Here is a 57,671-nt window from a genome sequence, read left to right on the forward strand (position 1 = left end):
AGAGATATTAACGCAAGTATCAATCTTAAAAATGAAGCTTTAAGGCTTCTAACCGTAGGAACTACGGGGATAGCCTAATGAATTAGAAGCCGTTAGGCTTCTGTACTTAGGAATCTCCCACTTCAAATAGTCCGTAAGGACGTTAAGTGGTGAGTAGTTCAAGTCTTGACCTTCAAGTTGCTTGAAAGTTTACAATGTAAATAGGGCGTTTGAAATTGAAAAAAATTGAGAAATTAAGTGAAGAGGTTTCTTTTACTTGGAGGTTATAGCAATGAGTCATGAATTGAAGTTACGTCCTTTAGAACGAGAAGATCTAAAGTTTGTACACGAACTTAATAATAATGCTCATATTATGTCGTATTGGTTTGAAGAGCCGTATGAGGCATTTGTGGAACTACAGGATTTATATGATAAACATATACATGATCAAAGTGAACGCCGATTTATCGTTGAGAAAGATAATGAGATGGTTGGATTGGTCGAGTTAGTGGAAATTGATTATATTCATCGTAGAACAGAGTTCCAAATTATTATTGATCCAAATTATCAAGGATATGGTTATGCAGCAGAGGCGACGCGTTTAGCGATGGATTACGCTTTTTCTGTATTAAATATGCATAAAATATATTTAGTTGTCGATAAAGAGAATGAAAAAGCTGTACACGTTTATAAAAAAGTTGGATTTATGGTAGAAGGAGAACTTCTCGACGAGTTTTTCGTTGATGGTAACTATCATAATGCGATAAGAATGTGTATGTTTCAGAAGGAATATTTTAGAACGAAATAATGGATTGAAAAGGCTATAGACAGTGATTGTCTATAGTCTTTTTGTATGTTAAACAACAATGATTTATTGTAAAACAATAAAAAATTATTGATTTATAATGCGATGAAGCTTATTATGATGGTAGTAAGAATAGTAAAAAGGAATGCAGATAAATGAATTGTGAAATCAAAGGAGAATATATTATGAAAAAATATTTATTAGCAATTGTATTGATATCATTAGGGGCTACTTGTTTAATCATACATGGGACGACAAGTAAAATGGATGGAAGTGGTTTGCTTATAGAACCTTACTTCTTCCTAGTACCAGTGAGCTATTTATTGTTCATTAGTGGTATTGGTGTGTCAGTACTTGAATTTATTACTTCGAATAAGGAGAAAAAATACCTATTAGCTTCTAGTCCAATATTTTTAGGAGTGTTATGCATAATTATGTTTAATATAATTGGTTCTGAAGTAAAACCAGACGGAACTTTAGTGGAGCCATTTTACTTGATTCCGTTAGCATATTTATTTACTTTCACCGGAATTGTTGCAATTTTGTGTGTGGCTCTTTTCTCAGTGATTCGAAAAAAGACAGCACGATAAAACACTTGCCATGAAATAGAAACATAAGATAGGGAAGAAAAATACTAAGTGAGCTGAATCATGATGAATCATTATTTTTATAGTGGTAGACAAGTGGGAGCAGCTATTACACTGGCAGGAGCGCAGGGGACAATTCATGCTGTGAATCAAGCGATTCAAATGCAGCAGCAAGCATATTTTGCACAAATGATGCAAGGGCAGCATTTGTCGTACTCACAGCCACCGATGCAAATTGTACATTACGATGTGCATCCAGCAGGTTTATTTTCCATCCCGTATGGCGGGACATACTTCTTATGAAAGAAAGCGACTGATAAGAGTCGCTTTCTTTCTTTATATTCCGCCTAGTTTCATGCCAAGGAATGCAAAAAGGATACCAATCGTATAAGTGGCACTTAAATATAGAAATAGTATGCCGAAGTTTTTGCCGTTGAAAAGCTGAACAGATTCTAATTTAAACGTTGAAAATGTTGTGAAGGCACCCATGAATCCAGTCCCTAATAATAATTGCCAACTTGTAGTGACGCCGTTGCCAATTATATATCCAAGTAAAAATGCTCCTGTTATATTGATGAGAAATGTAGCAATTGGAAACGAAGTTTTATTTCTTTTTTTAAACCAATTGCTAATTGCAAATCGTGTAATAGCACCGAAGAAACCTCCAGTTGCTACTAATAAAGCTTCCATCATAAGTGATCACCTTCCGTAAGCTGTTTCTTAATTAAGAAATCACCTAGTGTATAGCCAAGAGCAGACATAAGGAGCCCACCAAGTATACTGCATGATACATATAAGAAAGCCGTACTCCATTCGGAATGATTGATTAATTGCACAGTTTCTACACTGAATGTCGAAAACGTCGTAAAGGAACCGATGAATCCAGTTCCAATGCCTGTAATAATCTCTGAAGGTAAGATATTTCGCCGAGCTATATACGTAGTTAGCCATGCTAATAAGAAGCAGCCGATTAAATTAATGAGCAACGTGGCTAATGGAAAAGAATGCTGCCATGAAGTATGAATAGTAAGACCTAAATAATAGCGAGAGAGGGCTCCTAATATACCGGCTATGCCAACGATAATATAAATCAATTTCTTCACCTCTTTAAAATAGCTTGCTCAAAAAAATAGACTCCTACCAGTAGTCATACTGGTAGGAGTCATTAGCTAAGCAGCGGTTAAGGCGAACTCCATCGCCTATGATTATTACATATAGTGTACTAAAAATTGCGTATAATTTCCAGTGATAAGTGGAGTTGTGTTGTATGTGTGTGATGGTTTAAGATAGGGAATTTTTACTTATAAACTAAATATAGTGATATAAGGTTTTCAATGTGATAAAATGTTTCGTATGTCTGTCATTTATTTTTAGTTAACTGAAAATAAAGAAAAATTAAATTGATAGTTTTAGAAAAGGAGTCGTTTGTTTGAAGAAATTATTAAAAATAGTACTTATATGTATTTTGATAGGAGCTTGCATTTTAGGTGGTTTTTTAGCTTATATGACACTTACAAAAGAAAATCCGGCTGATGTTATAAGTTTAAAGGTGGAAAATAATAAGGAGCGTGTATTAGCGCCTGACAATGAGTTTAAAGTTACAACATTTAATATTGGATATGCTGGATTAGATAAGGATCAAGATTTCTTTATGGATGGCGGAAAGGGATCTGGTTCAAGTAGTAAAGAGCAAACGGAAACGAATTTAAAGAATATGCTTTCGTTTTTACAAAGTGAGAATAGTGATTTTACACTATTACAAGAAGTTGATATAAAATCATTGCGATCTTTTGATGTAAATGGGCATGAGTTTTTGAAAAAGGGACTACCTGATTATGCTTCGTCATTTGGAAAGAACTATGATACAAAATGGGTCCCTGTCCCAATTACAAGTCCAATGGGATATGCGGAGGCTGGATTAAGTACGTTTTCTAAATATAAAGTTCAAACAGCGGAGAGGTTCCAGCTTCCTGGAATGGAGCCTTGGCCAAAGCGTTTGTTTGATTTAGATCGAGCGATTGTTGAGCATAAAATTCCTGTTAGTAATGGGAAGTTTGTTAGACTCGTAAATTTACATTTGTCTGCTTATGATGAAGGTGGGAAAATTAGAAAGCAGCAAGTAGAGTATTTAAAAGAATATATGAACAAGCATTATAAAAATGGTGATTACGTAATAATGGGCGGAGATTGGAATCAATTACTTTCTGATGTTCAGTTAAGTGATCCGAAGTTTGTGAAAGAACGTCCAGAATGGTTAGTAGAGTTGCCGAAGGACTTTATTAATGGTGGCTTTAAGTGGGCTGTAGATCCGTCTGTTATGACGGTGAGAGATGATGTGAAGAAGTATGTGGAAGGTGAAAACTTTGTCACGATTATTGATGGCTTTATCGTTTCACCGAATGTGGAGATTGTAAATGTACAAGGGAAAGATTTAAAGTTTGAGAATAGTGATCATAACCCAGTGAGTGCGGTCTTTAAGTTGAAGTAATTAAGTGCAGAAGGTGGGACTTTATATATGGAGTGGTTAAAGAAAACTTGTTTTTCTAACCTGGAGAAAGAATCACAGAAAAATCATTTATTGCTGTTTATCACGATTTGTAGTTTCTTCCTTGGAATAATCGCGATTGGGTATTACGGATATGTTTTTACAGAGAGAGCAATAGCGTTTTGGGTTTGCGGTATTTCAGTTGTTGTATTTGGAACGCTTCTTACTTTTATAAAAAGCATGGAAGCGATGTATAAATATATCATGACATTTATGCTGCTTATTATGTCTTTCATTATGGTACAAGCTTTTAATGAAAGCCCGGCTGTATTTCAAATGGTCTACTTTACACTAGCAGTTTCACTAATTTATTTAAGTGAACGTCTCGTTATCATTCTGGGCGGAGTGGCGGTTGTTATTACATTTATCCTTTGTAGTTATTGGCCGGAGCAATTTTTTGCTTATACAGCGGCATCTGAAGCTGCAAACTTCGCAAGCTTGTTAGCGATTGTAACGATCGCTATGTGGGGTGTAACGAAGATTGGCTCTAATCTGCTAGCTCGTTTAAGTGATGAGAAGCAAGAAGTGATGAGGAAAGCTCAGGAGCTAGAAGAGACGCAAAGACTTATTGAGGAAACGGTTGTAAAGTTAGATAGCAATTTCAATCATTTAAGACAAAATATGAATACATCGATGGAGTCAATGAGTGAAATCAATTTCGCTTTTGAAGAAGTGGCAGTTGGTACCCAATCACAATCAGAGATGATGCATCGATCGGTAGAAGTATTGAATGATATGGAAGGAAATATTGAACAAATTATTTCTCAAGTAAGAAATGCATCGATTCGTGTTGATGAAAGTTTAGAAATTTCAAAGGGCAGTGTACATACTTTACGAAATTTTGAAGCGAATATGAGAAGTTTAAATGATGTTGTTTCACAATCGGGAATTATATTTAGAGATTTAATGATGCAGTCGAAGCAAATTAATGAAATTGTAGATGTAATAACGAATATTTCAAGTCAGACAAGTTTGCTAGCTTTAAATGCAAATATAGAAGCTGCAAGAGCAGGAGAGCATGGAAAAGGATTTGCTATTGTAGCGAATGAAGTATTAAAGCTTGCTGAAGAATCGAATCGTTCTGCGGGGAGAATCCAAGGTATTTTGAAGGATTTTAGTAATCAAGCAAGTAAAGTGGAAGTGCAGGTAGAGAAATCAGAAAGAGTACAAGAAGAATGTAACGAAATGCTAGCAAGTGTTTTAACGAATGTAACAGATTTAGGGAAGTTTATTGATACAATTAATGATGTAATGAGAGAAATTGTTGGGCATCAAGAAAGTTTCCAAGTTAAAACGACGAATATCGTAAAGGATGTTACACATGCTTCTCATGTAATTCAGCAAACTTCTGCTGCTACGGAAGAAGTGTTAGCAAGTGTAGAAGAAGAAAAACATCGAAATGATATATCGGTGAAGACGTTACATACGGTTAGCGAGCAAGTGAAGTTATTAGAAGATATTTTAGAAAAGTAATATCTCTTGAAAAGGGCATACCATGTGTGCTCTTTTTTCATTTAAATGAATACTTGATAGTAATTTAATTGCTTTTCTGCGCGTTTTCTGCCAAGCTTAAGGAGATAAAGTGAGACTAATACCTACTAATTATTAGTTGATCCCCGTAAATAGCGGGATAAAATACTTCAAAGAAAGAATTAAATAGGTGACGCATATGATTGAAGTTAAGACTTCTGAACTTAGTGATGGAGAATTTAATAGAGGTGTATTTGCAACTCGTGATATTAAAAAGGGTGAGTTGATTCACTCAGCACCAGTTATCTCTTATCCGAATGAACAGCATGAACACATTGAGAAAACGTTACTTGCTGACTACGCATTTGAGTATGGGGTAAATCATACAGCATTCCTGTTAGGATACGGCATGTTATTTAATCATGCATATAATCCGAATGCAACGTATGAAATTGTCTTCGAGAATCATACGTTTAACTTCTTCGCTTATAAGGATATAAAAGCGGGAGAAGAAATTTTAATCAACTATAACGGTGAAGTTGATGATGACGAACTATTATGGTTTGATAAGGAAAAAGAAGAGAACGAAAAGTAATTTATAATAAGTGATGAAAAGGATGCTTTTACATAGGTAAAAGCATCTTTTTTTATTGATGAAAATAAAGTAAAGATTACAAAAAAATACCACTTTATTTTCGTATGGTATAGTAAGATACTGAAGGATAGTGTTTAGAAAAAGTAATATATTTTACAAATTGTTGTCTTTCTGATGACATGTCAAGTTTAGTAGCCCATTTGGGTTGCTTTATTATGCAATATATATTTTAATATGAGTGGCACCTCTTATAAATTAAGAGGTTTATAGGTGTCTCGAATTGATTTTGGGTACACTGTATCCACCACTTTAGGTTCGTTCATGTATGTGGGGATATTATGGGCCCGTATAACGGGATAAAAAGAATATAGAAATAGAGGAATCGTAAAATGAATATGCAAGAGGTTTATAAATATTTAAGTACGGTATTGCCTGAAGGTCATGTGAAACAAGATGAAATGTTAAAGAATCATACGCATATTAAAGTTGGCGGAAAAGCAGATGTGTTCGTTGCGCCGACAAATTATGATGAAATTCAAGAAGTTATCAAATATGCTAACGAATATAATATTCCAGTTACGTTTTTAGGAAATGGATCGAATGTCATTATTAAAGATGGTGGAATTCGCGGGATTACAGTAAGTTTAATTCACATTACAGGTGTGACTGTAACAGGAACGACGATTGTGGCGCAATGTGGTGCAGCAATTATTGATGTATCACGTATTGCATTAGATCATAATTTAACGGGCCTTGAGTTTGCTTGTGGTATTCCAGGTTCAGTTGGCGGAGCATTATATATGAATGCTGGTGCTTACGGCGGTGAAGTATCGTTTGTATTAACAGAAGCTGTCGTAATGACAGGTGATGGAGAGCTACGTACTTTAACGAAAGAAGCATTTGAATTTGGATATCGTAAGAGTGTATTTGCAAACAACCATTACATTATTCTTGAAGCGAGATTTGAGCTTGAAGAAGGTGTGCGTGAAGAAATTAAAGAGAAAATGGATGATTTAACGTTTAAACGTGAGTCAAAACAGCCTCTAGAATATCCTTCATGTGGTAGCGTATTTAAGCGTCCACCAAATAACTTTGCTGGTAAGTTGATTCAAGAATCAGGACTACAAGGTAAGCGAATTGGCGGAGTGGAAGTTTCTTTAAAACACGCTGGATTTATGGTGAATGTGGATAACGGAACAGCCCAAGATTACATCGATTTAATTCACTTTGTACAACAGACTGTTGAAGAGAAATTTGGCGTGAAGTTAGAGCGAGAAGTAAGGATTATTGGAGAAGATAAAGAGTAACGAAATACGTATGAAAATGTGAATTATTTTAAAAAAACATTTGGGTATTGTTGACAATTTGTTTTCGATTCAATATAATGGCTAATAATTTAACAAATAATATACGTTGAAAGAGCCCAGTAGCAGTTTGTCACTGTTAACGAGAGAGCTAGGGGTTGCTGGAACCTAGCACAAACAAACTTGCGAATTACACTCTGGAGTATCTTAGGTAATGCTAAGCGGATTGGCAATCGATATTATTGCTAAGAGTGGTATGAGTAGCTATGCTATTTATACAAACTGGGTGGTAACACGGTGAATAATCGTCCCTATGTCATAGACATAGGGACTTTTTGTTTTCAAAAAATAGAGGGGATGACAAAAGATGAATATTATTGATGAATTAGAATGGCGTGGTGCCATTAATCAACAGACGGATGAAGAAGGTTTACGTAAGTTAGTAGAAGAGAAAAAGATTTCACTATACTGCGGAGTTGATCCGACTGGTGATAGTATGCATATCGGACATTTGATTCCGTTTATGATGATGAAGAGATTCCAGTTAGCTGGCCATCATCCAGTTATTTTAATTGGCGGGGCAACAGGAACAATTGGTGATCCGAGCGGACGTCAATCAGAACGTCAACTTCAAACGTTAGAAGTCGTTCAGCATAATGTGGATGCGTTAACAGCACAAATGAAAAAGCTATTTGATTTTGGCGGAAATAGCGAAGTGAAGATGGTAAATAACTACGACTGGACACATGAAATAAACATTATTGAGTTTTTACGTGATTACGGGAAAAACTTTAGCATTAATAGCATGTTAGCGAAGGACATTGTAGCGAGTCGTTTAGATACAGGGATTTCTTTCACAGAATTTACGTACCAAATTTTGCAAGCGATGGACTTCCATCATTTATACACGAAAGAAGATGTTCAACTGCAAATTGGTGGTAGTGACCAATGGGGAAATATTACGAGTGGTTTAGATTTAATTCGTAAGTTAGAAGGGCACGAAGCGAAAGTATTCGGACTAACAATTCCGTTATTATTGAAATCTGATGGTACGAAGTTTGGTAAATCTGCAGGTGGTGCGGTTTGGCTTGATCCTGAAAAAACAACACCGTTTGAATTTTACCAGTTCTGGGTGAATACAGATGACCGTGATGTAGTGAAATACTTGAAATACTTTACGTTCTTAACGAAAGAGCGCATCGATGAATTGGCAGTGAAGGTAGAAACAGAGCCTCATAAACGTGAAGCACAAAAAGTATTAGCGGAAGAAATGACGAAATTCGTTCATAGCGAAGAGGCACTCCTGCAAGCTGTGAAAATTACAGCAGCATTATTTAGCGGAGATATTAAATCGTTAACAGCTGATGAAATTGAACAAGGCTTTAAAGAGATGCCAACATTCGAGTCTTCAAAAGAGACGAAAAACATCGTAGAATGGCTAGTTGACTTAGGAATTGAACCATCTAGACGACAAGCGCGTGAAGATATTAATAATGGAGCTATTTCGATGAATGGCGAAAAGGTAACAGATGTGGGTACAGATGTTACTGTAGAAAATTCATTTGATGGACGATTTATTATTATTCGTAAAGGGAAGAAGAACTACAGCCTAGTTAAATTAGGATAATAATTTGTGTGAAAGGATGGGAGTAGGAAGAATACTTCTATTCTTTCATATACACAATTTAGACATAAAATAATCAGTAAATTTAGATAATTTAAAGGGTTATATGGTTCTTCTGCCGAATAAATAAGTTAGAGAAAATTACGGACAAAAATAGCCCGAACCATGCAGGGCATGATCCGGGCTTATATTCAGATTAGTAAGCTAAGCTGAATAGACCTTTAATGTGTGATAAGTAACGAACGTTACTTGCTTCTTTCATTAATGATGCTGGTAAGCCTTTAAGTGGAGTATTGCTTGCTCCGATTGTAGCAACAGCATCTTTACGTCCTAGACTAGCAAGTGTTCCAGAGTTTACAGGTGCGAACTCTTCGAATGCTTTGCCTTCTAGTGCTGCGTATAAGTTGTATCCAATTAACTCACCCATTTGCCAAGCGATTTGTGCAGTTGGTGGGTATGGACGTCCGTCTGGAGCGAAGACAACAGCGCTGTCTCCAGCAACGAATACGTCTTTGTGAGAAGTAGATTGTAGGTATGCATCAACTGTTGCACGACCACGGTTTACTTCAAGACCTGATTCACCGATTAATGGGTTACCTTGTACGCCACCTGTCCAAACGAATGTGTTAGCAACAAGTTTTTGACCGTCTTTTAAGTCAATTTCATTGCCAGCAACGTTTGTTACAGGAAGACCTGTTAAGAATGTAACACCGCGTGCTTCTAAGCTAGTAGTTGCACGTTCGATTAAGTGGTCTGGTAATACTGGAAGGATTTTTGGACCTGCTTCAACAAGAAGAAGTTTAACTTCTTTTGGATTTACGCCGTGGCTTTTTGCAAGTTTAGGCATAATGTCAGCAAGCTCACCAACTAGCTCAACGCCAGTTAATCCGCCACCACCGATTACGATTGTAGCATCAGCTTCGTTTTTCGTTTTCGCGTATTCACGAATACGGTCTTCAACGTGTTTGTAGATTTTGTTTGCATCAGCAGCAGATTTTAATACCATGCTGTTTTCTTCTAGTCCTGGAATACCGAAGTAAGCAGTTTTACTTCCTAAAGCAACTACAAGTGCATCGTAAGATAAAGTAGTGCCGCCAGCTAGTTTGATTTCTTTGCTATCAACTGAGAATGACTCAACTGTTGCGATTTTAAGATCGATATCTTTACCTTTGAAAAGCTTTGTAAGTGGCATTGCAATTGCTTGCTCAGCAACGTTACCAGCTGCAAGGCGGTGTAGTTCAGTGATGATTTGGTGTGTTGGGTATTGGTTAATCACTGTAACTTGTGCTTCTGATTTGCTGTAATATTTACGTACGTTTAAAGCGGCAAGAAGACCGCCATAACCAGCGCCTAAGATGACAATTTGTTTTGACATAGTATGATATCCCCCGTCTTTACTAATTGTTGTTATAAGTTAAATTATTTATTGTTACGTTCTGCACTAATTTGAAGGTATGCGTTCACAAAACGGAACATTTTTTGTGCTTGTGGGTCTTTTAGTAATTTTAATAGACCGAACAGGCCGATAACTTCGTTGCTTTCGTCAGCACGATCTTTCGCTTCGATAGCAGTTGCAGCCATGCCTTTCACTGTATCTTTTACAGGTTCTACAAGCTCTGTGATTGCACTAACAGTGTCGCTTTTTAATACTTCATCAGTAGCAACAGTTTGAGCGAAGTCATAAGACTTAGTTAAAATGTTAACAAGCTCAGTTAATTTTGGAAGCTGTTCTACTAGTGTAGTTAATGATTCTTGTACCTCAGGTTTTAACAACTGATCAAGTACATCAAGTTGTCCTTGGCTAGCAGAAATTTGTACAGTTTCTTGTTCTGGCTTTGTTTGAGTCATAGTTTCTGGCATCTCCAATTCTCCTTTACGATAGCAATACTCTTATTTTTGATAGGTAAGATAGTAAACGCTTGCGAAACTTTATACAAAGTTTCACAAAGCACAATAAAATGCCTTTAAATTTATGCCAGCAAGTAAGCTGAAATCATAAATCCAAAACCATAATGTCCTACCTATTATTTATGAACTGTCCGATACTTGGCTTGTCCGCATAATGGAAAGTTCCTTTATCGGAAAGTGTATATAATATATATCCTATATTATATACTATATACACCTATGTTAACATAAAAATGATTCCTAATTATTTGATATTAAGTGTATAACGTAGTACTGACAAGGTGTGAAAGCGCATAAATTATTTTGTTAAGCTAAGAAATGTCCGTATATATAAAGAGAAAAAGGAAAAAATGGACAAATTTATGTTCATTTTTTCCTTTTTTTATTTTTTCCTTTTTTTATTGTTCACCTTCTGTTATTAGCATCGATGTGTTACCGCTTTTTTCAAGATGGCATTCGCCCCAAGTACAAAGAGAATCAAGAATGGATTCTAAAGACCAACCGTAGTCTGTAAGAGAATATTCTACTTTCGGTGGCACTTGATTGTATACCTTTCTTTGAATGACGCTGTCTTCTTCTAATTCACGTAATTGCTGCGTTAACATTTTTTGGGTAATACCAGGCATAAGACGTTTTAATTCACTCGTTCTCTTTGTACCTTTCGTTAAGTGGCAAAGAATAACGACTTTCCATTTGCCACCGATAACCTCTAAAGTCGCTTCGACGGGAATATTATATTTCTTCATATGAAAATCTCCTTTGATGAATGTAAATTTCAGTTCTCCAACAAAAGAAGCTAAATAATTTAAATGTTACTAAAAAGTACCTATAGCACTTTAAAGTACGTACTTTTTATCATGTTGAATATGTTCCATAATAGCATACGTAAGAGGGGAATGAGTAGTACGGTACTAAAAAGTGCCTATGTTACTTTTGGGTACCTATCGTACTTTTAAGTGCGTTCTTCAAAAAAAGAGTGAAGCCATTCATAATAGCATATATGAGCAGTAAATTTATTTTTTTAGAAGAAAAAGGGCCTTTTTTCATACTATTATGATTGGATTTCTCGCATTAAGGAGGAGTTCAATTGAATTCATATACAGTATCTTCTTCGGCAGTACAGACGAATCGGAGAAGTATGTTTGCTTTATTAGCACTAGCCATTAGTGCGTTTGGAATTGGTACAACCGAATTTATTAGTGTCGGTTTATTACCATCTATTTCAGAGGATTTACATGTTTCTGTTACAACAGCGGGTTTAACCGTTTCTTTATATGCATTGGGAGTAGCATTCGGTGCCCCAGTATTAACGTCATTAACAGCTAGTATGTCGCGAAAGACGTTATTAATGTGGATTATGATTATTTTCATTATTGGTAATGGAATTGCAGCGGTGGCAACAAGTTTTACTGTGTTACTTATCGCGAGGGTTGTATCTGCGTTTGCGCACGGCGTTTTTATGTCTATCGGATCCACAATTGCGGCTGCGCTTGTACCAGAGAATAAACGTGCGAGTGCAATTGCATTTATGTTTACTGGTTTAACTGTTGCGACCATTACAGGTGTACCAATTGGAACGTTTATCGGTCAACAATTTGGTTGGAGAGCATCGTTTATTGTAATTGTGGCAATTGGAATCGTTGCCTTAATAGCCAATAGTATGCTAATTCCTTCTAACTTAAAAAAAGGTACGCCTGTATCGTTCCGTGATCAATGTAAGCTGATTACGAATGGAAGACTATTACTCGTATTTATTATTACTGCATTAGGATACGGGGGAACATTCGTAACATTTACGTATTTATCTCCGTTATTACAAGAAGTAACAGGGTTTAAAGCAAGTAACGTTACAATTATTTTGTTAGTGTACGGAATTGCAATTGCGATTGGGAATATGGTCGGCGGAAAATTATCAAATCATAATCCGATTCGAGCGCTATTTTACATGTTCTTCATTCAAGCAATTGTATTATTTGTTTTAACATTTACAGCGCCGTTTAAAGTCGCTGGATTCATCACAATTATTTTCATGGGACTATTCGCATTTATGAATGTTCCAGGGCTACAAGTGTATGTCGTTATATTGGCTGAGAGATTTGTACCTAGCGCTGTTGATGTAGCATCCGCGATTAACATAGCAGCGTTTAACGCAGGAATCGCTCTTGGTGCTTACTTAGGTGGCATTGTAACGAACTCGTTAGGGTTAATTCATACAGCTTGGGTAGGCGGAATTATGGTAGTAGGTGCTGTTATGTTAACAGCGTGGAGTATGACATTAGAAAAAAGAGATCAATTGAAATAAGGGAGAGAAAATATAATGAAACATTTACAAAGTACAACAACATTGCATAACGGTGTAGAAATGCCTTGGTTCGGTTTAGGTGTATTTAAAGTAGAAGACGGACCGGAGCTTGTAGAGGCTGTGAAATCAGCGATTAAAGCAGGATACCGCAGTATCGATACAGCTGCGATTTATGGAAATGAGAAAGCGGTAGGAGAAGGAATTCGCGCTGGCATAAAAGAAGCCGGGATTTCTCGAGAAGATTTATTCATTACTTCAAAAGTATGGAATTCGGATCAAGGATATGAAACGACACTTGCTGCATATGAAGAAAGCTTAAAGAAATTAGAGCTAGATTATTTAGATTTATATCTTGTTCATTGGCCTGTAGAAGGGAAATACAAAGAGTCGTGGAGAGCGTTAGAAACACTTTATAAAGAAGAACGCGTACGTGCAATTGGCGTAAGTAACTTCCAAATCCATCATCTGCAAGACGTACTAACAGGTGCAGAAATGAAACCGATGATTAACCAAGTCGAATATCACCCTCGCTTAACACAAAAAGAATTACAAGCGTTCTGTAAAGAGCAAGGTATTCAAATGGAAGCATGGTCACCACTTATGCAAGGACAGTTGTTAGATAACGAAACATTGCAAGAAATTGCTCATAAGTATGGTAAAACGACAGCTCAAATCATTTTACGCTGGGATCTTCAAAATGAAGTTGTCACAATTCCGAAGTCAACGAAGGAACACCGTATCGTTGCGAATGCCGATATATTTAATTTCGAATTAACGAAAGAAGATGTGGAGAAAATCGATGCGTTAAACGAAAATCATCGCGTTGGTCCAGACCCAGATAATTTCGATTTCTAAACTTATGGTGGAGAGAAAGAGTGCAAAACAGTTTGCACTCTTTTTTGTTTTGTTTATGCATAAAAAAAATTTCTAACTAAATAATAAACAGTAGTAAATTTGTTATTTCATAAGGGGTTGTAAACATGAATATAAAACGATCGTTCAAGCTAATGGCTGCTTTTTTGAGTGTTTTATTTGTATTTGCGAACTTATTATTTCCACTTCAAAAAGCATTCGCGGAAGTTATGGATCATACAAAGTATGAAATGGATTGGAGTTATAGTAAGTCAAAGAAGAAACCAATTCGAACAGAGCTTATAAAAACAGCAGATGGTAAAATTGCCTTTTGCTTAAATGTAGATTTGAAATCTCCGAGTGGTCAAGATTTACCAGAAATGGGGAAAGTGGATGTTAATGTGTACCGTGTACTATTGAATGGATATCCACAAAAGAGTCCACAAGAATTAGGTGTTTCTGATTGGAGAGAAGCACATTATGCAACGCAGCTTGCGGTATGGAATGCGTTAAAACAAATCGATATTAATGATTTGGATTTCCGAAATAAAAATGTAGAAAAGGTAACGAAAGATATCGTTGCAAAAGCAAATGCGAGTGAAGAATTACAAGAAATTACGATGAGCGTCGTACCAGCAGAAGAACAACAAGCAGTATTGAAAAATGATTTCTTTGAAACAGGTTTATATACAGTAGAAACAAACGCGAAAAGTGGAACGTATAAAGTGCAAGCAACAGGTGCACCAGCGGGCGCGAAGTTTGTAAATGAAAAGGGCGAAGCGAAAACTGAATTTAATGTAGGAGAAAAATTCCGCATCTTAATTCCAAAACAAACACCAGCTGGTGGATTTAGCTTTAAAGTAATAGGGGAATTAACGAAGCTACAAGGTATCGCGCATAAGGGTACACCAACAATTCAAAATGCAGTTGTATTACTTGAGCGAAGTGAAGAAAAAACAAGTCCGGAGTTATCGGTAAGTTGGAAAACTGCAAATGGTCATGATAATAATAAACCACATACTCCAAATGAACCGCATAAACCGAATCAAAAGAGATAATAAAAAAGCATTGGCCGTGTGCCAATGCTTTTTATATGAATGATAAAATTATATTAGGGAAATTTAATGCGGGATAAAATTACTGTTTATACAGTTCAAACTCTATTTAGAAATAATATAAATATATTAAAATTCAAACGTTACAATTAATAGATTGTATTCACGAAATTGTAACATTATTCTGATTGGAAAGGCTATCAAACAGTGTAGAAAGCGTGTAAAATTCAGTTGGAAAAACTACCTATAGATGGTCATATATGAAGAAAATGTAAGTTTATATTATTATTCATAACTTTAGATGTATAGATGACAATACTGAAAATATATCTTTTACTATTCTCTTTTTTATGTAGAGAGAACTCATCACAAGTAGAGGGAAGTGGGGAGGATACGTTACATAAAAAATTTTATAATGTAAGAAAGCGAATACATGGAGAGGGATGCGGTAGTAATTGATACAGGTGCGCGAGGTGTTAGTCTATTCACTAAATGTTTTTATAAAAATAATAGGATGTTTTGTTAAATGAATATATATAGGATAGTTTCTCTAAATAAAGGAATAGGGGACACAGATTATGTCGAAGAAAAAGAAGAGTAGGGTATTAGTAGCTGGAATTTGTATATCTACATTATTATCGCCAGTAGCTTTCGAAGCATCGAAAGGATATGCAGCACCTTTGGAAGAAAATAAAGGTGGAAAATTAGAAGAGGTAAAAGAGAATAAGTTTGAGCAGAGAGTATTTCAGTTGCCGGGGAAAGGTAGCGTGGAAGAAGAAAATAATCGTTTAAGAGTTACTTGGAAACTTTCCGCTAATGAGCCGACTGGAATTTATGCGGCACCAAATGAAGAGATTACAATTGACATAAAAGGAACGCAGACTATTCAGGCTTTCATAGGAACGAGATCTTATGATGAAAAGGACCCAGAAAAGTTTGATTTAAAACCAGGGAAAAATGTTATTTCATCTCCAAGAGGCGGTATTTTATATTTTTATAATATGAATAACGAAGGAGAAGTAACGGCTTCAGTTACGAATGGTGGTAGTCACTTCCCTTTATTTATTTTAGGTAAGCATACGAAAAAAGATTGGGATGAAATGTTAAAAAAATATAAGGATCCTTATGCAGTGGAATTAAAAGGTGAGAGAAGTTTAATTACTGCTAGTCCGAGCTCTATACAAAAGTTTATGAAAAACACAAACCCGATAGAGTTAATGAAATTGCATGATAAGATTATTCGAATAGAAAATGCAGTAGCAGGATTATCTGAGGACGGTGTTGGGGTTGCGAAATCTCCAATTCATTATGCTCAGTTTGTTGAGAAACGGAAGCCTGCTGAAGATGACTTTATGTTTGCGAAAAATTATCATACAGGATATATCCCGACGGCAATGAATAGAGTTTTAGATATAGAGGTGCTTGAAAAGGATGGATGGGGACCATGGCATGAAGTTGGACATTTACATCAGCAAGAACCTTGGAAGTGGTCTAAAGTAAGGGAAGTCACAGTAAATATTTACTCATTAGCTGTTCAAAAGGCGTTAGGGAATCAATTAGAAATGGATGAGCACTATAAAAACTCATTTGAGTATTTAGAGAAACCTAAAGCAGAAAGATTCATTGATGACATTAATCCTCTTACAATGTTTTGGCAATTAAATGTAGTGTATGGAGAACATTTTTATCCTAGGTTACATCAAGCTTATCGTTTGTTACCTCAGAGTGAAATGCCTGCGTCTGATGAAGAGAAAAAGCAGCTATTTATTTATATGACATCAAAAGTGGCAGGTCAAAATTTAATTCCTTTCTTTGAAGAGTGGGGATTAACACCAAATGATGATATTAGAGAGAAAATAGAAAAATTAAATTTACCTAAATTAGAAAAAGAAATCTGGAAAGCTACAGATAGTAATGATATTCGTGAGAAGCAAGTTGAACCGTATAAGGTTCCATATGGTGAACCTGCTAATGAGGTGCAAAACCTTTTAGTTGGTACAGATTCTGACGAGAATGAAGCAAGTAAACTTGTTCAAAATTTAGGTGAAAATGTAAAAGTAACAGGAAAGATGGTATGGCCTAAATTAGAGAATGGGAAACAGGAAGTGTTAGTAGAAATTGAGGATGAGAAAGGAAATAAAAATTCAATTCCTGTCCAAGTTAACGGAGTTTATGATGACAGTATAGTTTTTCAAGGACTTTCAGATGATGTAATGTCGACAGTGACACTTCACCACAATGAGAAGAAATTAAATGTAAACTTTACTAATAATGAAATACATTATCGTTTTGAAAAAGAAGAATATATGGGTTTAACGCTATATGATCGAAATGGGATTGAAAAGAAACGTGTATCAGCAGAAGGACAAGAAACGGGAAAAAGATTTGCGATGGAACTAAATGAATTGGATTTTGAATATGGTGATGTAGTAAAAGTATTCCACGCAGAACCAGGCCGTTTGAAGTGGTACAAAAATAACGCACTTGTAGATCAAGGGAAAGTTAAAAATAAAAAAGAGAAATTATTCCAAATTACTCAGCAAGGCTTCGAATTAAAAGATAGTTTACAAGAAGTGACAGCAGTACCGCAAAAGGTAGTAGTCGGAGTGGATGTAGACAAACTGGATCCGAAAGAATTCGTACAAGTAAAAGATGGAGAAGTGGTTGGTTTTGCAGAAAAACCAAATACATCAAAAATTGGAGAACAAAAAGTAAAAGTAGAGACGAAGGATGCTTTTGGAAATAAGAAAATAACAGAAGTGTCACTTGAAGTAATTTATGGAAATAGCATTGCATATGTAGGGTATAACAATGAAATTGCTTCAGTTATAACATTAAAGCATGATGAGAAGAAATTACATGCAACTGATATGAATAAACAAATTCATAAATACTTTGATAAAGAACAATATATGGGAATCACTTTATACGATCAAAATGGAACGGAGAAAAAGCGTGTAACAGCAGAAGGACAAGAAACTTCAAAGGACTTTGCAGAACAAGTGAATGGAGTGCAGTTTGAGTATGGAGATGTTGTGACAGTATTCCACGCAGAACCGGATCGTTTGAAATGGTATCAAAATAATACCCTTACTGGTCAAGGTGAGAAAAAAGGGGCAAAAGAACTATTCTTCAAAGTGACAGAAAAAGGCTTTGAGAGAATGGATATGTTGCAAGAAGTAACAGCAAAACCACAGCAAGTAGTAGTAGGAACAGGCGTTGAAAAGTTAGACGCAAAAAACTTTGTTGAAGTAAAAGATGGAGAAGTAATTGGATTTGTAGGGAAACCAAATACAACAACAATCGGTGAGCAAAAAGTAAAAGTAGAAACGAAGGATCGTTTCGGAAATAAGCAAGTGACAGAAGTACCGTTAGAAGTAATTTACGGTGATAGCATTATGTTCTTCGGTACATGGCATGGTGGAACAAATATTAAATCGATTGTGACATTAAACCATGAAGAAAAGAAATTTAGTACAACAAATTCAGAAGGCCCAATGCATACTTCATTTGCAGATGAAAAATATATGGGAATGACTATATATGAAGAAAGTGGAAAAATGAAGAAAGATGTATCTATAAAAGCATCTGAGAATACGAAAGTATTCGCAGAACAATTCAATGGCATGTCGTTCGAATATGGCGATATAGTCAAAGTGTATCAAAGAGAGTTTGATAGACTTAAAGTGTACAAAAAGAATGAATTCGTGGATGCGCAGTATGGGGTTCATGAAGTATTCTTTAAGGTTACGGAACAGGGCTTTGAAAAAATGGCAGCTCAACAAGAAGTCAAAGCAGTACCGCAAAAAGTAGTAATTGGAACAGATAGCGAAACGCTAGACGCAAAGAACTTTGTTGAAGTAAAAGATGGGGAAGTCGTTGGTTTTGTGGGGAAACCAGATACGACAAAAATTGGTCAGCAAACAGTGAAAGTAGAAACGAAAGATCGTTTTGGCAACAAAAAAGTAACAGAAGTAGCATTGGAAGTAACGTATGGAGATAGTCTTGTATACAAAGGGCTTAGTGACGTAATTCGTTCTATTGTAACGTTCAATCATGAAGGGCAGAAATTACATGTAACGTATACAAATGAACAAATTCATAGCTACTTTAAAAATGAATTATATATGGGAATTACACTATATGATCAAAATGGAGAAGTGAAAAAGCATGTAACAGCAGAAGGGCAAGAAACTTCAAAGAATTTTGCTGAGCAAGTAAACGGCACTTCATTCCAGTATGGAGATGTAGTGAAAGTGTATCATGCCGAATCAGGTCGTTTAATTTGGTACAAAAATAGTGAGTTAGTTGGAAAAGGAGATAAGAAAAAGTTTAAAGAAATTTCCTTTAAGATTACTCCAAATGGTTTAGAGCAAGTGCAATAATAGAAAAAGCTCGTAAAACATAATGTTTTACGAGCTTTTTTCTATTATTCAGCTTCAGAAACGACTGTGAAGCGTTCGTTTACGTGTTTTGGAGTTTCAATTTCATCAAGTGCAGCGACTGCGAAGTCTTCGTAACTTACGTAGCTATCACCTTTTGAGTTAACAAGAAGGTTGTCTTTACCAGCTGTATAAGAACCTGTGCGTTTTCCTAATGCGAATAGTGCAGAAGGGCTGATGAATGTCCAAGTGATATCGTTTGTTTGTTGTAAGATTTCTAAGTTTTTCCCTTGGTTTTGAGCTGTTGCAAGGTATTCATTTGGGAAACCTGGCGTATCAAATACACGTGTTGTTTTCTCTTCGTCTACAAATAAGCTTCCAGCACCACCAACTACAAGTAATTTTGTGTTTGGTGCACCTTTCATCGCTTCAATTAGTACATTTCCTGCATCTACGTGAAGGTGTTCTTCGCCTGCTGGAGCGCCGAAAGCATTTACAACTACGTCAAATGCCTGTAGGTCATTAGATGTAAGAGAGAATACATCTTTCTCTAAAACTTTTACGTTTTCTTCTGTAATTTTTGCAGCGTTTCTTACGATTGCAGTTACTTCATGTCCACGATCTAATGCTTCTTTTAAAATACGACTTCCTGCTTTACCAGTTGCTCCGATGATTCCGATTTTCATAATAAATCCCTCCAAAGTGTTTTGTTAAAGTGTATATCTGAAAGTAAATGAATTTGTTGTAATTAGGTTTGTTACAACCTGATGTAATCATTATAGTTACAGGTCGGTGTTTTTGTCAATGGGATAGTTTGTAGATTTACTTTTTATTTTAGTATGCACAGTTAGAGGGAGGAGAGTCATAAAGATATTGTTACTTCGTGTCTGGCTAATATTTGGAAATTGCAAATTGTCGAAAAATGTTGATTTTTAAATGTTTTTTAAATATAATTCGTTTTATGGAGAAAAGGAGGGGGTTAATTGTATGAATATTTTAGAGCAATTTGTTTCATCAACGAATACAATTCTTTGGTCATATATTCTTATTGCAATGTTAATTGGTTTAGGTCTTTATTTTTCTATTAAATTGAAATTCGTACAAATTACTCATTTAGGGGAAATGGTTCGACTAATGAGTGATGGATTAACTGGAAAGACGCGTAAAAAAGGTAGTGTATCTTCTTTCCAAGCGTTCTGTATGAGTTCAGCAGCTCGTATTGGAATCGGGAATTTAGCTGGTGTAGCATTAGCTATTTCAATGGGTGGACCTGGCGCGGTATTTTGGATGTGGGTTATTGCAATTATCGGAGCGTCTTCAAGTTTCGTAGAAAGTACTCTTGCGCAAATTTATAAAATAAAAGATGGCAGTGGCTTCCGTGGTGGTCCTGCTTATTATATGGAAAAAGGTTTAAATAAACGTTGGATGGGAATTTGGTTCTCTATCCTTATTACAATTAGTTATGGTTTAATTTTTAACTCCGTACAAGCGAATACAGTGACATTAGCGTTTGAAAATGCATTTGGTTTAGAGCGTTATATTGTTGGAATTGCATTAGCTGCATTAGTTGCGGTTATTATTTTTGGCGGTGTAAAAAGTATCGCACGTATGTCGGAAATGATTGTTCCGCCAATGGCGCTTATTTATATTGCGGTAGCTATTTTTGTTGTCATTAAAAACTTCTATTTAATACCAGATGTGTTTACTGAAATTTTTAAAGGTGCATTTGGTTTAGATTCAGCTGTAGGTGGCGGTATCGGTGCTGCAATGAAGTTTGGTATTCAGCGTGGCTTATTTGCGAATGAGGCAGGTATGGGTAGTGCGCCGAACGCGGCAGCAACAGCTGATGTAACGCATCCAGCAAAACAGGGTTTCATTCAAACAATTGGAGTGTTAGTGGATACATTCTTAGTATGTACATCAACAGCATTTATCGTACTGTGTTCTGGTGCATATAAGGCAACAAATTTAGAAGGTATTGAATTAACGCAAAATGCATTAAGTTCACAAATTGGCCCATGGGCAAGTAGCTTCTTAGCGATTATTATTTTCTTATTCGCTTTCAGTTCACTTCTAGGAAACTACTATTATGGTGAAACGAATATTGAATTCATTAAACAAAGTAAAACTTGGTTAATGATTTACCGTATTGCGGTAGTGGGAATGGTATTATTCGGTTCTGTTGCGACGCTTAAAGTCGTATGGAATATGGCAGATTTATTTATGGGTCTAATGGTAATCACAAACTTAATTGCGATTACGCTTCTTGGGCGATTTGCATACGCTGCATTGGCAGACTATGTAAGGCAAAAGAAACAAGGGAAAGATCCAGTCTTCAGTGCAGATTCTATTCCTGGTTTAACGAATACAGAGTGTTGGGATAAGCCGGCTGTAACGGATAAAGAAAAAGCGGTGTAATGAAAAGGCGAGCGTCGAGATAAATTTGATGCTCGTCTTTTTTTATTGTAGTAAATGATGAAAAGGGTGAGAGGGAATTATTAATATAACTTTGTTTGTTCATTATTCTCGTTATTTGTAGAGAGTGCACTGTCTTAAAAGTAGGACTGGTCGAATGGGATGATTGATTGAGTGTTGGATACATGCACGTACTGGTTATATTTTCACGTGGGAAACATACATGTTAAGTGATTTAACGTACTCATGTTATAAAACCTAACATAAAGTTCTTGATTACTAAAAGTTTTTAGAATATAATTTTCTTATTGTTAGGAAGAGGGGGCAATGCGATTATGGATTTTTTAACTAATGTAATTGGGGATATAAATAATGTCCTTTGGTCATATGTCATTATTGCAATGTTAATTGGGTTAGGACTGTACTTTTCGTTTCGTGTGAAATTTGTCCAAATTCGTTACTTCGGTGAAATGATTCGATTGCTTGGGGACGGGGCAAGTTCGAAAACGAGGAAAGCACAAAAAGAGAAGAGCGGTGTATCATCGTTCCAGGCTTTTTGTATGAGTACAGCTTCTCGTGTAGGTACTGGTAACTTAGCTGGTGTAGCTATCGCAATCTCAGCAGGTGGACCAGGAGCAGTATTTTGGATGTGGTTAATCGCGGTAATTGGGGGTGCTTCTGCATTTGTAGAGAGCACATTAGCGCAAATTTATAAAGTAAAAGATGGGAATGCATTCCGCGGTGGCCCAGCGTATTATATGGAAAAGGGTTTAAAGAAACGCTGGCTAGGGGTTGTCTTCTCTGTTCTAATAACAGTTAGTTTCGGATTAATTTTCAACGCCGTGCAGTCAAACACAGTAGCGGCAGCTTTTGATGGAGCATTTAACACAGATGGTAAGTTTGTAGGTCTGTTTATGGCTGGTTTACTGGCAATCATCATCTTCGGCGGAGTAAAACGTATTGCACGTGCAGTTGAAATGATTGTTCCAGTAATGGCAATTATATATGTAGCAGTGGCATTATTCGTTGTTTTAACAAACATTACGGCAATTCCATATGTATTTAAAGAAATTTTCTTACATGCTTTCGGAATTAAAGAAGTAGTAGGCGGAGGATTAGGGGCTGCGATTTTACTAGGGGTAAAACGTGGATTATTCTCAAATGAAGCAGGTATGGGTAGTGCGCCGAACGCAGCTGCGACTGCAAACGTAACGCACCCAGTTAAACAAGGTTTCATTCAAACTCTAGGGGTATTTACAGATACATTATTAATTTGTAGTTGTACAGCATTTATCATTCTTTTATCAGATGTGCATAATGCAGCTGATCTAAATGGTATTCAATTAACGCAGCAAGCATTAAGCCAACATATCGGACCATGGGCATCTATATTTGTAGCAGTTGCAATCTTCTTGTTTGCATTTAGTTCATTAGTAGGTAACTACTACTACGGTGAAACAAATATTGAGTTTTTAAATGGAAGTAAAGTGTTACTAAATGCTTATCGAATTGCTGTACTTGGTATGGTTATGTTAGGATCTGTAGCAACAATTCAAATCGTTTGGGATTTAGCAGATTTATTCATGGGGATTATGGCTATTATTAACTTAGTTGCGATCGTATTCCTTTCTAAGTATGCTTTTGCGGCACTAACAGATTACATTAAGCAAAAGAAACAAGGAAAAGATCCAGTCTTCTATGCGGAGTCTATTCCAGGTTTGAACGATACAGAGTGCTGGGATAAGCCAGCAGTAGCTGATAAAGAAAAAGCAGTATAATGAGGTGAGCATCAAGTAAAACTTGATGCTCATTTTTTTGTTTTATCCTGCTATTTGTGAGGTTCGATTAAAGTTTTTTAAAAAGGTAAAAGACGAACATTCATGAGTGTTTTATAATAAAATGTAATTTTTTTAAGAAAAGTGCGGATATGAGTTGTGATTTATGTTAGAATGGAAAATGCCTTTGAAACAAGAGTTTTTATGATCTTTCCTATCCGATTGAAGGTTTTAGAGGAGAAATGGAAAGTTCGGATTATTTCTTATTTTGAGTGGTCAGACGTTCAACGTTAATGAAGAGTTAAATGGAGGATTTTATTAATGAAGTTTGTTATGTTTCTTGTAGGATTGCTCGTTGTATTCGTACTCGGTTTTCTTATAAGTGCCGATCGAAAGAAGATTAAGTATAAACCAATCGCAATCATGCTTGTTATTCAGCTAGTGTTAAGTTATTTCTTATTAAATACGCAAGTTGGTTATATTTTAGTAAAAGGAATTTCAGATGGATTTGGCGCGCTTCTTGGATATGCAGAAGCTGGAATCGTTTTCGTATTTGGCGGTCTTGTTAATAAAGGAGAGGTTTCATTCTTCTTAACAGCGTTATTACCGATCGTATTCTTTGCCGTTTTAATCGGAATTCTGCAACACTTTAAAATTTTACCGATATTTATTCGTGCTATTGGTACGTTGTTAAGTAAAGTAAATGGTCTAGGTAAACTAGAATCATATAACGCAGTAGCAGCTGCTATTGTTGGGCAAGCAGAAGTATTTATTACAGTAAAAGATCAATTAAGTAAAATCCCAAAACATCGTTTATATACATTATGTGCATCTTCCATGTCGACAGTATCCATGTCAATCGTCGGTTCTTATATGAAAATGATTGAACCAAAATATGTAGTAACAGCACTTGTATTAAATTTATTTAGTGGTTTCATTATTATTCATATTATTAACCCGTACGATATTACAGAAGAAGAAGATACACTGAAATTAGAAAATAAGAAAAAACAGTCATTCTTTGAAATGCTAAGTGAATATATTATGCTTGGTTTCACAATCGCGATCACAGTAGCGGCAATGTTACTTGGTTTCGTAGCATTAATTACAGCAATTAATAGCTTGTTTGATTCCATGTTCGGTATTACATTCCAAGCTATTTTAGGATATATTTTCTCACCATTAGCATTCGTAATGGGTATCCCGCAAGCAGAGATGGTAACAGCGGGACAAATTATGGCAACAAAATTAGTATCAAACGAGTTTGTTGCGATGCTTGATCTTGGAAAAGTAGCTGGTGACTTATCGGCTCGTACAGTTGGTATTCTTTCTGTATTCCTTGTATCATTTGCGAACTTCTCATCAATCGGAATTATCGCAGGTGCAACGAAAGGTATCGATGAAAACCAATCAAACGTTGTATCATCATTCGGTCTACGCCTTGTATACGGTGCGACATTAGTAAGTATTCTATCAGCGATTATCGTTGGTGTTATGTTATAAAAAAGATGGTCCTAGCTTATAGCTAGGGCTATTTTTTATGGCAAATTTGCATGAAAAAACCAATTGATTAGGAATATATTAACATATAAAAATCTTTTAAAATTTATATTGCATTTCGATTAGATAACGCTTACAATTTGATTTGTAGGTGGTATCAATTTCAGACTTTCAAGTATGGTAGGGGAGAAGAAGCTACCTTTTATAAATTGCAATTTATGTAAACGCTTACTGATTTTAGATAACAGTTGAATAGTATTTAGGGGTTTTAAATTTTTTTAACATCAATGGTCAGACGTCATTCGTTATACGTTGTACGACCGATAATTCGTGGGAGAAGTGGAGGATTCACATATGAAAATCGTAATGTTTCTAGTCGGTTTACTTGTAGTATTTGTACTAGGGTTCCTTATCAGTTCAGATCGTAAGAAAATTAAATATAAACCAATTGCACTTATGCTAGTCATTCAATTGGTACTTGCGTATTTCTTACTAAATACAAAGGTCGGATTTGTATTAGTAAAAGGGATTGCAGATGGGTTTGGCGCTATTTTAAAATTTGCGGAAGCAGGGGTTAATTTCGTATTTGGTGGTCTAGCAAATGATGGACAAGCACCATTCTTCTTAACAGTATTATTACCAATTATTTTCTTAGCAGTACTAATTGGGATCTTACAACACATTAAAGTATTACCGATTATCATTCGTGCAGTCGGTTTCCTATTAAGTAAAATTAACGGCTTAGGAAAACTAGAATCATATAATGCAGTAGCAGCTGCAATCGTTGGTCAAGGTGAAGTATTCATTACAGTAAAAGATCAACTAAGCAAATTACCAAAAAATCGTTTATACACACTTTGTGCATCTTCTATGTCAACAGTATCGATGTCAATCGTCGGTTCTTATATGAAAATGATTGATCCAAAATATGTAGTAACAGCACTTGTATTAAACTTATTTAGCGGATTCATTATCGTTCATATTATTAATCCATATGACGTGAAAGAAGAAGACGATATTTTAGAATTACAAGAAGATAAAAAACAAACATTCTTTGAAATGTTAGGCGAATATATTATGCTTGGTTTCTCTATCGCTGTAACAGTAGCGGCGATGTTAATCGGTTTCGTAGCATTAATTACAGCAATTAACGGTGTATTCGATTCAATTTTCGGAATCACATTCCAAAGCATTTTAGGATATGTATTCTCACCATTAGCATTCGTAATGGGTATTCCAACATCAGAGATGCTACAAGCAGGACAAATTATGGCAACGAAGTTAGTAACGAACGAATTCGTTGCGATGCTTGATCTTGGAAAAGTAGCTGGCGATTTATCAACTCGTACAGTAGGTATTTTATCTATCTTCCTTGTATCATTTGCGAACTTCTCATCAATCGGAATTATCGCAGGTGCAACGAAGAGTATCGATGGCAAACAAGCAAACGTTGTATCTTCATTCGGATTAAAACTTGTATACGGTGCAACGTTAGTAAGTATATTATCAGCGATTATCGTTGGGGTTATGCTTTAATAAAACGGTATAGAAGTCGTTTATCTCTTGCCTAGAGGGATGAACGACTTTTTTATTTTGGTATGATAAGTAAGGGAGGATTAAGTTGAAAGAACGGGATAGTTTAAGGGAGTTTGATGAGATTATGGAGGGCATTGATCAATTAACTGGTAAAGATGCTAGAACCTTTTTGAAATTCATACATGGATATTTAAGCATAGTAGAAGAAGGCGATGGGATGTTTACTCAGAGTGATTTTGTTGAAAAGGTTTCAGGGATTTATAAGAAGGATTTGGCAAAGGTTATTCAGCTGAGAGAAGAAATAAAAAAATCACCTTAATACATTCATTAAGGTGATTGGAATACTACTCAGCTGGAGGCGTAAATGTACGTTTCTCTAATTCAGCATCTAGCATAAATAATGCGTTTGAATCGCTTGTAATACGTTTTAATTTTTGGATGATACTATCGAATGAAGCTTCTTCTTCTACTTGCTCATCAACGAACCATTTTAAGAATGTAATCGTTGCGTGCTCACGCTCATCCCAAGCGATATCAGATAGGTTGTAAATACGCTTCGTTACTTCACGTTCGTGCTCAAGTGCCACTTCAAAAGCGTTCAGTACAGATTCATATTCATTATTCGGATTATCAAATCCAGTAACAATAGCACGCTCACCACGGTCGTTAATGTAGTTGTAAAGCTTCATTGCGTGGAAACGCTCTTCTTCAGCTTGTACAAGGAAAAAGTTAGCGAATCCATCATAGCTTTCAGCTGTACAGTAAGCAGCCATCGCCATATAAGCATGGGCAGAGTAAAATTCAAAGTTCATTTGATCGTTTAATGCGTCGTGCAATTTCTTAGATAACATAAAATCCCCCTTAGTATTGTGACAAGAATATTATACCATAATTGATAATATTCTCATTTGGATGTCTCGAACCTTTTCGAAAGCTTTGTGACGTGAGCCTCCATAATGTCTTGTAAATCTAAATCATATTTTTGTGAAAGAATAATAAGATTAGATAGTACATCACCAAGTTCTTCTTTTAGTTCCTGTTTTAGCTCTTCTTCTGTTTTCACTTCTTCATCAGGGCGATCACGACCAATTTCAATGGCGCGAATAACACGTGAAACTTCCCCGACTTCCTCAGTTAAGAAATTTAAGCGAATAAAGGCATTATATTGTGACCAGCTTCGTTTTTCGTAAAATTCCTCCACCCATCTTTGAAATGTGACGATATCCATTTCTTCCTCATCCCTTCAATATGTTGTACAATGTTTATTGTATCATAACAATATATAGTTTCGGGGTGTAGGAATGAGAAAGATTTGTGTGTTTGCAGGTTCCAACTTAGGGGAGAGACCAGAATTTAAAGAGCAGGCAATAGCGTTAGGGGAAATGTTTGTTGAGAACGACTATGAGCTCGTATACGGCGGTTCATGCGTCGGATTAATGGGAGAAGTAGCAAATGAAGTTCTTCGTTTAGGCGGACGTGTAACAGGTGTTATGCCGCGCGGTCTATTCCGAGGAGAAATTGTACATACAGGGTTAACAGAATTAATTGAAGTAGAAACGATGCACGAACGTAAAGCGAAAATGGCAGAGCTTGCGGATGCTTTTATTGCGCTGCCAGGCGGATACGGAACGTTCGAAGAGTTATTTGAAGTTGTATGTTGGTCACAAATTGGTATACATAATAAGCCGGTTGGTTTATTAAACATTAAAGATTTTTACGGGCCAATCCTGCAAATGGTTGAACGCGCAGCACAAGAAGGGTTTATGAACCCATCGAATAAAGATTTGATTGTTTCAGCTGAGACGGCAGATAAACTAATTCATGAAATCCAAAATTACGAGCGTCCTGTTTTAGGAACGAAGTGGAAACAGTTATCATAATACAAATTTATCCCGCTTTAATGGGCAGTAAGACCCCCCACCTCAAAATGCAGCGAAAGCAAAGAAGTTAGGTGGGGGATCAACTGCCCATAAAAGTCCGATTGGTTCAACTAATAATCAGTGGGGGATGAAGAAAACCCCCACTGATTAAAGTTTCACTTTATAGAGATTTTCGGAAACACGTGTCATTTTATCTTGAAAAGGCATGTGTTTTTAATTTGGTTAAATATATTAATGTTGAGATATGATGTTTTTGGAAAAGGAGAAACAGATGGAGGAGTTTGTGTATTTACGTCCTGTTTTTAAAAGTATATTAGCAGCGTCTATTCTTGTTATGCTAATTGTTTCAACACAGAAGAAAGAGCTAATTAATGAATTTTCGCTTTGGTTTATTTCGATATTATGTATCGGCGTTTCTGCGATAACGTTGTTTATGTCTGGGTTTATCGTTGATGAGTATAATTTAAGTGGAGATGCAGTGTCGTTTGATATGTTTATTGGGATTGTTGTGATTAGTGGTTTGAACTTCATTATTTACTATAGACGGAAATAACAAGGAAGGCATTCCATATTACTTTGGAATGCCTTTATCACTTTTATTATTTTGTTTCTTATACAGGTACCAGCCACCCCAGCCGCCACCAATTGCTACAACAACGAGGAAAGCGTAGTCTTTTACCTCGATACGTATATTGAAAATATTAGCTATAAGTAAGACAATCCCAACTGTTATTAACGCAAAAAATGCTCTAATTAAGTAGTCTTTCAACTGAACCACTCCCGCCATTTAAGTAGTAAATGATGAATATGGAAAAGCTTTTGGATCTATTTTACTAAAAGGTTTTACCTGTATTTTAACATAAAAGGGATTGTAATATATTGATAAAAGTAAAGGAGAGGGGCGCTGATATCGTCGTGATTTGTCGATAAGTCGATATCCTGTGTCGAATCGTTGATATATTGTGAGTTATCGTCGATATATTTGAAAAACCGTTGATATAATTTCATGTACCAGCATGTGCGACCACTCCATAGAAAAAAAGCGACTCTGAACGAGCCGCTTCCGCTTTAAAGGTGATGATATCCAGCTCCAGCGGCTAGAATCTCCGGTCATTTCGCTCTCTCGCTCGAAGCAAAAAGCGCTTCAAGGTCGAGAGCTCCAATGCCCTGCGTTTCTGAGCAAGCCGCTTCCGCTTTAAAATCTATTATTGATTCAAGAACGCACGTAGCATCCAAGCGTGTTTTTCTAGTTCTGTGTAGATGCCTAGTAATAGGTCAGATGTCATTTCGTCGTCAGAGTTTTGAGCGATTTCCATGCCTTTTTTCAGTTCGACTAGCATCATTTCGTAGTCTTTCATGATTGCTTCAACCATTCCTTCTGCAGTTTCTCCGTAAGCTGCTTCTTGAATAGTAGATATTTCTAGGTATTCTCTCATAGTCGCTACTGGTTTACCACCGATTGCTAAAATACGTTCTGCAATTTCGTCGATGTGAGTAGCTGATTCTGTGTATAGTTCTTCGAATTTCTCATGTAATGTGAAGAATTGAGGTCCTTTTACGTACCAATGGAAGTTGTGTAATTTTGTGAATAAAACGCTCCAGTCTGCTACTTGTTTGTTTAATACTTCGATTACTTGTTTGTTCATTATGATCAATCTCCTTTTGAGTTGTTATGTGATATCAATTACTAATTTATAATTATTATAATCTAGTAATTCGTATAAATCAACCCTTTTGCTGGAATTAATTTGAACAAATTATGAACTGTTATAAATAAAAATCCCTATTACGGTGAAGTAATAGGGATTTTGTTTGATATAGCTCTTGTTCTAAATGAGCCGCATCCGCTTTTAATTATTAAACAGCCTTTTGCTTCTCTTCTACATCCTGTCCATCCCAGCACTCTGTATTCTGTAAGCCAGGGATAGAACTTGCAACGAAAACAGGATCTTTTCCTTGTTTCTTTTGCTTAATATAGTCTACTAATGCTGCGTAGGCGAATTTGCTTAGGAATGAGATGGCAATTAAGTTTGTGAATACCATTAGTCCCATGAATAAATCAGCTAAGCTCCAAACTGTTTTAAGGGCAGCGATCGATCCGAAAAATACCATTCCGACAACTGCAACGCGATAAATCATTAACCATGTTTTGCTTTCTTTAATGAATGCGATGTTTGTTTCACCATAATAGTAGTTTCCTAGTAAAGAACTGAATGCGAATAGGAAAATAATAATCGCTAAGAAAGTGCTTGCCCACGGTCCGATTTGTGAACTTAATGCTTGCTGTGTTAATTCAATCCCTTCTAAATTTGATCCTTTGTAAAGTCCAGAACATAATACGATAAACGCTGTTGATGTACATACTAAGAATGTGTCTACGAACACTCCTAGTGCTTGAACAAGTCCTTGTTTTACAGGGTGAGATACATCTGATGTTGCTGCTGCGTTAGGAGAGCTACCCATACCTGCTTCTGTCGCGAATAGACCGCGCTGAATTCCGAACTTAATTGCTGCACCGATACCACCAGCGATAGCTTGGTCTAAACCGAATGCACTGTTAAATATTTCTGAAAAAATGCTTGGTAACATATTGAAGTTGTTAATAACGACGAAAATTGCGACACCAATATAAATGATTGCCATTGGAGGAACAATTATTTCTGTAATACGTGAAATGCTCTTAATACCACCAAAAATAATAACTGCAACTAATAAAGCTAATAGAGCTCCTACGAGAGTTCGCTCTAGTCCAAAAGCATTTTCAAACGCTATTGTTACTGTATTTGCTTGTACAGAATTGAAAATTAATCCGTACGCAACTGTAATAAGAAGTGAGAACCAAACACCCATCCAGCGTTTGTTTAATCCTTTTTCCATGTAATATGCTGGCCCACCACGGAACCTGCTTCCATCTTTTACTTTATAAATTTGTGCGAGCGTACATTCTACGAAACTAGTAGCTGCTCCAAGGATAGCGATAAACCACATCCAAAATATTGCGCCAGGTCCACCCATTGAAATGGCTAATGCTACACCGGCTAAATTCCCGATACCGATACGTGCTGCTGCACTTAAGCAAAATGCTTGGAATGGGGAGATGCTATCTTTCTTTTTTTCTTTTCGATTAAATCCTTTACTAATTAAACCGACCATCTCACCAAAATGAGTAATTTGGACAAATTTCAATTTAAAAGAGAAATAAAGACCGAAGCCGATTAGCATTGCAATAAGAATATATGACCATAAAATATTATTCGTTACCTCAAGGAATCTGCTAAAGATATCAACCATATAATACACTTCCTTTTTTTCGTAATAAGAAAATTATATGCAAAAAATATACGAGAATCAATTTTTCTAAAAAATTATGTTACTTAAACGTATTATGTGTTATGATTATGTTACATCGTAATATTTTTAGAATTATTTACATTTTAAAAAACTAAATGTAAAGCAAGAAAGAGGGGATAATTTGAAAGAAGAAACTTTATTGAAAGTAAGCCTTAAAAGTTTAAAAATGAGAAGTAATATATTTTTTATCATTACATCTGTAAGTATCTTTTTAGGAGCCACTTATTATTACAATAAAAGATTTCCAAATCACATGTATCCTGAATGGTTAGAATTTCTAAAGTTGATTGGATGAATAAAAGACAGAAAAACAGAAAATTTAAATAAAAAATGTTGTGGAGGAGCTAAATATGAATATTAGAGAAAGTGAACTTCCAGGTATTGGTTATAAGTTTCAAATCGTTACGAAAGGTAACGAAAAGATGGTGATTGTCATTCATGATGACGGGCGTAGAGAAATGTATCATTTTGATTCAGACCATGAAGAAAGTATCTCAAGTATTTCATTACGTGACTCAGAGGCAAGACAAATTGCAGCAATATTAGGCGGAATGGTATATAAGCCTAGAGCATTAGAAAATGTTGAGATGGTCTTTGAAGGTTTAGCGATTGAGTGGTTCAAAGTGGAGAATGCAGCTCCAGCAATCGGGAAAACAATTGGTGATCTGGAAATAAGAAAAACATATAGCGTAACGATCATTGCAGTTATGAAAAAGAATATGAAAAAGCTATTTAATCCAGGGCCAGAAACAGCAATTGAAGAAGGCGATATGCTTGTAGTTTCTGGTGAGAGAGAAGAAATTAAAAAAATTATTAATGAGTTACTTTCGAATAGGGGGACTGACTAGATGGATACGTTAATTTTTGAAGTTGGTACAGCGTTAGTATTAGTTGCAATTGCGGCAGTAATTGCTGGAAAGTTTAAATTCTCAGTAATTCCGTTTCTGATTGTTCTTGGGATGTTAGTGGGACCACATGCGCCGACAATAGGTGTTATCGATTTCAAGTTTATTGAAAGTGCAAGTGTCATTTCCTTCCTTGGACGGATTGGGGTTCTGTTCCTTCTGTTCTATCTAGGATTAGAATTTTCGATGAAAAAACTAATTAAATCTGGACGTTCTATTGCGATTGGCGGGACGATTTATATTTTAATTAACTTTTCACTTGGGTTATTATACGGATTTATAATGGGATTCCCTTTACTAGAAATCTTAATTATTGCGGGTATTATTACGATTTCTTCTAGTGCTATTGTTGCTAAAGTGTTAGTGGATTTAAGAAGAACTGGTAATAATGAAACCGAATTAATTTTAGGGATTATTATGTTCGAAGATATATTCCTTGCTGTATATTTATCAGTTGTATCTGGTTTAGTTCTAGGAGATCATGCTTCCTTCCTAGGTGCTCTTACTTCAATTGGAATTGCTTTAGGATACATGCTTCTATTCTTTATTGTAGCTAGGAAGGCGACGCCTTTATTAAATAAATTGCTCAATATTAGTTCAGATGAAATTTTCATTATTGTAGTATTTGCTTCGTTATTCTTTATTGCAGGTTTCTCGGAAACAATTCACGTTGCCGAAGCAATTGGAGCACTTCTTTTAGGATTAGTTTTCTCTGAGACAGAGCATAGTGACAGAATTGAACATCTTGTTGTTCCATTTAGAGACTTTTTCGGAGCTATTTTCTTCTTCAGTTTCGGATTAAGTATTGATCCGTTTTCATTGGGCGGAGCGATATGGTTAACGTTAGGTGCTGTCCTTCTTACAATCATCGGAAACTTTGTTGCAGGGATGATTGCAGGGCGACAAGCTGGATTATCTCATAAAGCTTCAACAAATATTGGATTAACAATCGTTTCAAGAGGAGAGTTCTCCATCATTATGGCCAATATCGGTATCGCGGGTGGTTTAATGTCAGTCTTGAAACCATTCTCAGCACTATACGTGCTTATACTATCGATCTTAGGTCCACTTCTGACGAAAGAGTCAAAGAATGTATATAAATTTTTAAATAAAATCTTTAAGTGGGATACGAAGGCTAACTAAATTAAAAAAATAAAAGTACAAGATATTTCCTACTTGTACTTTTATTTTTTGCAATGAAAACAGTAAAGAGAGGTACATGATGTTAGGAGAGTTGATTCATTCCGTTTTAGTTTTTCTAGAAGGACTTGGTTATTGGGGAATTATGCTTGGATTAATGCTAGAGGTTATTCCAAGTGAAATCGTATTATCTTATGCAGGTTATTTAGTATCAACAGGAAGCATTACATTTTGGGGCGCTGTCGCGTTCGGTACAATTGGTGGTGTAATCGCACAACTATTTATTTATTGGATCGGTCGATACGGAGGAAGGCCTGTTCTTGAGCGATATGGAAAATATATTTTAATTCAGAAGAAACATATTGATTATGCTGAAGCGTGGTTTAATCGTTACGGAACTGGTGTTATTTTTACAGCGCGTTTTATTCCTGTTGTGCGTCATGCTATTTCGATACCAGCGGGTATTGCAAAAATGTCACATGCTAAGTTTATTACGCTAACTACATTAGCTGTTATTCCATGGTCAATTGTATTTGTATATTTAGGTTTTAAATTAGGAACAGAGTGGGAAAGTATTAATAAAGTAGCTGGGCCATATGTGAAATACTTTGCACTTGCTGCTATTGTTTGTGCGATTGGTTACTTTGTATTAAAAAAAGTGATGAAAAAAAAGTAATTACGTAAAAGGAATCTATGCTGACATAGATTCTTTTTTTATTGTCATTTTTTCGAAAGGGGAAGAGTATGTTTAATATTTTACAGATTGTGGCATACATATAGGAAAAGAGTTTGGAAAGGGGATTATAGAAAAATGGAACTCCAGTTTCAAAATGTATATCAACAGGTGGAGAATTGGTATGTGTTGGATTCGGAGCTTCCTTGGGATGTCAAAAGGCTTAGAGACGATGTGTTTTCACTTATTGAAGTATGTAAAACGCCAGTTATTTTTTGTGATACGTGTGATGCGAATCATGTGCTTCTATCATTAGGAGAAGAAGAAGAGGAATTTTTATTCCCAGTAGGTGGTTTTTATCATAAAGAAAAGCAATTAATTTTCGTTTGCATATGGGAAGAGTATGAGCAAGTACTCAAAACACTACTGCATGAATTTCGCCATGCGATGCAGCATAAGAGCGAAGTATTGTATGTTGGAAGTGAATTGTACGAAGATAGATGGATTGAGAAAGATGCGAGGAATTTCGCAGAGAGGAAGTTAGATGAATATAAAAACAGAAAGTTAATGTAAAGCATAGTGGAGAAATGGCACTGTGCTTTCTTTGGCGTTTACTAAAAGTAAGTGGTTGACTTTTATAAAGTTTAGTTCTAAACTAATGGTATGAAACGAGCGAGGTGATAGAATGAAAACAGAAGATAGACTCGGATTACTATTATGGTTTCGTTTATCACGTTTTTATAACAAAAGTATTCGTGAGACGAATCAGCATTTGAAAGAATGGAATGTGTCTGCCGCTCAGTTTGATGTACTAGCACAAGTTGGAGGGCATAATCGTCTAACGCAGCAAGAGCTTGGAAATAAACTATTTGTTACGAAGGGAAATATCACGCAGCTTTTAAATAAAATGGAGCAGCTAGAGTGGATTCGTCGTGAGCAAGAAGGTACTACAAAATATATTTCGTTAACAGAAAAGGGAAAAGGTTTATATGAAGAAATCGTCCCGCCTCAAGAAACGTTCCAAGCGGAGCAGTTTCAAAATTTAAATGTAGAAGAACAACATCAATTATTACAATTACTAAAAAAATTACAGTGAGAAAAATTTTTATAATAAATCTTGAATTCGAGATAATATGAGGTGAAGGATATGTTTAGAAAAGTTGATCATAAAAATATGGGAAGAGCAAATCACGGTTGGCTAAATACACATTTTCATTTTTCATTTGCGAATTACTATAACCCGAATAACATGAACTTCGGAGCATTGCGTGTAATTAATGATGACCTAGTAGCGGCACAAACTGGTTTTGATATGCATCCGCACCGTGATATGGAAATCATTTCGTACGTTGTAGATGGTGCTTTAACACATGAGGATAGCATGGGGAACCGCGGAACAATTGAGCGAGGACATGTTCAATATATGAGTGCTGGCACAGGTGTATTTCATAGCGAGCATAATTTAGGAAATGAAACACTACGTTTATTACAAATTTGGATTTTACCAGATCGTGCGGATCATAAACCAAACTATGGTGAGTTCACATTTGATTGGAGCAAGCGTGAAAACGAATGGTTCCATATGGTATCTCCAGTAGAAGGAGAGGCACCAATTCAAATTCACCAAGATGCAAATTTATATTCTTTATCGTTAGATGCCGGAAAAGAAATTCATTTCCCTGTGCGAGAAGGCCGTCAATTGTATCTTGTTCAAATTGAAGGAAGTAGTGTAATAAATGATGAAACGCTTGTTATGCGTGATGCAGCAGAGGCGATAGAAGAAGATATTCATATTGAAGCGAAAGAGCAATCACACTATTTAGCAATTGAGTTGAAAAAATAATAGAGCGTTTATGGAAAAGAGGACATCCGATAGGATGTCTTCTTTTTTGAGTGAAATTGTCAGAAAAAACTTTCTCAAATTTTTGATAAAGGTATCGGCTTGAAAAACAAGAATTGTATAAAAGTGTCAAAAATCTTTATGGGAATGGGGAATGTTATAGTGAAAAAGCAAGTCATTTCATCAGCATTAGCGTTAACTGTTATAGCCGGGGGATTTGGAACATTTGGAGCAACGACAACGAAAGCGGAAGAACAAAAAATTCAATATCATCAAGAGTTTAAAACACCTGCATACATAGGTGAAGAATGGAAAGCACCGGAAGGACTAGATAAAAAAGAAACGGTCTTTCAATATTTAGAGAGTAAGAAAGATATGTTTAAATTAGCAGGGAATATTGATAAACACTTTAATGTCGTTGGAGAAGAAAAAGACGCTGAATCTGGCACAACACACGTGAAGTTAGTTGAGAAGCATAATAACATTCCTGTGTATGGTTCAGATCAAACTGTTACACTTGATAAAGAAAATAATGTAAAAGCATTCTTCGGACAAGTTATTCCGAATTTAGATGATAAAAATATTCCTGCGTTTGCAAATATTAGCGCAGAGCAAGCAGAAACGATTGCAAAGGCAGATATTGAGAAAGAAATTGGTAAAGTAAAGAATTATGATGGTGTGAAAAAAGATCTATTTGTGTATGAAAAAGATGGAAACTACTATCTTGCATACTTAGTGAAAGCATCGATTTCAAAACCAGCTCCAGGATATTGGCATTATTTTGTTGATGCAACGAATGGAAATGTGATTGAGAAATATAATGCTGTAGACAACATTACAGGATTTGGCTACGGAGTATTAGGTGGTAGACAATCATTTGAAATTGCTCAAGATACGAAAACAGGAGAATTTAACTTATTTGACGGTAAACGAGGACAAGGTATCCATACATTTGATGCGGAGAATATGGACGAAAACTGGTTTAATTTATTCTCGCAAATTCTTGGATATACAGGAGAAGAAGTGAAGAGTAAATCTAAGTTCTTCGAAGATAAAGCGGCAGTTGATGCGCATGTAAATGCAGGAAAAGTATATGATTACTACAAAAAGACGTTTAATCGTAACTCTTTCGATGATCAAGGCGCGAAGCTTATTTCTACTGTTCACGTTGGAGAAAGCTGGAATAACGCAGCTTGGAACGGTGTGCAAATGATGTATGGTGATGGCGATGGTAAAACATTCATTCCATTATCTGCTGGACTAGATGTTATCGGTCACGAATTAACGCATGCTGTAACTGAACATACAGCAAATCTTGTTTATAAAGATGAGTCAGGTGCGTTAAATGAATCGTTATCTGATATTATGGGTGTCATGGTTGAGAAGAAGAGCTGGGATTTAGGTGCTGACATTTATACACCTGGAAAACCTGGTGATGCACTTCGTTCTCTGAAAGATCCAGCATCTATTCCAAATCCATTAAAACCAGGTGAAGGTTACCCAGATCATTACAATAAACGCTACACTGGAACAGCTGATAATGGCGGTGTTCATATTAACAGTAGTATTAACAATAAAGCTGCATATTTAGTATCTGACGGTGGAGAGCATTACGGCGTGAAAGTAACTGGAGTAGGCCGTGAAGCGACAGAAAAAATTTACTACCGTGCTCTTACGAAATATTTAACTGCAAACTCTGACTTTAAGATGATGCGTCAAGCTGCTCTGCAGTCAGCTGAAGATTTATATGGTAAAAACTCTAAAGCTGTACAAGCTGTTACAAAAGCTTATGATGCAGTAGGCGTAAAATAATAAGAGAAAAAGACCTGACTAGGATGTCAGGTCTTTTTTTATCCCGCTTTAATGGGCAGTAAGACCCCCACTGATTAAAGTTTCACTTTATTTAGTCGCGAATACCTAATGCAATTTTCGCCATACGTGACATGCGTTCTTTAGACCAGGGCGGATTCCAAACGACATTGACTTCTATTTCATTGACTTCAGGTACGTTCGTTGATAATACTTTTTTAACGTCTGATACAATTTGCCCAGCCATTGGACAACCGATAGAGGTCATCGTCATTGTAATGACAGCATTATTATTTTCATCTGCCGTAACGTCATAAACTAATCCAAGATTGATAATATCAACACCTAGTTCAGGGTCAATAACAGCTTCTAAGTTTGCATATAACTTTTCTTCAAATGCTTGTTGTGACATGTGTAGCACCCCCTACATAATTAATGATATCGATTCTCATTATAACGGATATATGTATAACGTGCAGGAAATAAGCTCAAAAAAATATCCCTCTTGGAAGAGGAATATTTTTGGAATGTCTATTCAGTTTTAAAGTGAGACACGAGTTGATCTAATTCTTCAACTGTTTGTTTCATTTGTCTAGCAGTTTGTGTCATCTCATTCATAGTAACGACTTTTTTCTCAGCAGATTGTGCTGTTGCCGCTGTTTCACTAGATACTTCAGTCGAAATAGAAGCGATGTTATTCAGTGAAGCGTTCATTTCTTCAGCAGTTGCAGCCATCTCTTCAGCAGTTGCTGAGATGTCTTGCATTTGTGTAGAAGCTTGATTTACTTGTTCTACGATTGTTGTGAAAGAAGAGCCTGCCTGACGAATAACATGAATACCTTCTGATGCTTCAGAGCGACCTTGAGACATCATAGAATTAGCTATTTCTGTATCATTTTGAATTTGATGAAGTAATTGATTAATATCTGTTGCCGCTGTTTTAGATTGCTCAGCAAGTTTTCGAACTTCGTCAGCTACGACAGCGAACCCTTTTCCTTGTTCGCCAGCACGAGCTGCTTCGATAGAAGCGTTTAAAGCAAGTAAGTTTGTTTGTTCTGCGATATTAGAAATAGATTGTACAGCTGTATCAATATATTTTGTATGAGTAATTAGACGTTCGACCACTTCTGACGTAGCATTTACAGCGTCGTGAATCGTTGTCATTTGTGTAATAGATTTTTGGATAACGGTATTTCCATCATTCGCATGCTCATAAGTAGTTACAGCTAGTTCTGCTACAGATGAAGCGGATTCAGCAATACGCTGAACGCTTACTGTCATATCGTCCATTGCAGTTGAGCTTTCTTCCATGCTTGCAGATTGCGATTGAATACTTGCATTTAAGCTAGACATCGAGCTTTGAACTCTTATTGTTGCCTCGCGTGATATATTCGTCTTTTCTAGCATATTTTCAGAAGCGTTTTGTACTTCCACAGATGTTTTTTGAACACGATTGATAATATGTTGTAGGTTTTCTAACATTTTATTAAATGATGTTGCGATCGTACCAATTTCATCATTACTATTTACTTGTAGGCGGGCTGTTAAGTCACCTTCTTGAGATGATAATTCTTTTAGCTTACTATCAATTTGTTGAATTGGTTTAACAAGTTTACCAGAGAACCACCATGCAACAGTGATAGCTACGATAATACAAATAACAAGTGATAAGAAGACAACATATTCAATTTGTAGCGAAGATTGATCAATTTTTTTGATAGATTGATCACGTAACTTGGCTTGTTCGTTACTGTAATTTGTGAAGTCACCAATTACTTTATAAACAGTACCATTTTCTGCATAAGCTACTTGTAAAGCCTCTTCCCACTTTTGTTCTTTTGCAAGAGTGAAAACTTTTTCTTCAATAAATTTTCTCCAAGTGGATCCGGATTCCATTGTATTTTTCATGGACTGAGAAACATTTGGATTAGAAAGAAGTTTATCTTTTGAATCCTCCAGACGTTTACTCATCTCATTAAATTTGTCTAATTCAACTTGATCATGTTGTAATAAATAACCTCTTAAAGCAGAGAGCTGTACTTGATAAGCGTCCCCACGCTCTTTCAATTCTGTTGCCAGAGGGGAAATTTCTTTTTGTAATGCTTCAGCTTTATGAGATTGATCAATAGCAAAAAATAAAATAAAAGCTAAGGCGATGCCAAATAAAGCGCAAATCGTTCCCATCATGAACATTAGTTTTTTTCGAATGCTAATAAAATTCATATGATAAAAATCCTCCTTGTGAAATCATAGTATTAGAATTAATAAATGTAAAAAATTGAAAGAAAGCTTTACTCCGTCTGGAATAAAGCTTTCTTCTTTCCTTTAGGAATTATAGCAGACGGAATGAGAGATAGAAAGAGATATTTTAAATTGAAAAAAGAGAGACTGTAAATCTCTCTTTTTAATAGCTTGGAGCTTCTAGAAGTATAAATGAAAGTTTCGCTTTAAACGTTTGTTTTGAAATGAGAAACGAGAACTTCAAGTTCTTGTACGGTCATTTTCATTTCAGACGCTTTTTTAGCAACGACACTCATTTTGTTTACTTGGTCACCAGCTGAGGTTGCTGTTTGTGATGTTTCGGCGGCAACTTCATTTGAAATAGAAGCAATGTTATTTAAAGCTGCATTCATTTCTTCAGAACTTGCGGCCATTTCTTCAGCAGTTGCAGACATTTCTTGCATTTGCGTAGAGACTTTGTTAATGTGATTAACAATTTCTGAGAATGAAGATCCGGCGGTACGAATGACTGTAATTCCTTCAGAAGCTTCTGACTGACCTTGTGTCATCATTTCATTTGCTATTTTTGTGTCAGCTTGAATTTGATGAAGTAAATGGTTAATGTCAGTTGCTGCTAGCTGAGATTGTTCAGCAAGTTTTCGTACTTCATCGGCAACAACGGCGAATCCTTTTCCATGTTCGCCAGCACGTGCTGCTTCAATTGAAGCATTTAAAGCGAGTAAATTCGTTTGTTCCGCGATATTAGAAATGGATTGAAGTGCAGTATCAATATGATTCGTATGTGTAATGAGTCGTTCTACTACTTGTGATGTAGCGTTAACAGCTTCGTTAATGGTATGCATTTGTGTAATAGATTTCTCGATGACTTTATTCCCACTATCTGCTTTTTCAGCAGTTGTAACAGCTAGGCTAGTAACAGAAGAGGCAGATTCAGCAATACGCTGAACACTCGTTGTCATATCATCCATTGCAGTTGAACTTTCTTCGATACTGGAAACTTGTGAACGAATATTATGCTCAAGAGCATTCATAGTTTCTTCGGTTTTTGCGGTATTTTCCATAGACGTAGTTGTTTCGATAAACACATTTTCAGACGCTTCTTTGACACTTGTAGATGTTTGTTGCACTTGTTTTATAATACGCTGTAAATTAGCGAGCATTTGATTAAAGGAATTGGCGATATCACCAATTTCATCTTTACTCGTTACGTGCAATCTAGCAGTTAAATCGCCATCTTGAGAAGCTAATTCTTTTAATTTCTCATCAATTTGTCGTATCGGTTTAACAAGTTTACCAGAGAACCACCATGCTAATAAAATAGACGTTAACGTACATGTAATGAGTGAGAAGAAAATAATATATTGAATAAGAGATGAAGAAGACTCTACGTCAGCAATTAAAGCGTCACGTTTATCATTTTCTTCATTTGTATATTTAGTAAATCGACTTAAAAGATCGTTTACATAATCAGTTTGAGCTAAAGCGATTTTGGATGCTTCGTCCCATTTTCCTTCGCGAGCGAGAGGGAGGACTTCATTATCTATGACGCTTCGCCATTTTCCTCCCATTAAAATTGCTTCTTTCATTCCTTCTGGGAGTTTTTTATCGCTTGTTACTTTTTCTCTAGTATCAGCTAGTTTTTTTCCTTCTCGGTTGAATTTATCCAATCCTTTTTGATCATGTGACAGTAAATATTCTTGTAAACCAGCAACTTGTGCTTGGAACCAATCGCCACGTTCTTTTAAAATCGTTGCTCGTTTTGATACATCATTTTTTAACGTTTCAATTTCGCTTGCTTGATGCATGGCGAATGAAAGAATAACAATAAGAGCAATACTAAATAAAGAAGAAATGCTTAAGAGTGTGAACATTAGCTTTTTTCGAATACTAACATATTTCATCATTACCCCTGCCTTTAAAAACTATTTATTATGATTTATAAATATTAAGAACGAATTAATAAAAACATTATTATGAAGTTATTAATCTGTTCAATGAAAATTATAGCAGATAATGGAAGAAGACAGATTCATATGAGCAAATGTTCTTAAAATGTATACATTTGTATATCAAAAAATTCATAAATAAAAATGAGAAATACTATTGTAATTTGAAATTACATCATGTATACTTCTAATTAGTTGATAACGATTATCACTATCAACTATAAACATTACTCTTCGTTATGTTGGTCATACCCCTTTTTGACGACGTAAGTCAGAGACGAAATGTTGAAATATCTTGTGTCCTATTCTACAGAATTATGGTAATCTCCAACCTCAACTTATATGCGTGAGCATGCAAAAAGGATCCTATCCGTGAAGGGATCCTTTTTTGCATGCCGTCGCAATTAATGTATATAAACTAGGCACACGTTCTTCAATTCCTTCCGGTGCAGTAGAAGGGAATACCCACTTTTGATGAGATCCGTGTTCTTCAACTAGTTTTTCAATTTTAAAATGTTCTTCCGCAAGTGTTGTAATAATTTCCCCTAGCGTCCAGCGACGGATGAGTGTTTTAGGTAATGATTCTTTCTGCGCTTCTGTAAGAAGGATGCTATAAGCAACATCATCTTCAATTAATTCTTCATCGAAATAATTTCCATTGGCCCGAAATGATGGGTGGTCTACTCCTAATAATTTCGTGTAAACAGGATGATAGTCACGAAGGATAAGCATGCCATCTCCTTTAAGCAAGGTAGCAATTTTTTGAAAGAGCGGTTTTAAATCTAAAAAGTAATGGAGTACACCAAGTTCCAGCAATACGATATCAAATGATTCGGAGAGCTTTACATCTAATACATCAGAAACGACATATTGGATAGAGACACCTGCAGCTTCCGCAAGTTCATTTGCATATTTTGCATTACTTGCCGAAATATCAACAACTGTTACGTCAGCTCCTAAAAGAGCGAGAGCAACGGCTTTATTTCCTTTTGACCCGAGTAAATTAATAATACGTTTTCCTTTTGGTGATTGTATGTAAGGTAAATAGTGATCTACTTCGCGCACGGGATCTGCCATAAGCTTTTTCGCATAATCGACTGGCGTCCCGTGACGATTCGTCCAAGCTTCATAAGCAGCTGCATTCCAGCTCTTTTTATTACGTGTACTTAGTTGTTTTTGATTCAATCATATCACTCCTTTTGTGAACGTATAGTTATTCTGCGGGAGAAGGGGATTTCCTTTTCTTTTTGAATTAAAATTTGATTTTTCTGCAATTAAGTCGTAAAATACGTGTTATATATAAAAGCGTTGAAAAGGAAAAGTAGAATGAAATCATTCTGTCCAGAGAGCTTCGGTAGCTGAGAAGAAGCAAGAATATTCATTTGAACAATGGCCTTTGAGCTTCGTCCTGAACTTATCGAATGATAATAGTAGGCGGCGACGAGAGTTGGTACTCGTTATCAAAATCACAGTATAAGAGCATATAGCTCCGTACTTGTTAAGGCTAATTATGTGAGTAATTGGCGAAATAAGGTGGTACCGCGACTGTTTATACAGCCCCGCCCTTATCTTTTTTAAGATAAGGGCGGGGCTTTTTTATATTTAAAAGGAGGAATGTAAGATGAGTATTTTTATTGGAGGCGCTTGGCCGTATGCAAATGGCTCGTTACATCTTGGTCATATTGCGAGTTTGTTACCTGGAGATATTTTAGCACGTTATTACCGGGCGAAAGGTGAGAATGTGTTGTATGTTTCGGGAAGTGATTGTAATGGAACACCGATTGCAATTAGGGCAAAACAAGAAGGTGTGACGGCGAAGGAAATTGCTGATAAGTATCATGAAGAATTCCAGCGATGTTTTCGTAGCCTTGGTTTTACGTATGATTGCTATACACGTACAGATAGTGAGCACCATCATGAAACGGTTCAAAATGTTTTTTTACGTTTATTAAAAGAAGGCTATATTTATAAAAAAACAGTGGAACAAGCGTATTGTGAAACGTGTACGCAGTTTTTACCTGATCGCTATGTAGAAGGCATTTGTCCACATTGCGATGAAGCAGCAAGAGGAGATCAATGTGATGCGTGTTCAGCTATTTTGGATCCACTCGATTTGTTAGAAAAGAAATGTAAGTTATGTGGTAGTACGCCATCCGTAAAGGAAACAGAGCATTTCTATTTCGCATTGCATACATTTCAGGAACAAATCAAAACGGCTGTAGAAACTGCAAAACAAACAGGAGCATGGCGCGACAATGCGATTCAATTAACAGAGAGATATGTTAAGGAAGGTTTATTAGATAGGGCTGTATCACGTGATTTACCAATTGGAGTACCAATTCCAGTAGAAGGGTATGAAGATAAGAAAATTTACGTATGGATTGAAGCAGTGACAGGATATTATTCGGCGAGTAAACATTGGGCTGAAGAAACAGGGAAAGATGATCAACAGTTTTGGGATAAAGAAGCGAAAACATATTATGTACACGGAAAGGATAATATTCCATTTCATTCCATCATTTGGCCAGCGGTATTGCTTGGGATAGGAGAAGGAGCTACTCCACGTCATATCGTTTCGAATGAATATTTAACAGTTGAAAAAAGAAAGTTATCTACAAGTAAAAACTGGGCAGTATGGGTGCCTGATATATTAGAACGATACAATCCAGATTCCATTCGTTACTTTTTAACAGTCAACGCACCAGAAAATCGTGATACTGATTTTTCGTGGCGTGAATTCATTTACAGTCATAATAGTGAATTGCTAGGTGCATACGGGAACTTTGTGAACCGGACATTAAAGTTTATTGAAAAGTATTATGGTGGTACTGTACCGAAGGGAAGTATTGATGTAGAACTGAAAGATAAAGTAGAAGGATTATATAAAAATATTGGAGAGGCGATTGAGCAAACTACATTTAAGGTGGCGCTAGAAACAATATTTGAGGCAGTACGTTTTGCAAATAAATACTTTGATGAGAGGCAGCCTTGGAAACAAAGAGAAGATGATCCAGTTTCATGCGAAGAAACGATTTATAATTGTGTGTATCTTATCGCTAATTTTGCAAATCTCCTTGAACCATTTTTACCATTTTCAAGTGAAAGAGTTAGAAATACATTATCGATTGTGAAACGAAATTGGGAGCCTCAAAACACGTTGCCGAATAGAATTGATAATGTGCAGCCGCTATTTGAACGAATTGATGTAAAACAAATTGAGCATGAGGTAGAGAAACTGTATGGAGCGGTAAAGTGAGATAGAGAAAAAGACCTTTCAAATACATGAAAGGTCTTTTTGTTATACAGTAGGATTCTCTTTCTTATCCTTTAAGAAGAAAAGTACAGCAAGGATTACGAGAATAATAGCTGCAATATCATATGTTATTTTGAATGTAGTATTAAAGTTTAAGTACTCTACTAAAGGAGTTTTGACTGCCCCAGCATATATGCAAATAGGAATGAGGAGTAAATCGCAAAATTTCTTTTCTTTCATATATCTTATTAAGAAGAAGAAACACATAATGGCAAAAAAGGCTACACTTAAAATAGTCATTTATACCTCCAAATAGATTTGAAATTATACTACATTGTAACTGCATTTACATTTATCCCGCTTTAATGGGCAGTAAGATCCCCACCTAAAAATGCAGCGAAAGCAAAGAAGTTAGGTGAGGGCTGATAATCAGTGGGGGATGAAGAAAACCCCCATTGATTAAAGTTTCACTTTATATGCAAACTTCTATTTTCACGCACTATGCACGCTACTATGTTTTTTTGTTTTCCTAGCCGTAAGCAGCTGAGGAGTAAAAATTCCAAGTAGTATAAAGAGTATCCCAATCCACTGCATGAAGGTTACGACTTCATGTACAAGTGTAATGGAAGCGATAATAGCCGTTGGTAATTCAGCTGCTCCTAGTATTGTACTAAGTCCTGTTCCTACTTTCGGTACACCAATTGAAAAACAGATGACAGGTACGACAACGCCGAACAATCCGAGGAAGAAAGCGTATTTCCAAAGACCTGCTTGCAGGGCACCGTCCGTTAAAAAGGTTGGCGGGAAGAATAGGCATACGATAAGAGTAGCGCTTGTTGTCATAAGAAAGCTTTTCGTATAAGGCGGAACTTCTGTAGCAACACGCCCGCTTGCAAAAACATAGAATGAAAAAGAGACAGCGGCTAATAAACCAAAGATAATACCTTTTGTGGAAAAGCTTTGTCCGAGTCCTTCAAAGACACCGCCTGCAAACAATGTGCCAGTAAATAAAATAATGATAGATATAACTTTCTCACGGCTTGGAAATGTTCGATTTGCAATAGCTTCAATGACTACACCAATCCATGTGAACTGGAAAAGTAGGACAACAGCGATAGATGCTGGTAGTTCTTCTACAGAGATAGCGTAGAAGATACCAGTCATACTCATTGTTGTACCAACTGTTAGTAAGGAAAAGAATTGCTTTTTTGTTACTTTATGACGTGAAGCGAAAAGAACGAGCAGAAGAAGCCCGATCCATCCGAAGACATATTGTCCCCCTAATAGTTGATGTGCTGAAAATCCATCAATGAATCCGAGTTTAAAAATAGTTGAAAGTACACCGTAGCTACAAGCTCCGAATAAAACGAGTAATGAATACTTAAATTTTTCCATGAAAATCCTCCTTTTGAATAATAAAAAAACGCCCGCTATCCAAATAAGGATAACGGGCGAACGAAACAGAGTAAGATACTCTACAAAATTCCGCCACTCATACGAAGTATGAATTTGGGTTATGAAATTGTAGTAAGTTTTTACATTGCCTTTGGGAATACAATAGAACATTTTACACCTTGAGGTGTGTTTTGTATCCCATAAGGAAATTGATGTTTATCTAATATTTGTTTTACAATATATAATCCAAGACCACTACCTTGTACTAAGCCATGTTTGTCAGGGTTAGCGCGATAGAATGGTTCAAATAAATGGGCAAGTTTATCTTCATCTATTTGTGAACCTGTATTTAATACTTCTAATGCGTAACCGTTTGGCTTTTCATAAAGCTTTATATAGACATGCTGATGGTCAATTGTATAATGAATTGCATTTGAAATAATGTTAAAAATGGCGGTTTGAATAAATTTAGGATCAGCTAAAACCTGTACATCTTGTTTAATGTTAGATTGAACATTTAACTGCTTTACAGATACGAAATAATCTACTTTCTTCATAACATCCTCAATAATATTAGTTAATGAGATAACTTTTAAATCAGGTTTAAATTGAGGGTTTTGTATTTTGGATAATTCCGACATTTTTTCCGTTAATATGTTAATGTCTTGCATCATTTCATAGGAACGTTTTAAATATTTATCTTTATCTTTATAAGCTCCAATTCCGTGAATCATGCCATCTAGTTGTCCCATAACGGCTGCGATTGGTGTTTTTAATTCATGGGAAACCATAGACATAAATTCTTTACGAGATTGTTCTAATTGTTGTTCCTTTTTGAGTTCATTTCTTAAATCTTGATTGCTTGCATGTAAATTCTTCACTATATTTGGGACCTGTGAAGCAGCTACTTGCAAATTAAAATCTGTTTGATCCGTATTTTTGTTAAGTAGCTTTTTATCTGAGAAATCAAGATTTATAATATCTTTTAAAGCATCACTCATATATTGAAAAGGTTTAGCAATTAGTTTGGCATAAATTAATGATCCGAGTAGAGATAATGCAAGCATTGTCGCGCCAATATGTGGAGCTAATTGCTGCAGTGCATCTGTTAATTTTGGATTATCTTGTGCATCATTTGTTCTACTTGCTGCACTTTGTTTATGTAAGGCATCATTAGTAGCGACTTGCTTTTCCGTTTCTATAGGTGGAGCAGAAGTACTATTTTTTTTCGCAATATTTTGAGTATGTTCTTTTGCTTTTGCAGTTTGGCTAGGCTGCAAAAGGTGATTTATGGCTGTAGAGAGTGCTTTATAATCTATAATAGAAGATTGAAAGTTAGAAATTGTACCCTCTGAAACAGCCTTACTTTGATTCATTTTACTTTGGTCGTTTTGTTTGTCTGAATCCGCTTGTTCTGTAGTCAGCGCTCCATTTTCTTTCGCAAAACGTTCTTTATCGTAGTTTGAAGCTAGGAAGTAAATAATTTGATAAAGACAAAGTGATAAAAGAATACAAAATAATAAGGTTTTGATGAAAATATTTTTGGTGATGTTGTCTTTGCTACGATTCGATTTTGTAGCCAATGCCTTTCACCGTTTTAATATAAGGAATCCCTAATTTTTTTCTTAAGTTTTTAATATGTGTATCTATAACTCTTACATCACCATAATGTTCATAGCCCCATACCTTATTCAGCAAATCACTTCTTGATAATACTTTTCCCCGATTTTGCAGTAAAGTATAAATAATTTCAAATTCCTTTGTTGTCAATTCAATTTGATTACCATGAACATAAGCGGCATATGCTGTAGAATTTAACATCAATTCATGGAATTGTAGTATAGTTGCAGCTTCTGCTTCCTTCGTAGCTGCCCTTCTTAATACAGCTTCTACACGTTTAATAAATACGGTATAATGGAACGGTTTCGTAATATAGTCATCAATACCTAATTCAAATCCTTTAATTTCACTTTCTTCATTATGTAAGCCTGTTAACATAATAATCGGTACATCAGATTGTCCTCGCATAATTTTACAAATACTATAGCCATCTATATCTGGTAACATCACATCAAGGAGGACAAGGTCGTATGAATTTTTTTGGAAAAGAAGTATACCTTCTGTTCCAGCACCAACGACATCAACGGTAAAGTTTTGTGCCATTAGAAATTCACGAATTAGTTCTTGTATATCTGGGTTGTCTTCAATCACCAGTATATGCGTCATAGTAACACCTCCTAAAGAACGCTTTTTACTGCAATATTCGAATTCATCATTTTTTCGATGACTCAGATTGTTTATACATATAATAAGCCCCCGCCATAAAATAATCATGAAAGTAGCAAGGGGAGTTGTTTAGTGAAACTGAATATTTAAGAATTACAGTAATCCTATTATAGTATGTATTGTGAAATTTATAAAATATTACAACTGTATAATTTTAATATCCATGTTTATCAATGTTTAGATGTTACTTAATACAATCTATCCCTATTATATATGTAAATACAGTTGTTTTGCTACTGTAAATGAAGAAATAAAATAAGCCAAGACATAAAATTCTTGGCTACACGTAAATCGTGTTCTTAGGTTATTTTACAGTGACAGTAGCCTGCTGGGGAATACGCTCAAATAACCAGTGTATATCATTGTTATACATACGAATACAACCTAGTGTTGTCCATTTGCCGATTGCCTGATTATTGTTCGTACCATGAATCGCATAAGTTGTTCCGTAAGTTCCAGCCATATTTAATCCTAGCCAACGATCACCAAGGGGATTACGTGGGTCGCCGCCTTTAATTTTTCCTGTATAGTAAGGACGGTTTTTAATTTTATTAACGATTTGAAAAGTACCTTTAGGTGTAGGTGTACCTGCTTTTCCAGTAGCGACAGTAAAACTCTTTATAAATTGTCCGTTTTGATAATAATCCATTTTATTTAGCTGCGTGTTTACAATCAGTTGATCATTCGTTGTAGCTGCCTCAGCATTTGTGAATGGAATAGTTAAAAATCCTAATGATAATAGTGCGCTTAATAATAGTTTTTTCATTATATTCTCCTTTTTACTATTGTAATAGTCTTACATACAATGAATTTGTAATCCGCGTAATACTTTATTTACATTTTCATCTAATGTTTCAAAGAAGGTAGTAATCTTTGGATTTTGTTTGTTGTTTTTATCAATAAGTAATCTTTCATTTAGTAAAAGTTCACCATGTAGTCCAAAACTTTGAACTTGAATATTTAGTTCATCTTCAGTTTCAGAAATAATTGGTAAAAAGTAGTGGAAAGCTTTCGTTGGGATGATGTAACTTTTGCCAATCATGCTTTCTTGATTTGAATTAATCCATTTTTTCGTAACGATCTTAATGTTCTTTTTTGAAACGATAAAAGACAGTGTTGTAGATTTTGTTAAACTTACGTCAAATTCACTTGTTTCACACATGTGTAAATTAAAAACGGTTTCATTTTGATGAGATTCAACATTTGTATTAATAAAATCGTGCATTTTATAAGCTTCCATTTCTTATTCACCCTTTTTTCAATTTCGAAAAACGACTTATATTTATTCAATTTAATGCTTAGTCATATATTGGTTAAATTTTTCAACAAATTCCGATATAATCTTACAATACGTATATGAAGCTAATATGAAGTTCGTATGAGTTTGTGGTGGTTTTTTATTGAGAACAAAATGTGGTGATTTTTAGGTGTTAAAAACTGGATAAAAAATGTATATTAATTCCTTTGATTCGTACGATATATAGCTGTTAGTTCATTTTAAAATGATAATGGATAGCATCAAATAAAGAACAGAAAACCTTAGTGTAAGCCTTACAAAAATGTAATAAAAATGTAAGCTATTGTGATAGTTATTTCGACAATTTTTTTATACAATAATAGTAAGAAGTTGTACGTGATTGGAAGGAGAGATGACATGGAATGGGTTCATGAATTATTTCAGCAGTACGGGTACTATGTTGTACTTGTTGGTTTGCTGTTAGAATATATTGCACTTCCGTTTCCGGGAGAGCCAACGTTAGCATATGCGGGATTTTTAGCACAGAAGGGCGATTTAAGTTTACCGATTTTAATTATCCTATCTTTTATTGGGACAAGTGTAGGAATGACAATTCAATACTTTTTAGGAAATAAATTAGGTATGCCCTTTATTCAAAAGTATGGGAAATACGTATTTTTAACACAAAGAAAAATCGACTTAACAAGAATGTGGTTTGATAAGTATGGATACTTCCTTATTTTTATCGGTTTCTTTATTCCTGGTGTCCGTCATTTTACAGGATATTTTGCAGGAATTATTAACTTACCATTCCGTCGCTTTGCCATTACAATTTACTCAGGTGCTCTATTTTGGGTATCGTTCTTCTTAATCGGTGGTTACTGGTTAGGTGGCAACTTACATGATATTTTTGGAGCGTTAGAAGGTCACATCGGTAAAATCATTTTTGGAGTGATTGTGATTGTAGCAATTACGTTAGGAGTTCGTTTCCGCAAACAGTTAAAACGAGTATTTTTACAAAACGCAAGTTAATATGAAATCCATTCTATGTCAAAATTTAGGAAGGCAGTGCAGACGCACTGCCTTTTTTATTTTAATAAGTTTTTGTTTGGTTAGTAGTTAAAAATTTCATAGATTATAATTGTCAATGATTAACGTCAAATTGACAATTATAATTGACAAAAATAAGGATATTATTTACAATTTCAATTAAATAAATGAAAAAGAGGGAAGACATGAAGCTTCAAAATCGAGTGAGGGAATTGCGAGCAAAGCATCGTTTATCACAAGGGGATTTAGGAAAAGCGATTGGATCATCACGGCAAACGATTAGTTTAATTGAGCGTGGGGATTATGCACCATCTATCGTATTGTCGTTAAAAATCGCACAAATTTTCAATGTACCGGTGGAGGAAATATTCACGTTAGTGGAGGGGGAAGAGGATGATGAAGAGTAAACGAAAAAAACAATTTGATATTGTGGGGAAAATAGCATTAAGTATGATAGGTGGCTTTTTAACATCTTATATAGCTTTAAATTTACTCTCGGATGAACCGAGAAAATTATCATCTAATACATTTATAGGTGTGTGTACTATTTTTGGAATCTTAATGATGTACTACACTTGGAAGAATACACGTATGTTAGCGGAGGCACGCGATGAAGAAGAGAGTGTACAAGGCAGAAAATTAGGCATTATAAGTATATATTTACGTGTAGGTGATATAGTTACGCAGGCATGGTTTGTATATGCAGTTATTACATGTAGGCGTGCACTATTGCAGGATACAAATGTTTCATTTGCAGTGTGGAATTTAGTAGCTTCTATTGTCTGTTTAACTATTGTTGTAATTATCGGGCTCATAACAAAAAATCGTTATAATAAGCTATATCCTGAACAGGGTGTAACATATATGGAATCTATGAAAATGTGGACGAAAAACGCAGATGAAGGATTACAGCACATTGTGCATGAGGCTGGATATAAAGCGTATGAATTTACGAATACAATATTGGCATATGTATGGTGGGCTGCCGTTATATATACAGCGGCTAGTGATATCGATTTTGTATTAATTGGCTTAATCTCACTTATTTGGATATTGCATCTCGGAAAATTCATGTACGAAATGCAGAGAAAAATGATTTATTAAGGGGAGAAAAAGGTGGATATTTTAAGAAGGCCAGCTGGTTCACTGATAGTGGCGCTAATTCTGTCCATTTTATACGGAGTGATCCGAACGGAGAAATTAGAAGTAATTTTGGATATATGGGCAGTATTTGGAATTTTTTTATTAGTGCTAGCTATTCATGAGCTAGGACACGTAGTATTCGGCTTGATAGGTGGTTTGAATTTTAAATTTATGACAGTAGGGCCGATTACTTTTCAAAAAGAGAAGGGGAAAGTACGTATTCGAGAAAATAAATTATGGGCGTACTTCGGAGGCGTGGCAATGTTAATACCGCCTTCTATAGTAACACCGAACCTTTCAAAAAAATGGGCATGGATGACTTTAGGTGGACCGATTACAAGCTTATTATTTGGTATGACTTTTGGTTACATATACATGGTGAGTTATTATCAATATCTTTTATATTTTTCTGTTTTCCATTTTATCATTTTTGCAGTTACAATCGTGCCGATAAAAGGAACGCTAATGAGCGATGGTATGCAATTCCTCATTTTAATTAAAAGTGATGAAAAGGCGAAACAGCACTTATATAACATTCAAGTATCAAGTGAGTTATTTAGTTATAAGAGGCCGAAAGATTGGGACGAGAGATTAGTAGAAATTAGTGAGGAGAAATTAAAAGAGGATAAAAGTATAAGAGACATAATGAGCGGACTTATGCTCGTGTTTTATGCTCGAGCTGACCAAAAGGGGATGGAAAGGGCGATATCGTATATAGAACCAATTATTCAACAACCTGTAACGAAGGAAAATAAATTTTTCGTTGGGAGTTTTCATAGTTGGTACCTTTTGTATAAAGCTCTTTATCAGATGGATAGCATTTCTCTGCAAGAAGCGAAGGCGTATGGGAAGGCTGTTACAAGAATGGATCTAAACGGATATTACCGTACACAAGGAATTATTAAATATTTAGAGGGCGATATGGAAGCTTCCCGTATGTATATGAAGAAAGCTGATAAAGAATTAAAGAACGCTGAAAAGAATGAATTGGGATATTTACAATTAGAGAGAGAATGGTTTGAGCAGTTGAAAGAGAGGGTATCTTACGATGGGTAAGGTATCCTCTTTTTTCTATGTCGTCTTCTGCCGTTCCATAAAAAGTCTGGGGCGAGTAAAATAAGATAAGAAGAGCAAAGCTTGGAGGAATTCTAGATGGAAATTTTAACGATTATTTTAATAGTCTTGCTCATTTATGCTGTTTTTAAAGTAGCATATGTAGCATTAAAGATACTCGCGATCCTATTAGTTATCTTTTTAATCGTAGAGTTCGGCAGTAAATTGCTTGGGGGATAGGGTATGTTGTACGTTTTGAATGTCGAAGGATGTCGGTAAGTCGATATGTTGTGTCGAATCGTCGATATAATGAAAAAATCGTTGATATAAGTGTAGAAATCGCCGATATATTTGGAGAATCGTTGATATATTCTGGTAAGTACCAGATGGGGTATGTGGAAAAGAAGTTACCGTGAGGGTAGCTTCTTTTTATTGTGGTGACGGAGTATGCAAACCAACATAAAAAAGCTGGAAGAATATCTTCCAGCTTACGAGTTACTTTCAATTTGGCGACCGTTTTCTTCTTCATTGTCTTGTAGTAGGTTGAATACGTCTGCTAGGCAGAATGCAATGAACCAAGTCCATAGACCGTGGAAGAAAGCTGAGCTTAATTGAAGTGGTAATGTATAGTTAGTCATTGAGTAGGAAATACATCCGCCAACGATTCCGATCATTGTTAATAACATTGTTTTTTGCGCATTTTCTTCTGGGTTGAAGAGGAAGAAAATGTATCCGCCTAAAATTGAAGCGCTTACAAGTGTTTCGATTCCGTTAAAAATGATATTCTCTCCAAGCTGAGTGTTTGTCCAGAAGCAGATTGTTCCGCCGATAATAGCAAACAGGACAGCTATTGTATATCTGATATATTGATTCATATGTTCATCTCCTTATGTAATAAGATGATTTGGAAGTCAAAAAGGTAGGTATAGTATATTGAAGTGAATTTTAGTTGTACGTATCTTTTTTATAAAAAGATCATGGAAGAATAACTAAGATGATCGGTTTTTTTTAAACCGTTACGTGTATGGTGTTTGAAATATACCCGACTGCTCGTTTCTTTTTGCTTGTAAAATAAGAGAAACTTCCAAGTCTATATACTCTTTTTTTGTGAGTCTGCTTTCATTATAACACATTTCGGGTCACAATAATAGAATTATCTGATTTTGTAATAAGTGTAAAAAATAAAAAGCTCAAGGAATTCCCATTAACGGTGCAGTTTAGTGGAAGAAGGATTTTAATTTATTATGATGAAATATGTAATCAAGGTGAGATCTAAGAAGGAGGATTAAATACTATAAAAAATGTTTTGTAGCATGAATGTAAGGGAGGAGAGCTAACTTGGAGATCACAACAGAAAGATTAATAATTAGACCTTTTAAGAGGACTGATTTACAGGATGTATTTGCTATTTATAATAATGATGATACATGTAAGTTTCTATTACATAATAAGTGGACTCATGAAGACATGCAGGAAAGATTTAATAAGAAGCTAGCAAACAATGTACTTACTAAAGAATCAATATTAAGTTTGGCAGTTATATACAAGACTAAAGTAGTTGGTGATTTATCTTTATGGTATACAAATATGAAAGACACTGTTGAGATTGGTTATAGTTTTTCAAATGAAGTAGCTGGGAGAGGCTTGGCAACAGAAGCAGTAAGTAGTTTGGTATTTAAATTATTTAATGAATGTAATGTACATCGTATACAAGCTAATCTTGATGCACGTAATACAGCTTCACAAAAATTATGTGAACGAATAGGCATGAGAAAGGAAGCCCATTTCATACAAGATTTTTGGAGTAAAAATGAATGGACAGATAGTATTGTATATGGAATGCTATCCTCCGATTTGTAGTAATAAACTTAGTAATTTTATTATGCTAAAGGGTGCGTTAGTTAAATAACAAAGGGCATAACATATTATATATGACTAATATGTTATGCCCTTTCATGTATTAACCTTTTTTATATGCGTTTGAAACGGCCGACAATTTCAACTGTTTCAGTAATGTTCATGAATGCTTTGTTATCCACTTGACGGATAATACGTTTCATTTCGCCTAACTCATAGCGAGTTACGACGGTGTAAATCATTTTTTTCTTATGGTTTGTATAGCCGCCGACAGCATCTACCATTGTCACTCCGCGTATGCCGTGATGTAATAGTGCGCTTTTTATTTCCTCGCCTTTTTCTGTAACTGTCATTATCGTTAATTTAATATGTTTCGTATGCACGGCATCAATTACTTTACTGACTACAAACCGGCTAATTAACGTATAAAGTGTAATATCCCATCCGAAAATAAATCCTGCTGCAACAAGTAAGATTAAGTTGAATCCAAAGATGATTGCTCCAATCGAAATATCTCGATGTTTTGCTACAATCAATCCAACGACATCAAAACCACCTGTTGAAGAAGCAAATCGGAATATGATTCCGGAAGCTGCTCCGCAGATTACACCGCCGAATACAGAAGATAGTAAAATATCGTCTGAAACTTGGTGTACAGGGATAATGTTCATCGCTAACGATGATACAGCTACAAAGTACGCTGTTAAAAAGGTTGTCTTCTTGCCTAAGTAAAAGTGACTTAAAATAAGAAGAGGAATGTTTAGTAAAAAGATAAGTGCACCGATATTGTAGTGCATTAAATAACCGATAATCATCCCTACACCAGCGAATCCACCGCTAATCATGTTATGCGGGATAAAGAACATATTCATAGAAATTGCATACAAAATAGAAGCTACGAAAATAACAACCAACTGTATGATAAATTCTAAGTGAAATGTTTTAGCTGCTGGGAAGGATAAAAAGGCGGTGTCGGGAACGTAATCGGCGTCTCCTAGTTGACCCATAGTATGTTTCATCTCCATATTCATTTTTGATTACAAGAAGAGAATAAAGGTTTTTTCAAAAACTGGCAATAGTTTTATTATAATGCAAAAATTTTATAAATTTCTAATAAATCAAGCCTATTCATTGATGTGTGTGAATATACTAAAGAAAGCGAATACAACGTTTCTTAATTATTATTTTCTTGAGAAAATATGCAAAATACTTTTTTTGACGATAAAAGGAAATAGAGAATATTTGCCCAATGTGCTAAAATGACCTTATTAAGGATGTGAAGCGATGGAATTTTTATTGCAGGATGCAATTCTATATATATCGTTTGTAACGACAGCGCTTTGTTTATTAGAAGTTTTCTTCCTTGCTAATGTTTCTCGCTTTGTGCGTCAGCAAGCATCAAATGGTAGACAAAGAGCTTTTGCGTTAGCTGATACATGTGAAGATAGTGCGGGAAATGTACCGCTATTTTCAATTTTTTATAAGTATGGAATGATTCGTTCTGTACGCAGACAAGAATCAAGTGAAGAGAATGACGAGGTCGGTCCGTATACACCAATGTTTCGCTAAATAATTACGAAACATTGGAGGAATGAACATGTTAAAATCATACCGAGCTGCGCTCATTAGTTTATCAGTATTACTTGTTTTTGTTTTATCTGGCTGCAGTAATGCAGGCACAATCGATTCACATAGTACGGGAATTTGGAACCATTATTTCGTATATCCAATCTCGTATATGATTCAATTTGTTGCTCATCATATACCGGGAGCTAGCTTCGGGATTGCTATCATTATTATGACGCTCGTTATTCGTTCAGCTATGATTCCATTAGCTATTTCGCAATATCGTAGCCAAGCAAAAATGAAAAAAATGCAACCTGAATTGCAGAAGCTAAAGAAAAAATACGGTGATGTAAGTAAAGATCTTGAAAAACAAAAGCAGTATCAAAAAGAAATGTCAGAACTAATGAAATCA

58 protein-coding genes, 1 pseudogene, 1 riboswitch and 2 other annotated features (1 of these 62 running past the window's edge) are annotated in these 57,671 nt (G+C 35.5%); of the genes and pseudogenes, 36 read left to right on the top strand and 23 right to left on the bottom strand.

Translation table 11 applies throughout. The features are described 5' to 3' along the window. Positions 1-271: 271 nt before the first annotated feature. The 4 genes and pseudogenes from speG (at position 272) to MR115_RS25535 (ending at position 1,674) form a co-directional block, all read left to right on the top strand. Positions 272-787: a spermidine N1-acetyltransferase gene (gene speG / locus MR115_RS25520; protein ID WP_242243182.1), complete on the top strand. Its 516-nt coding sequence runs from the start codon at positions 272-274 to the stop codon at positions 785-787. 179 nt (positions 788-966) lie between these two features. Next, a pseudogene (locus MR115_RS25525) lies at positions 967-1,173 on the top strand (DUF3955 domain-containing protein); the annotation flags it as partial. Continuing rightward, positions 1,147-1,374, top strand: a complete 228-nt coding sequence (locus tag MR115_RS25530; protein WP_179194688.1) for a DUF3955 domain-containing protein — start codon at positions 1,147-1,149, stop codon at positions 1,372-1,374. The pseudogene MR115_RS25525 and the gene MR115_RS25530, both read left to right, overlap by 27 nt. Positions 1,375-1,434: 60 nt before the next feature. After that, positions 1,435-1,674 carry a DUF3947 family protein gene (locus MR115_RS25535; protein WP_242243183.1) on the top strand — a complete coding sequence of 80 codons (240 nt, stop codon included), beginning with the start codon at positions 1,435-1,437 and terminating at the stop codon, positions 1,672-1,674. Between the two features lie 33 nt (positions 1,675-1,707). On the opposite strand, the gene crcB (MR115_RS25540) is transcribed toward MR115_RS25535, so the two are convergent. Then, on the bottom strand, positions 1,708-2,064 hold the full coding sequence (gene crcB, locus MR115_RS25540; RefSeq protein WP_242243184.1) for a fluoride efflux transporter CrcB: 357 nt from the start codon (positions 2,062-2,064) through the stop codon (positions 1,708-1,710). After that, positions 2,061-2,465: a fluoride efflux transporter CrcB gene (gene crcB, locus MR115_RS25545; RefSeq protein WP_242243185.1), complete on the bottom strand. Its 405-nt coding sequence runs from the start codon at positions 2,463-2,465 to the stop codon at positions 2,061-2,063. Before crcB (MR115_RS25545) ends, crcB (MR115_RS25540) begins: the two co-directional genes overlap by 4 nt. 55 nt (positions 2,466-2,520) lie before the next feature. Then, positions 2,521-2,580, bottom strand: a riboswitch (Fluoride riboswitch). A gap of 220 nt (positions 2,581-2,800) precedes the next feature. On the opposite strand from crcB (MR115_RS25545), the gene MR115_RS25550 reads away from it, so the two are divergent. The 5 genes from MR115_RS25550 (at position 2,801) to tyrS (ending at position 8,912) form a co-directional block, all read left to right on the top strand. Then, the gene (locus MR115_RS25550) at positions 2,801-3,859 is read left to right on the top strand and encodes an endonuclease/exonuclease/phosphatase family protein (protein ID WP_242243186.1); all 1,059 of its coding nucleotides are present in this window, start codon (positions 2,801-2,803) and stop codon (positions 3,857-3,859) included. Positions 3,860-3,886: 27 nt separating this feature from the next. Further along, positions 3,887-5,389: a DUF4077 domain-containing protein gene (locus tag MR115_RS25555; protein ID WP_242243187.1), complete on the top strand. Its 1,503-nt coding sequence runs from the start codon at positions 3,887-3,889 to the stop codon at positions 5,387-5,389. Between the two features lie 196 nt (positions 5,390-5,585). Beyond that, positions 5,586-5,981, top strand: a complete 396-nt coding sequence (locus MR115_RS25560) for an SET domain-containing protein (RefSeq protein WP_000573651.1) — start codon at positions 5,586-5,588, stop codon at positions 5,979-5,981. A 389-nt stretch (positions 5,982-6,370) separates the two neighbouring features. After that, positions 6,371-7,288, top strand: coding sequence for a UDP-N-acetylmuramate dehydrogenase (gene murB / locus MR115_RS25565; RefSeq protein WP_242243188.1), 918 nt, complete (start codon positions 6,371-6,373; stop codon positions 7,286-7,288). Positions 7,289-7,385: 97 nt separating this feature from the next. Beyond that, positions 7,386-7,601, top strand: a binding site (T-box leader). A 51-nt stretch (positions 7,602-7,652) separates the two neighbouring features. Beyond that, on the top strand, positions 7,653-8,912 hold the full coding sequence (gene tyrS / locus MR115_RS25570; protein WP_242243189.1) for a tyrosine--tRNA ligase: 1,260 nt from the start codon (positions 7,653-7,655) through the stop codon (positions 8,910-8,912). Between the two features lie 193 nt (positions 8,913-9,105). Here the strand turns inward: tyrS and MR115_RS25575 are convergent, their stop codons facing one another. The 3 genes from MR115_RS25575 to MR115_RS25585 all read right to left on the bottom strand — a co-directional run bounded on the left by MR115_RS25575 (position 9,106) and on the right by MR115_RS25585 (position 11,563). After that, positions 9,106-10,284: an NAD(P)/FAD-dependent oxidoreductase gene (locus MR115_RS25575; protein ID WP_000043194.1), complete on the bottom strand. Its 1,179-nt coding sequence runs from the start codon at positions 10,282-10,284 to the stop codon at positions 9,106-9,108. A gap of 44 nt (positions 10,285-10,328) precedes the next feature. Beyond that, complete coding sequence (locus MR115_RS25580) at positions 10,329-10,769, bottom strand: DUF1641 domain-containing protein (RefSeq protein WP_001115312.1); 441 nt, start codon at positions 10,767-10,769, stop codon at positions 10,329-10,331. Between the two features lie 446 nt (positions 10,770-11,215). Continuing rightward, the gene (locus tag MR115_RS25585) at positions 11,216-11,563 is read right to left on the bottom strand and encodes a winged helix-turn-helix transcriptional regulator (protein WP_098585076.1); all 348 of its coding nucleotides are present in this window, start codon (positions 11,561-11,563) and stop codon (positions 11,216-11,218) included. A gap of 392 nt (positions 11,564-11,955) precedes the next feature. Here MR115_RS25585 and MR115_RS25590 point away from each other — a divergent pair, with 392 nt between their 5' ends. The 4 genes from MR115_RS25590 to MR115_RS25605 all read left to right on the top strand — a co-directional run bounded on the left by MR115_RS25590 (position 11,956) and on the right by MR115_RS25605 (position 19,411). Next, on the top strand, positions 11,956-13,119 hold the full coding sequence (locus MR115_RS25590; RefSeq protein WP_242243224.1) for an MFS transporter: 1,164 nt from the start codon (positions 11,956-11,958) through the stop codon (positions 13,117-13,119). Between the two features lie 12 nt (positions 13,120-13,131). Continuing rightward, a complete protein-coding gene (locus MR115_RS25595; RefSeq protein ID WP_242243225.1) occupies positions 13,132-13,974 on the top strand; it encodes an aldo/keto reductase in 843 nt (280 codons plus the stop codon). Between the two features lie 125 nt (positions 13,975-14,099). Further along, the gene (locus MR115_RS25600) at positions 14,100-15,029 is read left to right on the top strand and encodes a thioester domain-containing protein (RefSeq protein ID WP_242243190.1); all 930 of its coding nucleotides are present in this window, start codon (positions 14,100-14,102) and stop codon (positions 15,027-15,029) included. Positions 15,030-15,604: 575 nt separating this feature from the next. Then, positions 15,605-19,411, top strand: coding sequence for a putative mucin/carbohydrate-binding domain-containing protein (locus MR115_RS25605; RefSeq protein ID WP_242243191.1), 3,807 nt, complete (start codon positions 15,605-15,607; stop codon positions 19,409-19,411). 44 nt (positions 19,412-19,455) lie between these two features. Here MR115_RS25605 and MR115_RS25610 read toward each other — a convergent pair whose 3' ends face one another. Beyond that, positions 19,456-20,094 (bottom strand): NAD(P)-dependent oxidoreductase, encoded by a 639-nt coding sequence (locus MR115_RS25610; RefSeq protein WP_242243192.1) that lies wholly within the window; start codon positions 20,092-20,094, stop codon positions 19,456-19,458. Positions 20,095-20,395: 301 nt separating this feature from the next. Here MR115_RS25610 and MR115_RS25615 point away from each other — a divergent pair, with 301 nt between their 5' ends. The 5 genes from MR115_RS25615 (at position 20,396) to MR115_RS25635 (ending at position 26,953) form a co-directional block, all read left to right on the top strand. After that, positions 20,396-21,826 (top strand): alanine/glycine:cation symporter family protein, encoded by a 1,431-nt coding sequence (locus tag MR115_RS25615; RefSeq protein ID WP_242243193.1) that lies wholly within the window; start codon positions 20,396-20,398, stop codon positions 21,824-21,826. Positions 21,827-22,158: 332 nt separating this feature from the next. Next, positions 22,159-23,601 carry an alanine/glycine:cation symporter family protein gene (locus MR115_RS25620; protein WP_242243194.1) on the top strand — a complete coding sequence of 481 codons (1,443 nt, stop codon included), beginning with the start codon at positions 22,159-22,161 and terminating at the stop codon, positions 23,599-23,601. Positions 23,602-23,919: 318 nt separating this feature from the next. Then, positions 23,920-25,101, top strand: a complete 1,182-nt coding sequence (locus MR115_RS25625; protein ID WP_016085638.1) for a NupC/NupG family nucleoside CNT transporter — start codon at positions 23,920-23,922, stop codon at positions 25,099-25,101. A gap of 351 nt (positions 25,102-25,452) precedes the next feature. After that, entirely contained in the window at positions 25,453-26,634 is a 1,182-nt protein-coding gene (locus MR115_RS25630) for a NupC/NupG family nucleoside CNT transporter (RefSeq protein ID WP_098870180.1), read from the top strand. Positions 26,635-26,719: 85 nt separating this feature from the next. Beyond that, complete coding sequence (locus MR115_RS25635; protein WP_242243195.1) at positions 26,720-26,953, top strand: hypothetical protein; 234 nt, start codon at positions 26,720-26,722, stop codon at positions 26,951-26,953. A gap of 25 nt (positions 26,954-26,978) precedes the next feature. On the opposite strand, the gene MR115_RS25640 is transcribed toward MR115_RS25635, so the two are convergent. After that, the gene (locus MR115_RS25640; protein ID WP_063261728.1) at positions 26,979-27,485 is read right to left on the bottom strand and encodes a ferritin; all 507 of its coding nucleotides are present in this window, start codon (positions 27,483-27,485) and stop codon (positions 26,979-26,981) included. Between the two features lie 53 nt (positions 27,486-27,538). Further along, positions 27,539-27,862, bottom strand: coding sequence for a MazG-like family protein (locus tag MR115_RS25645; protein ID WP_242243196.1), 324 nt, complete (start codon positions 27,860-27,862; stop codon positions 27,539-27,541). A gap of 73 nt (positions 27,863-27,935) precedes the next feature. Here MR115_RS25645 and MR115_RS25650 point away from each other — a divergent pair, with 73 nt between their 5' ends. Both MR115_RS25650 and MR115_RS25655 read left to right on the top strand, forming a co-directional pair. Next, the gene (locus MR115_RS25650; protein WP_255864101.1) at positions 27,936-28,514 is read left to right on the top strand and encodes an LOG family protein; all 579 of its coding nucleotides are present in this window, start codon (positions 27,936-27,938) and stop codon (positions 28,512-28,514) included. A 271-nt stretch (positions 28,515-28,785) separates the two neighbouring features. Continuing rightward, the gene (locus tag MR115_RS25655) at positions 28,786-29,067 is read left to right on the top strand and encodes a hypothetical protein (RefSeq protein WP_242243197.1); all 282 of its coding nucleotides are present in this window, start codon (positions 28,786-28,788) and stop codon (positions 29,065-29,067) included. 18 nt (positions 29,068-29,085) lie between these two features. Here MR115_RS25655 and MR115_RS25660 read toward each other — a convergent pair whose 3' ends face one another. The 3 genes from MR115_RS25660 to MR115_RS25670 form a co-directional block, all read right to left on the bottom strand. Further along, complete coding sequence (locus MR115_RS25660) at positions 29,086-29,283, bottom strand: hypothetical protein (protein ID WP_064473123.1); 198 nt, start codon at positions 29,281-29,283, stop codon at positions 29,086-29,088. Between the two features lie 436 nt (positions 29,284-29,719). Then, entirely contained in the window at positions 29,720-30,160 is a 441-nt protein-coding gene (locus tag MR115_RS25665; RefSeq protein WP_061678982.1) for a Dps family protein, read from the bottom strand. A 211-nt stretch (positions 30,161-30,371) separates the two neighbouring features. After that, on the bottom strand, positions 30,372-31,805 hold the full coding sequence (locus tag MR115_RS25670; protein ID WP_242243198.1) for an alanine/glycine:cation symporter family protein: 1,434 nt from the start codon (positions 31,803-31,805) through the stop codon (positions 30,372-30,374). Positions 31,806-32,215: 410 nt separating this feature from the next. Between MR115_RS25670 and MR115_RS25675 the strand changes: the two genes are divergently transcribed. The 7 genes from MR115_RS25675 to nprB all read left to right on the top strand — a co-directional run bounded on the left by MR115_RS25675 (position 32,216) and on the right by nprB (position 38,235). After that, positions 32,216-32,713, top strand: coding sequence for a cation:proton antiporter regulatory subunit (locus MR115_RS25675; RefSeq protein WP_048528229.1), 498 nt, complete (start codon positions 32,216-32,218; stop codon positions 32,711-32,713). Beyond that, positions 32,714-33,913: a cation:proton antiporter gene (locus tag MR115_RS25680; protein ID WP_000380217.1), complete on the top strand. Its 1,200-nt coding sequence runs from the start codon at positions 32,714-32,716 to the stop codon at positions 33,911-33,913. It abuts the gene before it with no gap. 79 nt (positions 33,914-33,992) lie between these two features. Next, on the top strand, positions 33,993-34,586 hold the full coding sequence (uptA, locus tag MR115_RS25685; protein ID WP_000900205.1) for an undecaprenyl phosphate transporter UptA: 594 nt from the start codon (positions 33,993-33,995) through the stop codon (positions 34,584-34,586). 135 nt (positions 34,587-34,721) lie between these two features. Next, positions 34,722-35,156 carry a DUF3920 family protein gene (locus MR115_RS25690; protein ID WP_098596854.1) on the top strand — a complete coding sequence of 145 codons (435 nt, stop codon included), beginning with the start codon at positions 34,722-34,724 and terminating at the stop codon, positions 35,154-35,156. A gap of 112 nt (positions 35,157-35,268) precedes the next feature. Next, complete coding sequence (locus MR115_RS25695) at positions 35,269-35,679, top strand: MarR family winged helix-turn-helix transcriptional regulator (protein ID WP_097817403.1); 411 nt, start codon at positions 35,269-35,271, stop codon at positions 35,677-35,679. 51 nt (positions 35,680-35,730) lie between these two features. Beyond that, a complete protein-coding gene (locus tag MR115_RS25700) occupies positions 35,731-36,426 on the top strand; it encodes a pirin family protein (RefSeq protein ID WP_242243199.1) in 696 nt (231 codons plus the stop codon). A 159-nt stretch (positions 36,427-36,585) separates the two neighbouring features. Then, a complete protein-coding gene (gene nprB, locus MR115_RS25705; RefSeq protein WP_242243200.1) occupies positions 36,586-38,235 on the top strand; it encodes a neutral protease NprB in 1,650 nt (549 codons plus the stop codon). A gap of 91 nt (positions 38,236-38,326) precedes the next feature. Here nprB and MR115_RS25710 read toward each other — a convergent pair whose 3' ends face one another. The 4 genes from MR115_RS25710 to MR115_RS25725 all read right to left on the bottom strand — a co-directional run bounded on the left by MR115_RS25710 (position 38,327) and on the right by MR115_RS25725 (position 43,604). Beyond that, positions 38,327-38,644, bottom strand: a complete 318-nt coding sequence (locus tag MR115_RS25710) for a metal-sulfur cluster assembly factor (RefSeq protein WP_000082521.1) — start codon at positions 38,642-38,644, stop codon at positions 38,327-38,329. 119 nt (positions 38,645-38,763) lie between these two features. Further along, positions 38,764-40,455 (bottom strand): methyl-accepting chemotaxis protein, encoded by a 1,692-nt coding sequence (locus MR115_RS25715; RefSeq protein WP_242243201.1) that lies wholly within the window; start codon positions 40,453-40,455, stop codon positions 38,764-38,766. A gap of 224 nt (positions 40,456-40,679) precedes the next feature. Next, positions 40,680-42,374: a methyl-accepting chemotaxis protein gene (locus tag MR115_RS25720; protein ID WP_242243202.1), complete on the bottom strand. Its 1,695-nt coding sequence runs from the start codon at positions 42,372-42,374 to the stop codon at positions 40,680-40,682. Positions 42,375-42,785: 411 nt separating this feature from the next. Then, a complete protein-coding gene (locus tag MR115_RS25725; RefSeq protein ID WP_242243203.1) occupies positions 42,786-43,604 on the bottom strand; it encodes a class I SAM-dependent methyltransferase in 819 nt (272 codons plus the stop codon). Positions 43,605-43,718: 114 nt separating this feature from the next. Continuing rightward, positions 43,719-43,989 (top strand) — a binding site (T-box leader). 51 nt (positions 43,990-44,040) lie between these two features. Here MR115_RS25725 and metG point away from each other — a divergent pair. Further along, entirely contained in the window at positions 44,041-45,675 is a 1,635-nt protein-coding gene (metG, locus tag MR115_RS25730; protein WP_242243204.1) for a methionine--tRNA ligase, read from the top strand. 42 nt (positions 45,676-45,717) lie between these two features. Here the strand turns inward: metG and MR115_RS25735 are convergent, their stop codons facing one another. The 6 genes from MR115_RS25735 to MR115_RS25760 all read right to left on the bottom strand — a co-directional run bounded on the left by MR115_RS25735 (position 45,718) and on the right by MR115_RS25760 (position 50,593). After that, positions 45,718-45,972: a hypothetical protein gene (locus tag MR115_RS25735; RefSeq protein ID WP_242243205.1), complete on the bottom strand. Its 255-nt coding sequence runs from the start codon at positions 45,970-45,972 to the stop codon at positions 45,718-45,720. Positions 45,973-46,164: 192 nt separating this feature from the next. Continuing rightward, positions 46,165-47,067 carry an EamA family transporter gene (locus MR115_RS25740; RefSeq protein WP_242243206.1) on the bottom strand — a complete coding sequence of 301 codons (903 nt, stop codon included), beginning with the start codon at positions 47,065-47,067 and terminating at the stop codon, positions 46,165-46,167. Between the two features lie 140 nt (positions 47,068-47,207). Next, positions 47,208-48,650 (bottom strand): sensor histidine kinase, encoded by a 1,443-nt coding sequence (locus MR115_RS25745; RefSeq protein ID WP_242243207.1) that lies wholly within the window; start codon positions 48,648-48,650, stop codon positions 47,208-47,210. Continuing rightward, entirely contained in the window at positions 48,628-49,293 is a 666-nt protein-coding gene (locus tag MR115_RS25750) for a response regulator transcription factor (RefSeq protein ID WP_000148833.1), read from the bottom strand. Before MR115_RS25750 ends, MR115_RS25745 begins: the two co-directional genes overlap by 23 nt. A gap of 364 nt (positions 49,294-49,657) precedes the next feature. Next, on the bottom strand, positions 49,658-50,119 hold the full coding sequence (locus tag MR115_RS25755) for a L,D-transpeptidase (RefSeq protein WP_061678994.1): 462 nt from the start codon (positions 50,117-50,119) through the stop codon (positions 49,658-49,660). A 30-nt stretch (positions 50,120-50,149) separates the two neighbouring features. After that, a complete protein-coding gene (locus MR115_RS25760; RefSeq protein WP_000388764.1) occupies positions 50,150-50,593 on the bottom strand; it encodes a DUF3978 family protein in 444 nt (147 codons plus the stop codon). A gap of 414 nt (positions 50,594-51,007) precedes the next feature. Here MR115_RS25760 and MR115_RS25765 point away from each other — a divergent pair, with 414 nt between their 5' ends. The 5 genes from MR115_RS25765 (at position 51,008) to MR115_RS25785 (ending at position 54,076) form a co-directional block, all read left to right on the top strand. Continuing rightward, on the top strand, positions 51,008-51,622 hold the full coding sequence (locus tag MR115_RS25765; protein ID WP_061678995.1) for a DedA family protein: 615 nt from the start codon (positions 51,008-51,010) through the stop codon (positions 51,620-51,622). Positions 51,623-51,825: 203 nt separating this feature from the next. Further along, positions 51,826-52,047 (top strand): helix-turn-helix transcriptional regulator, encoded by a 222-nt coding sequence (locus tag MR115_RS25770; RefSeq protein WP_000776168.1) that lies wholly within the window; start codon positions 51,826-51,828, stop codon positions 52,045-52,047. Continuing rightward, a complete protein-coding gene (locus MR115_RS25775) occupies positions 52,037-52,744 on the top strand; it encodes a DUF3169 family protein (protein ID WP_242243208.1) in 708 nt (235 codons plus the stop codon). Before MR115_RS25770 ends, MR115_RS25775 begins: the two co-directional genes overlap by 11 nt. A 12-nt stretch (positions 52,745-52,756) precedes the next feature. Next, positions 52,757-53,839, top strand: a complete 1,083-nt coding sequence (locus MR115_RS25780; protein WP_242243209.1) for a zinc metalloprotease — start codon at positions 52,757-52,759, stop codon at positions 53,837-53,839. Positions 53,840-53,935: 96 nt separating this feature from the next. Further along, positions 53,936-54,076, top strand: coding sequence for a DUF3985 family protein (locus tag MR115_RS25785; RefSeq protein ID WP_000404783.1), 141 nt, complete (start codon positions 53,936-53,938; stop codon positions 54,074-54,076). A gap of 248 nt (positions 54,077-54,324) precedes the next feature. On the opposite strand, the gene MR115_RS25790 is transcribed toward MR115_RS25785, so the two are convergent. After that, entirely contained in the window at positions 54,325-54,711 is a 387-nt protein-coding gene (locus MR115_RS25790) for a DUF3938 domain-containing protein (RefSeq protein WP_001077770.1), read from the bottom strand. A gap of 463 nt (positions 54,712-55,174) precedes the next feature. Here MR115_RS25790 and MR115_RS25795 point away from each other — a divergent pair, with 463 nt between their 5' ends. After that, on the top strand, positions 55,175-55,696 hold the full coding sequence (locus MR115_RS25795; protein WP_242243210.1) for a GNAT family N-acetyltransferase: 522 nt from the start codon (positions 55,175-55,177) through the stop codon (positions 55,694-55,696). 110 nt (positions 55,697-55,806) lie between these two features. Here MR115_RS25795 and MR115_RS25800 read toward each other — a convergent pair whose 3' ends face one another. Next, positions 55,807-56,700: a YitT family protein gene (locus tag MR115_RS25800; protein ID WP_000530035.1), complete on the bottom strand. Its 894-nt coding sequence runs from the start codon at positions 56,698-56,700 to the stop codon at positions 55,807-55,809. A 277-nt stretch (positions 56,701-56,977) separates the two neighbouring features. On the opposite strand from MR115_RS25800, the gene MR115_RS25805 reads away from it, so the two are divergent. Both MR115_RS25805 and MR115_RS25810 read left to right on the top strand, forming a co-directional pair. After that, on the top strand, positions 56,978-57,262 hold the full coding sequence (locus MR115_RS25805) for a hypothetical protein (RefSeq protein WP_242243211.1): 285 nt from the start codon (positions 56,978-56,980) through the stop codon (positions 57,260-57,262). 28 nt (positions 57,263-57,290) lie between these two features. Then, a protein-coding gene (locus tag MR115_RS25810) for a membrane protein insertase YidC (RefSeq protein ID WP_061679000.1) crosses the window boundary here: on the top strand, positions 57,291-57,671 show its start. 402 nt of this gene lie beyond the right edge of the window; the window shows 381 of its 783 coding nt (coding positions 1-381); its start codon is at positions 57,291-57,293; its stop codon lies off the right edge, out of view.

This window comes from Bacillus cereus group sp. BfR-BA-01309 (assembly GCF_022664315.1).
GTDB classification, from domain to species: Bacteria; Bacillota; Bacilli; order Bacillales; family Bacillaceae_G; genus Bacillus_A; species Bacillus_A mobilis.

Bases quoted from the DNA above. Each gene is read 5' to 3' on its own strand.
- MR115_RS25735 (WP_242243205.1), bottom strand. From the start codon at position 45,972: ATGACTATTTTAAGTGTAGCCTTTTTTGCCATTATGTGTTTCTTCTTC.
- MR115_RS25620 (WP_242243194.1), top strand. From the start codon at position 22,159: ATGGATTTTTTAACTAATGTAATTGGGGATATAAATAATGTCCTTTGG.
- murB (WP_242243188.1), top strand. From the start codon at position 6,371: ATGAATATGCAAGAGGTTTATAAATATTTAAGTACGGTATTGCCTGAA.
- MR115_RS25665 (WP_061678982.1), bottom strand. From the start codon at position 30,160: ATGAACAAACAAGTAATCGAAGTATTAAACAAACAAGTAGCAGACTGG.
- speG (WP_242243182.1), top strand. From the start codon at position 272: ATGAGTCATGAATTGAAGTTACGTCCTTTAGAACGAGAAGATCTAAAG.
- MR115_RS25615 (WP_242243193.1), top strand. From the start codon at position 20,396: ATGAATATTTTAGAGCAATTTGTTTCATCAACGAATACAATTCTTTGG.
- MR115_RS25785 (WP_000404783.1), top strand. From the start codon at position 53,936: ATGGAAATTTTAACGATTATTTTAATAGTCTTGCTCATTTATGCTGTT.
- MR115_RS25800 (WP_000530035.1), bottom strand. From the start codon at position 56,700: ATGGGTCAACTAGGAGACGCCGATTACGTTCCCGACACCGCCTTTTTA.
- MR115_RS25590 (WP_242243224.1), top strand. From the start codon at position 11,956: ATGTTTGCTTTATTAGCACTAGCCATTAGTGCGTTTGGAATTGGTACA.
- uptA (WP_000900205.1), top strand. From the start codon at position 33,993: ATGTTAGGAGAGTTGATTCATTCCGTTTTAGTTTTTCTAGAAGGACTT.
- MR115_RS25760 (WP_000388764.1), bottom strand. From the start codon at position 50,593: ATGGAAGCTTATAAAATGCACGATTTTATTAATACAAATGTTGAATCT.
- MR115_RS25775 (WP_242243208.1), top strand. From the start codon at position 52,037: ATGAAGAGTAAACGAAAAAAACAATTTGATATTGTGGGGAAAATAGCA.
- MR115_RS25755 (WP_061678994.1), bottom strand. From the start codon at position 50,119: ATGAAAAAACTATTATTAAGCGCACTATTATCATTAGGATTTTTAACT.
- MR115_RS25770 (WP_000776168.1), top strand. From the start codon at position 51,826: ATGAAGCTTCAAAATCGAGTGAGGGAATTGCGAGCAAAGCATCGTTTA.
- MR115_RS25740 (WP_242243206.1), bottom strand. From the start codon at position 47,067: ATGGAAAAATTTAAGTATTCATTACTCGTTTTATTCGGAGCTTGTAGC.
- MR115_RS25640 (WP_063261728.1), bottom strand. From the start codon at position 27,485: ATGTTATCTAAGAAATTGCACGACGCATTAAACGATCAAATGAACTTT.
- metG (WP_242243204.1), top strand. From the start codon at position 44,041: ATGAGTATTTTTATTGGAGGCGCTTGGCCGTATGCAAATGGCTCGTTA.
- tyrS (WP_242243189.1), top strand. From the start codon at position 7,653: ATGAATATTATTGATGAATTAGAATGGCGTGGTGCCATTAATCAACAG.
- MR115_RS25750 (WP_000148833.1), bottom strand. From the start codon at position 49,293: ATGACGCATATACTGGTGATTGAAGACAACCCAGATATACAAGAACTA.
- MR115_RS25580 (WP_001115312.1), bottom strand. From the start codon at position 10,769: ATGCCAGAAACTATGACTCAAACAAAGCCAGAACAAGAAACTGTACAA.
- MR115_RS25695 (WP_097817403.1), top strand. From the start codon at position 35,269: ATGAAAACAGAAGATAGACTCGGATTACTATTATGGTTTCGTTTATCA.
- MR115_RS25690 (WP_098596854.1), top strand. From the start codon at position 34,722: ATGGAACTCCAGTTTCAAAATGTATATCAACAGGTGGAGAATTGGTAT.
- MR115_RS25605 (WP_242243191.1), top strand. From the start codon at position 15,605: ATGTCGAAGAAAAAGAAGAGTAGGGTATTAGTAGCTGGAATTTGTATA.
- MR115_RS25765 (WP_061678995.1), top strand. From the start codon at position 51,008: ATGGAATGGGTTCATGAATTATTTCAGCAGTACGGGTACTATGTTGTA.
- MR115_RS25610 (WP_242243192.1), bottom strand. From the start codon at position 20,094: ATGAAAATCGGAATCATCGGAGCAACTGGTAAAGCAGGAAGTCGTATT.
- MR115_RS25805 (WP_242243211.1), top strand. From the start codon at position 56,978: ATGGAATTTTTATTGCAGGATGCAATTCTATATATATCGTTTGTAACG.
- MR115_RS25720 (WP_242243202.1), bottom strand. From the start codon at position 42,374: ATGAAATATGTTAGTATTCGAAAAAAGCTAATGTTCACACTCTTAAGC.
- crcB (WP_242243184.1), bottom strand. From the start codon at position 2,064: ATGATGGAAGCTTTATTAGTAGCAACTGGAGGTTTCTTCGGTGCTATT.
- MR115_RS25625 (WP_016085638.1), top strand. From the start codon at position 23,920: ATGAAGTTTGTTATGTTTCTTGTAGGATTGCTCGTTGTATTCGTACTC.
- MR115_RS25600 (WP_242243190.1), top strand. From the start codon at position 14,100: ATGAATATAAAACGATCGTTCAAGCTAATGGCTGCTTTTTTGAGTGTT.
- MR115_RS25715 (WP_242243201.1), bottom strand. From the start codon at position 40,455: ATGAATTTTATTAGCATTCGAAAAAAACTAATGTTCATGATGGGAACG.
- MR115_RS25560 (WP_000573651.1), top strand. From the start codon at position 5,586: ATGATTGAAGTTAAGACTTCTGAACTTAGTGATGGAGAATTTAATAGA.
- MR115_RS25675 (WP_048528229.1), top strand. From the start codon at position 32,216: ATGAATATTAGAGAAAGTGAACTTCCAGGTATTGGTTATAAGTTTCAA.
- MR115_RS25680 (WP_000380217.1), top strand. From the start codon at position 32,714: ATGGATACGTTAATTTTTGAAGTTGGTACAGCGTTAGTATTAGTTGCA.
- MR115_RS25645 (WP_242243196.1), bottom strand. From the start codon at position 27,862: ATGGATATCGTCACATTTCAAAGATGGGTGGAGGAATTTTACGAAAAA.
- MR115_RS25535 (WP_242243183.1), top strand. From the start codon at position 1,435: ATGATGAATCATTATTTTTATAGTGGTAGACAAGTGGGAGCAGCTATT.
- MR115_RS25655 (WP_242243197.1), top strand. From the start codon at position 28,786: ATGGAGGAGTTTGTGTATTTACGTCCTGTTTTTAAAAGTATATTAGCA.
- MR115_RS25700 (WP_242243199.1), top strand. From the start codon at position 35,731: ATGTTTAGAAAAGTTGATCATAAAAATATGGGAAGAGCAAATCACGGT.
- MR115_RS25630 (WP_098870180.1), top strand. From the start codon at position 25,453: ATGAAAATCGTAATGTTTCTAGTCGGTTTACTTGTAGTATTTGTACTA.
- MR115_RS25555 (WP_242243187.1), top strand. From the start codon at position 3,887: ATGGAGTGGTTAAAGAAAACTTGTTTTTCTAACCTGGAGAAAGAATCA.
- MR115_RS25710 (WP_000082521.1), bottom strand. From the start codon at position 38,644: ATGTCACAACAAGCATTTGAAGAAAAGTTATATGCAAACTTAGAAGCT.
- MR115_RS25670 (WP_242243198.1), bottom strand. From the start codon at position 31,805: ATGGTTGATATCTTTAGCAGATTCCTTGAGGTAACGAATAATATTTTA.
- MR115_RS25585 (WP_098585076.1), bottom strand. From the start codon at position 11,563: ATGAAGAAATATAATATTCCCGTCGAAGCGACTTTAGAGGTTATCGGT.
- MR115_RS25575 (WP_000043194.1), bottom strand. From the start codon at position 10,284: ATGTCAAAACAAATTGTCATCTTAGGCGCTGGTTATGGCGGTCTTCTT.
- MR115_RS25790 (WP_001077770.1), bottom strand. From the start codon at position 54,711: ATGAATCAATATATCAGATATACAATAGCTGTCCTGTTTGCTATTATC.
- MR115_RS25650 (WP_255864101.1), top strand. From the start codon at position 27,936: ATGAGAAAGATTTGTGTGTTTGCAGGTTCCAACTTAGGGGAGAGACCA.